This window comes from Cyanobium sp. Alchichica 3B3-8F6 (genome assembly GCF_024346435.1).
Lineage (GTDB): Bacteria > Cyanobacteriota > Cyanobacteriia > PCC-6307 > Cyanobiaceae > Cyanobium_A.
In genome coordinates this window covers 1-44,672 of record NZ_JAGQCZ010000017.1, presented here as the reverse complement: position 1 = coordinate 44,672, position 44,672 = coordinate 1, and the positions used below count along the sequence as shown (strand labels likewise).

Annotated in this window: 44 protein-coding genes; 33 read left to right on the top strand and 11 right to left on the bottom strand. The window is 65.3% G+C overall.

Features of this window, described 5'->3' with window-relative positions; all coding sequences use genetic code 11:
* Positions 1-124 precede the first annotated feature (124 nt).
* Complete coding sequence (locus tag KBY65_RS14080) at positions 125-310, top strand: helix-turn-helix domain-containing protein (protein ID WP_409996645.1); 186 nt, start codon at positions 125-127, stop codon at positions 308-310.
* A 423-nt stretch (positions 311-733) separates the two neighbouring features.
* On the top strand, positions 734-949 hold the full coding sequence (locus KBY65_RS12300) for a hypothetical protein (RefSeq protein ID WP_255001778.1): 216 nt from the start codon (positions 734-736) through the stop codon (positions 947-949).
* A gap of 971 nt (positions 950-1,920) precedes the next feature.
* On the opposite strand, the gene argJ is transcribed toward KBY65_RS12300, so the two are convergent.
* Positions 1,921-3,162, bottom strand: a complete 1,242-nt coding sequence (argJ, locus tag KBY65_RS12290) for a bifunctional glutamate N-acetyltransferase/amino-acid acetyltransferase ArgJ (protein WP_409996644.1) — start codon at positions 3,160-3,162, stop codon at positions 1,921-1,923.
* 3 nt (positions 3,163-3,165) lie between these two features.
* Here argJ and coaE point away from each other — a divergent pair, with 3 nt between their 5' ends.
* Positions 3,166-3,735, top strand: coding sequence for a dephospho-CoA kinase (gene coaE / locus KBY65_RS12285; RefSeq protein ID WP_255001775.1), 570 nt, complete (start codon positions 3,166-3,168; stop codon positions 3,733-3,735).
* Here coaE and gatB read toward each other — a convergent pair.
* A complete protein-coding gene (gatB, locus tag KBY65_RS12280) occupies positions 3,725-5,233 on the bottom strand; it encodes an Asp-tRNA(Asn)/Glu-tRNA(Gln) amidotransferase subunit GatB (protein WP_255001774.1) in 1,509 nt (502 codons plus the stop codon). The genes coaE and gatB overlap by 11 nt on opposite strands.
* A gap of 135 nt (positions 5,234-5,368) precedes the next feature.
* On the opposite strand from gatB, the gene KBY65_RS12275 reads away from it, so the two are divergent.
* From KBY65_RS12275 to KBY65_RS12265, 3 genes are read left to right on the top strand one after another with little or no spacing between them, the layout of a single operon-like run.
* Entirely contained in the window at positions 5,369-5,623 is a 255-nt protein-coding gene (locus tag KBY65_RS12275; protein WP_094561241.1) for a type II toxin-antitoxin system Phd/YefM family antitoxin, read from the top strand.
* On the top strand, positions 5,620-6,033 hold the full coding sequence (locus KBY65_RS12270; protein WP_094561242.1) for a type II toxin-antitoxin system VapC family toxin: 414 nt from the start codon (positions 5,620-5,622) through the stop codon (positions 6,031-6,033). The genes KBY65_RS12275 and KBY65_RS12270 overlap by 4 nt, the downstream gene beginning before the upstream one ends.
* Complete coding sequence (locus KBY65_RS12265; protein WP_255001773.1) at positions 6,030-7,139, top strand: FAD-dependent oxidoreductase; 1,110 nt, start codon at positions 6,030-6,032, stop codon at positions 7,137-7,139. Before KBY65_RS12270 ends, KBY65_RS12265 begins: the two co-directional genes overlap by 4 nt.
* A 13-nt stretch (positions 7,140-7,152) precedes the next feature.
* Here the strand turns inward: KBY65_RS12265 and ndk are convergent, their stop codons facing one another.
* Positions 7,153-7,611, bottom strand: a complete 459-nt coding sequence (gene ndk, locus KBY65_RS12260; RefSeq protein ID WP_254988753.1) for a nucleoside-diphosphate kinase — start codon at positions 7,609-7,611, stop codon at positions 7,153-7,155.
* A 100-nt stretch (positions 7,612-7,711) separates the two neighbouring features.
* Here ndk and KBY65_RS12255 point away from each other — a divergent pair, with 100 nt between their 5' ends.
* Genes KBY65_RS12255 through speA form a run of 3 tightly spaced genes read left to right on the top strand, consistent with a single transcriptional unit; the run spans position 7,712 to position 10,331 of the window.
* A complete protein-coding gene (locus KBY65_RS12255; protein WP_094561245.1) occupies positions 7,712-7,969 on the top strand; it encodes a type II toxin-antitoxin system Phd/YefM family antitoxin in 258 nt (85 codons plus the stop codon).
* On the top strand, positions 7,966-8,373 hold the full coding sequence (locus tag KBY65_RS12250) for a type II toxin-antitoxin system VapC family toxin (protein ID WP_094561246.1): 408 nt from the start codon (positions 7,966-7,968) through the stop codon (positions 8,371-8,373). The genes KBY65_RS12255 and KBY65_RS12250 overlap by 4 nt, the downstream gene beginning before the upstream one ends.
* Entirely contained in the window at positions 8,367-10,331 is a 1,965-nt protein-coding gene (gene speA / locus KBY65_RS12245) for a biosynthetic arginine decarboxylase (protein ID WP_254988754.1), read from the top strand. The genes KBY65_RS12250 and speA overlap by 7 nt, the downstream gene beginning before the upstream one ends.
* Here the strand turns inward: speA and KBY65_RS12240 are convergent.
* The 3 genes from KBY65_RS12240 to alaS form a co-directional block, all read right to left on the bottom strand.
* The gene (locus KBY65_RS12240) at positions 10,328-10,993 is read right to left on the bottom strand and encodes an SIMPL domain-containing protein (RefSeq protein ID WP_409996643.1); all 666 of its coding nucleotides are present in this window, start codon (positions 10,991-10,993) and stop codon (positions 10,328-10,330) included. The two genes, speA and KBY65_RS12240, sit on opposite strands and share 4 nt — an antisense overlap.
* A gap of 46 nt (positions 10,994-11,039) precedes the next feature.
* Positions 11,040-11,228: a hypothetical protein gene (locus tag KBY65_RS12235; protein ID WP_094561248.1), complete on the bottom strand. Its 189-nt coding sequence runs from the start codon at positions 11,226-11,228 to the stop codon at positions 11,040-11,042.
* 89 nt (positions 11,229-11,317) lie between these two features.
* Complete coding sequence (gene alaS / locus KBY65_RS12230) at positions 11,318-14,002, bottom strand: alanine--tRNA ligase (RefSeq protein ID WP_255001767.1); 2,685 nt, start codon at positions 14,000-14,002, stop codon at positions 11,318-11,320.
* Positions 14,003-14,064: 62 nt separating this feature from the next.
* Between alaS and KBY65_RS12225 the strand changes: the two genes are divergently transcribed.
* The 10 genes from KBY65_RS12225 to KBY65_RS12175 all read left to right on the top strand — a co-directional run bounded on the left by KBY65_RS12225 (position 14,065) and on the right by KBY65_RS12175 (position 25,006).
* Positions 14,065-14,508, top strand: coding sequence for a hypothetical protein (locus KBY65_RS12225; protein WP_255001765.1), 444 nt, complete (start codon positions 14,065-14,067; stop codon positions 14,506-14,508).
* A 10-nt stretch (positions 14,509-14,518) separates the two neighbouring features.
* Positions 14,519-17,638 carry a DEAD/DEAH box helicase gene (locus KBY65_RS12220; RefSeq protein WP_255001764.1) on the top strand — a complete coding sequence of 1,040 codons (3,120 nt, stop codon included), beginning with the start codon at positions 14,519-14,521 and terminating at the stop codon, positions 17,636-17,638.
* 76 nt (positions 17,639-17,714) lie between these two features.
* Positions 17,715-18,014, top strand: a complete 300-nt coding sequence (locus KBY65_RS12215; protein WP_255001763.1) for a nucleotidyltransferase domain-containing protein — start codon at positions 17,715-17,717, stop codon at positions 18,012-18,014.
* Positions 18,011-18,919 carry an SWIM zinc finger family protein gene (locus KBY65_RS12210; protein WP_255001762.1) on the top strand — a complete coding sequence of 303 codons (909 nt, stop codon included), beginning with the start codon at positions 18,011-18,013 and terminating at the stop codon, positions 18,917-18,919. Before KBY65_RS12215 ends, KBY65_RS12210 begins: the two co-directional genes overlap by 4 nt.
* Positions 18,909-19,427 (top strand): MEKHLA domain-containing protein, encoded by a 519-nt coding sequence (locus KBY65_RS12205; RefSeq protein ID WP_255001761.1) that lies wholly within the window; start codon positions 18,909-18,911, stop codon positions 19,425-19,427. The genes KBY65_RS12210 and KBY65_RS12205 overlap by 11 nt, the downstream gene beginning before the upstream one ends.
* 135 nt (positions 19,428-19,562) lie before the next feature.
* Positions 19,563-20,012, top strand: coding sequence for an Hsp20/alpha crystallin family protein (locus KBY65_RS12200; protein WP_255001760.1), 450 nt, complete (start codon positions 19,563-19,565; stop codon positions 20,010-20,012).
* 111 nt (positions 20,013-20,123) lie between these two features.
* A complete protein-coding gene (locus tag KBY65_RS12195; protein WP_255001759.1) occupies positions 20,124-21,875 on the top strand; it encodes a diflavin flavoprotein in 1,752 nt (583 codons plus the stop codon).
* Complete coding sequence (locus KBY65_RS12190) at positions 21,875-23,707, top strand: diflavin flavoprotein (RefSeq protein WP_255001758.1); 1,833 nt, start codon at positions 21,875-21,877, stop codon at positions 23,705-23,707. The genes KBY65_RS12195 and KBY65_RS12190 overlap by 1 nt, the downstream gene beginning before the upstream one ends.
* 138 nt (positions 23,708-23,845) lie before the next feature.
* Positions 23,846-24,559 (top strand): rubrerythrin family protein, encoded by a 714-nt coding sequence (locus KBY65_RS13900; RefSeq protein ID WP_261357918.1) that lies wholly within the window; start codon positions 23,846-23,848, stop codon positions 24,557-24,559.
* A 225-nt stretch (positions 24,560-24,784) separates the two neighbouring features.
* Positions 24,785-25,006, top strand: a complete 222-nt coding sequence (locus KBY65_RS12175; protein WP_094561259.1) for a hypothetical protein — start codon at positions 24,785-24,787, stop codon at positions 25,004-25,006.
* Between the two features lie 14 nt (positions 25,007-25,020).
* On the opposite strand, the gene KBY65_RS12170 is transcribed toward KBY65_RS12175, so the two are convergent.
* From KBY65_RS12170 to KBY65_RS12155, 4 genes are all read right to left on the bottom strand, one after another.
* Positions 25,021-25,233 (bottom strand): hypothetical protein, encoded by a 213-nt coding sequence (locus KBY65_RS12170; protein ID WP_094561260.1) that lies wholly within the window; start codon positions 25,231-25,233, stop codon positions 25,021-25,023.
* Positions 25,234-25,341: 108 nt separating this feature from the next.
* Positions 25,342-28,320, bottom strand: coding sequence for an aminomethyl-transferring glycine dehydrogenase (gcvP, locus tag KBY65_RS12165; protein WP_255001756.1), 2,979 nt, complete (start codon positions 28,318-28,320; stop codon positions 25,342-25,344).
* Complete coding sequence (gene gcvH / locus KBY65_RS12160; protein WP_094561262.1) at positions 28,320-28,709, bottom strand: glycine cleavage system protein GcvH; 390 nt, start codon at positions 28,707-28,709, stop codon at positions 28,320-28,322. Before gcvH ends, gcvP begins: the two co-directional genes overlap by 1 nt.
* Positions 28,710-28,818: 109 nt before the next feature.
* Positions 28,819-30,093: an aminotransferase class I/II-fold pyridoxal phosphate-dependent enzyme gene (locus tag KBY65_RS12155; RefSeq protein ID WP_094561263.1), complete on the bottom strand. Its 1,275-nt coding sequence runs from the start codon at positions 30,091-30,093 to the stop codon at positions 28,819-28,821.
* A gap of 246 nt (positions 30,094-30,339) precedes the next feature.
* On the opposite strand from KBY65_RS12155, the gene KBY65_RS12150 reads away from it, so the two are divergent.
* Positions 30,340-31,206: an acyl-CoA desaturase gene (locus KBY65_RS12150; protein ID WP_369802053.1), complete on the top strand. Its 867-nt coding sequence runs from the start codon at positions 30,340-30,342 to the stop codon at positions 31,204-31,206.
* Here the strand turns inward: KBY65_RS12150 and KBY65_RS12145 are convergent.
* Positions 31,191-32,015 (bottom strand): hypothetical protein, encoded by an 825-nt coding sequence (locus KBY65_RS12145; protein WP_255001754.1) that lies wholly within the window; start codon positions 32,013-32,015, stop codon positions 31,191-31,193. The two genes, KBY65_RS12150 and KBY65_RS12145, sit on opposite strands and share 16 nt — an antisense overlap.
* A gap of 54 nt (positions 32,016-32,069) precedes the next feature.
* Between KBY65_RS12145 and KBY65_RS12140 the strand changes: the two genes are divergently transcribed.
* From KBY65_RS12140 to KBY65_RS12080, 13 genes are all read left to right on the top strand, one after another.
* Positions 32,070-33,056, top strand: a complete 987-nt coding sequence (locus tag KBY65_RS12140; protein ID WP_255001753.1) for an acyl-CoA desaturase — start codon at positions 32,070-32,072, stop codon at positions 33,054-33,056.
* Between the two features lie 36 nt (positions 33,057-33,092).
* Positions 33,093-33,302, top strand: coding sequence for a type II toxin-antitoxin system HicB family antitoxin (locus KBY65_RS12135; protein ID WP_094561266.1), 210 nt, complete (start codon positions 33,093-33,095; stop codon positions 33,300-33,302).
* Entirely contained in the window at positions 33,299-33,511 is a 213-nt protein-coding gene (locus tag KBY65_RS12130; RefSeq protein ID WP_094561267.1) for a type II toxin-antitoxin system HicA family toxin, read from the top strand. Before KBY65_RS12135 ends, KBY65_RS12130 begins: the two co-directional genes overlap by 4 nt.
* Positions 33,512-33,742: 231 nt before the next feature.
* Positions 33,743-34,201 (top strand): 50S ribosomal protein L9, encoded by a 459-nt coding sequence (rplI, locus tag KBY65_RS12125; protein WP_255001752.1) that lies wholly within the window; start codon positions 33,743-33,745, stop codon positions 34,199-34,201.
* Between the two features lie 144 nt (positions 34,202-34,345).
* A complete protein-coding gene (gene dnaB / locus KBY65_RS12120) occupies positions 34,346-35,755 on the top strand; it encodes a replicative DNA helicase (RefSeq protein WP_255001751.1) in 1,410 nt (469 codons plus the stop codon).
* A 3-nt stretch (positions 35,756-35,758) separates the two neighbouring features.
* Entirely contained in the window at positions 35,759-36,538 is a 780-nt protein-coding gene (locus KBY65_RS12115) for a hypothetical protein (RefSeq protein ID WP_255001749.1), read from the top strand.
* A gap of 36 nt (positions 36,539-36,574) precedes the next feature.
* A complete protein-coding gene (mnmG, locus tag KBY65_RS12110) occupies positions 36,575-38,518 on the top strand; it encodes a tRNA uridine-5-carboxymethylaminomethyl(34) synthesis enzyme MnmG (protein ID WP_255001747.1) in 1,944 nt (647 codons plus the stop codon).
* Positions 38,519-38,531: 13 nt separating this feature from the next.
* Complete coding sequence (locus tag KBY65_RS12105; RefSeq protein ID WP_255001746.1) at positions 38,532-39,353, top strand: hypothetical protein; 822 nt, start codon at positions 38,532-38,534, stop codon at positions 39,351-39,353.
* Positions 39,350-40,570: a glycosyltransferase family 4 protein gene (locus KBY65_RS12100; protein ID WP_255001745.1), complete on the top strand. Its 1,221-nt coding sequence runs from the start codon at positions 39,350-39,352 to the stop codon at positions 40,568-40,570. The genes KBY65_RS12105 and KBY65_RS12100 overlap by 4 nt, the downstream gene beginning before the upstream one ends.
* On the top strand, positions 40,567-41,496 hold the full coding sequence (locus tag KBY65_RS12095) for a glycosyltransferase family 8 protein (protein ID WP_094561274.1): 930 nt from the start codon (positions 40,567-40,569) through the stop codon (positions 41,494-41,496). The genes KBY65_RS12100 and KBY65_RS12095 overlap by 4 nt, the downstream gene beginning before the upstream one ends.
* Positions 41,497-41,528: 32 nt before the next feature.
* Complete coding sequence (locus tag KBY65_RS12090; RefSeq protein ID WP_094561275.1) at positions 41,529-42,542, top strand: glycosyltransferase family 10 domain-containing protein; 1,014 nt, start codon at positions 41,529-41,531, stop codon at positions 42,540-42,542.
* A gap of 77 nt (positions 42,543-42,619) precedes the next feature.
* A complete protein-coding gene (locus KBY65_RS12085; protein ID WP_255001743.1) occupies positions 42,620-43,582 on the top strand; it encodes a hypothetical protein in 963 nt (320 codons plus the stop codon).
* Positions 43,545-44,390: an alpha-1,2-fucosyltransferase gene (locus KBY65_RS12080; protein WP_255001742.1), complete on the top strand. Its 846-nt coding sequence runs from the start codon at positions 43,545-43,547 to the stop codon at positions 44,388-44,390. Before KBY65_RS12085 ends, KBY65_RS12080 begins: the two co-directional genes overlap by 38 nt.
* Positions 44,391-44,672 lie beyond the last annotated feature (282 nt).

Genomic DNA, 44,672 nt, shown 5'->3' with positions numbered 1-44,672 from the left:
GCTGCGCTACGGCGGCTACCGCTCAGTTCACGCGGGCCAGCAGGAACTGAGCCACGACATCAGGGGAATGCTCGCACTGGGAGGCGTGGTCATGAGCACGACATGAAATTACTTTTAGGCGGCCCTGGGGCAGAAGGCGATCACCATGAACTCGTTGGCGGTTCAGTCGGGCGTGGCAGCAACCACCATTACAAGATTGGCGAGGACTGATGACAAGGCGGCATCAGCGCTGTCGCTGGACCTGGCGGGGAGGATCGTGACGGTGTTGGACTGTGGGATTGAGGATTTATTGGAGGTTGTTGAAGCGTGATCCTCATTTCTTGGGATTGTGTTGCCTCTGTCTTCGCTCTGCTTCTATGTGCCCGATAGTCTCCTGAAGATTTTGCAAGAATGCCATCTCAAGAATGATCCAGAGGACGAAGATCCCTACCCTAAAAGCGGCATTGTCAATTGTGGTTGTGATCCACATTAGAAAGAAGAAAGAACCTATTCTGAAGATTCCAAATGCGTTACTCATTGCTGTTGACTTAGAACATCAGCAACAACTGCCTGAATCTTGTTGCCCAGGTCCTCGTCGTCTGCTTCGGTTGCGCCGATGGTCGCTGAGTCAGTCACTGGGTCTGGTCGCTTCCGCCCATTCTCGCCTGCTGGACTGGGTTTTGCCCGTTATACGGTGTGTGCATAGTTTCAGCGGATGCCTGTGGGAACACTGTGAGCAGTCGCTCCAGATCCGATGACCACCCTGACCACCGCTGCTCTTGCTACGGAGGTTCTTGAAGGCACCCTGCTGACGCTGGAGCAGATGACCACACGCATTACGGTGCTTGCCCTCAACGCTTCTAGGAACCCAGAGCAGTCAGTGAGGGTGCGGATGCTGCTGGAAGACCTGCTGGCGGATATTCAGGCGTGTGAGGATGACTTGGGGACTTATGCCCCTCTGGACGCCTGACACCGCTTGGTCTGCTGGTGCTGCCTGAACGTCCACTGGTTGCCCTTTACGACCATTCCGCAATGCTCACAGGTGCTTGTGGGGACTTCTTTGATCCAGTTGGCGGGTCGTTCTCCCACCAGTTCCCTGCGTGAGGGGTCAATACCCCTGCCTCGTTGGTAGCGACTGAGTGCAGGCGCAGTGGTGATGAACCCAGTCTCCAGGCAGCGGAACAGCAGATACTGCCCTCTGGGGTTTTTGAGTTTTGTTGGCACCTACACCTCTACTTCTTGCTGCCTTCCAGGTCGGTGTCAGATCCGTTCTGATGACCGTTCAAGTGCTTCTCGCAGGCGCTAGCACTCGTGCCCATAAGCAGCGTCACAGCGGTCAGGGCGAGTAGCAACAGGCGCTTCATCTGGTCTTGTTAGGTCTTTTGACAGTGTATTGGCGTTTCCTGCTGTTGGCGACTGCCTTGGCGATAAGGGACTCAATGGACTCCTTGACCCCACCACCCGACCGCGGCTAGTACAGGTGTATCTGCCCGCCAGTGATGCCCACTGTCCGCCCTGTGCCACCTGCCGCTCCCGCTGAAGAGTGGGATTTCCTTGAGTGGAATGTCCTCAAACCCTCCCGCACGGGGTCAGTCTGCATCACCTGCCAGCACTTCCGTTACGAGGTCGGCAAGCATTGCGTCACCCTTCTTACCTGTCCGATTCATCAGGGTCTGATCCCCCAGGGCGAGCACCTGACAAAAAGGTGCTCTCAGTGGGTTGCTCGGCAGGAGGTGGCGGTTGGGTGGTGTCCTGAGGGTGGGTGAGGTGCCTTGCTTACGGAAAGAATCCGCTTCTGCCAATGGATTTGAGAAAAAAGGATCAACTTGAACGTATCGAGTTTCAGTTGAGCACTGGGAATTACGTCTGTCTCCTCCGTAAGCGTTCCGTAAGCGTCACCCAGTCACCCCTCAGAACCCCTCCAGCGCAACGGGTTTACCTCTACGTCGTGTAATCGGCGTTAATGCGGACATATTGATCCGAGAGGTCGCAACCCCAGGCCACGCCTGAGCCGGGGCCGACGCCCACCACCAGGCGAATCAGCACCGTGTCGTTGCGGAGGTAGCCGCTGGCGGCGACGCGATCAAAGGCCAGGGGCTGGCCGGCGGCCATCAGCTGGTGCTCGCCCAGCCAGAGGGCGACGGCGTTTGGATCAAAGGGCACACCGGCGCGGCCGGCGGCGGCCACGATCCGGCCCCAGTTGGGGTCGCGGCCGTGTACGGCGCACTTCACCAGCGACGAACCGCAGACGGTGCGGGCGATGGCGCGGGCGCCGGCGTCATCGGCCGTGCCCTCCACCTGCATCTCGATCAAACAGGTGGCGCCCTCGCCGTCACGGGCGATCGCCTTGGCCAGGTGTTGCGACACCGCCGTCAGGCCGGCCTCCAGCGCCTCGAAGTGCTCGGGGCTTAAGCGCTCGCCGGCTGCAAAGGCCAGGAACGTGTCGTTGGTGCTGGTGTCGCCGTCCACCGTGATCGCATTGAACGAGCGTTCCACCGCCCGCTGCACCATCGCCTGCCACACATCCGCCGGCACGCCGGCATCACAGGTGAGGGTGCCGAGCATCGTGGCCATGTTGGGGTGGATCATTCCCGACCCCTTGGCCATGCCGCCGATGCGCACGCTGCGGCCGCCGAGATCGGCCTCCAGGGCGATCTGCTTGTCCACCAGATCGGTGGTGAGGATCGCCGTGGCCGCCGCCCCGCCACCCTCCGGGCTGAGGGCCGCCACCAGCGGATCCAGGCCCGCCAGCAGGGTGGGCATCGGGATCGGCACGCCGATCACGCCGGTGGAGCAGATCAGCACGGCCCCGGCGGCCAGCCCCAGGCGCTCGGCCACCGAGGCGGTGGCGGTGAGGCTGTCAGCCAGGCCGTGCTCTCCGGTGCAGGCATTGGCCTGGCCGGAATTGGTGAGCACGGCGCGGGCGTGGCCGCCGCTGATCGCCAGGCGCTCGGCGCAGAGGTCCACGCAGGCCGCCCGCACCAGGGAGGTGGTGAAGGTGCCGGCGCATACGGCGCCCTCGGGGGCCAGCAGCAGGGAGAGGTCGGGCTTGCCGGAGGCCTTCAGCCCCGCCGTGATCCCCGCCGCGAGGAAGCCTCTGGGGGCCGTGATGCCGCCGGGAATGGGGTGCCAGGGGTGGGTCAAGGCGCTGCGGCCACTGGCTGCATCCTGAACCACACTGATGCGATGGCCTCCACCCCCCAGCGCCGCATCGGCCTCACCGGCGGCATCGCCAGTGGCAAAAGCAGCGTTGGCCAGCTGTTGGCGGCGAGGGGGCTGCCGGTGCTGGATGCCGATGTCTATGCCCGCGAGGCGCTGGCACCCGGGAGCCCGGGGGCGCAGGCGGTGCTGGCGCGCTACGGCACACTCAACCGCGCCGCACTGGGGCGGATCGTGTTTGCCGATGGGGCCGAACGGCAGTGGCTGGAGCAGCTGGTGCATCCGCTGGTGCGCGCACGCTTTGCGGCCGAGCTGGAGGGCCTCGCTGCGGCACCGGTGGTGGTGCTGATGATTCCGCTGCTGTTTGAGGCGGGCCTCGAAGCGCTCTGCAGCGAGGTGTGGCTGGTGGACTGCGAGGAGGCCCAGCAGCTGGCACGGCTGATGGCGCGCGATCAGCTCAGCGAAGCTGACGCCCGCGCGCGGATCGCCGCCCAATGGCCCCTGATGCGTAAACGGGGGCTGGCGGATGTGGTGCTCAACAACCGCGTTGGGCCGCAGCAGCTGGAGCAGGAGGTGGAGCGGGCGCTCAACCCTTGAGCTTCTGGCTGAGGATTTGGTTGGCGAGCTTGGGATCGGCCTTGCCGCCGGTTTGCTTCATCAGCTGGCCCACGAAGAAGCCCTGCAGCTTGGTTTTGCCGCCGCGGAAGGCCTCCACCTCCTCGGGGTGGGCCGCCAGCAGCGCCTCCACGATCGCCGTGATCGCCGCCGGGTCGCTGATCATGCCCAGCCCCCGCTGCTCCACGATCGCCTTGGCAGAACCGCCCCGCTCCAGCAGCTCCGGCAGGATCTCCTTGGCGATCTTGCCGCTGATCACACCGCCCTCGATCAGCTGCACCATCTCCGCCAGCTGATCGGGCCGGAGGGGCAACTCCGCGATCGGGAGCTTGTTGGCGTTCACATATGCAGCAATGTCGCCGGTAACCCAATTGGAAACGGCTTTGGCTTCGGCCCCGGCCGCCACGGCCGCCTCGAAGTACTCCGCCATCGGGCGTTCATCGGTGAGCACCCGGGCGTCGTAGATCGACAGCCCCAGCTGATCGGCGTAGCGGTGGCGCTTGGCGGCCGGCAGCTCCGGCAGCTCGGCGCGCCAGGCCTCGCGCTGCGCGGGGCTCACCTCGATCGGGCCCAGATCCGGGTCGGGGAAATAGCGGTAGTCGCTGGCACCCTCCTTGAAACGCATGCTCTTGGTGAGCTGCTTGCCCTCATCCCAGAGGCGGGTTTCCTGCACGACCGGCTCGCCGGCCTCATAGGCCTTGATCTGGCGCTGAATCTCGAAATCGATCGCCTTCTGGATGGCGGAAAACGAGTTCATGTTCTTGATCTCCACCTTCGTGCCGAAGGGGGCATCAGGGCCACGCCGCACAGAGATGTTCACATCGCAGCGCAGGGAGCCCTCCTGCATGTTGCCGTCGCTCACACCCAGGTAGCGCATGATCCGGCGGATCTCCGAGGCGTATTCCGCGGCTTCGCGGCCGGTGCGCAGATCCGGCTTGCTGACGATCTCAGCCAGGGCCACACCAGCGCGGTTGTAGTCCACCAGCGAATGGGTGGAGCCAGCCAGGCGATCGCTGCCGGCGTGCACCAACTTGCCGGCGTCCTCCTCCATGTGCAGGCGCTCAATGCCGATGCGCTTGAGATAGGTGTCCTTGCCTTTTTCGGCCACCTCCACTTCGATCCAGCCGTCTTCGGCGATCGGCTCGTCGTATTGGGAGATCTGGTAGTTCTTGGGCAGGTCGGGATAGAAATATTGCTTGCGGTCGAATTTGCTGTGTTCAGCGATGTGGAGGTTGAGGGCCAGGCCCGCCTTCACCGCATACTCAAGCACCTTCTGATTCAGCACCGGCAAGGTGCCTGGCAGGCCGCACACCACCGGATCGATGTGGGTGTTGGGGTCGTCGCCGAAGCACGTGGAGGCGCCGCTGAAGATCTTGCTGGCGGTGCCCAGCTGCACGTGGGTCTCCAGGCCGATCACGGCTTCCCAAGGAGCCTGCTGGGATGTGGCTCGTGATGCTGGGGCTGCTGCCGCGCCTGCCATGGCCTGTATCAATGCCTCAGCCGATCCTATGGGGAGCCCCTGGACGCCGGCTTGACGGGGCGAGGGGGCTCCGGGGCGGATCGTGATTGACGCTGGTTAGCTAAGCTAAAACTAAGTCCAGAAGTTTCTGCGGCCATGGCCTACCCGCCATTCCCCCCTGAGCCAACACCAAGCAACCGGCCCCAGCTGGTGAATGTGCATGAGGCCAAAACCCAGCTCTCGCGCCTTCTGCTCCAGGTGGAGCAGGGCGAGGAGATCTGGATCGCCAGAGCAGGCAAGCCGGTCGCCCGCCTCAGCGCCTGGGTACCAAGCCCCAGCGCCGCCCACGCACCAGGCGCCATGCGCCACGCCATTGCCATCGCCGCCAACTTCGACGCACCGCTGCAATGAAACGCCTGCTGCTCGACACCCAGGTGCTGCTCTGGTGGCTGGCGGACGACCCGCGCCTACCGGCCTGGGCCATCGCCGCCGTGCAGGCGCCGGGGGCCGAGGTGTTCGTGAGCCAGGTGAGCCTCTGGGAACTGGCCCTCAAGCAACGCCAAGGCCGGGTGCAGCTCGACCTGGCACGCCTGGAGCAGGAGGTGACCCGTCAGCACTTCCACTGGCTGCCCCTGCTCAATGAGCACCTGCTGGCCTTGGCCGAGCTGGATAGCAGCGCCGCCCCCAGCGACCTCTTCGACCAGCTGCTGCTCGTGCAAAGCCGCCAGGAACCACTGCTACTCATCACCGCTGACGCTGCCCTGCGCTCCTGCGGGGCCACGGTGCTGGGGCTGGAGCCAGCGGCGCCTGCCCAGCCATGACTGCAGCCAAGGGGGCAACCATCACGGTGCTGGGGGGCGGCCTGATGGGCCTGGCCCTGGCCCACCAGCTGGCCCGCCGCGGCGAGGCGGTGCTGGTGCTGAGCCGCCGCCGCAATGAAGCTGCGGGCTTCGTGGCAGCGGGGATGCTGGCGCCCCACGCCGAAGGGCTCAGCGGCAACCTGCTGGCCCTGGGCCAGGCGAGCCTGGCGCGCATTCCCGCCTGGGTGGCGCAGATCGAAGCCGACAGCGGCTTGCGCTGCGGCCTGCGGCCCTGCGGCATCGTGGTGCCCTTCCCCAGCGCCGCGGAACGCGACGCCTACCCCACCGCCGCCTGGGGTGAAGCCCTGGATCGCCGCGGCCTGGAGCGGGAGGTGCCTGGCATCGGCCCAAGCTGGCAAGCCGGGCTGCTGTTTGCCCAGGACGGCCAGATCGACAACCGCCGCCAGCTGATGCGGGCCCTGGAGCGGGCCTGCGTGGAGCGGGGGGTGCGCTTCCAGGAGGGCACCCAGGTGCTGGGCCTCGAGCGCGACGGGGCCGGCGCCCTGGCGGCGGTGCACCTACGCAATGCCGAGGGCGACGCCCAGCAGCTGCCGGCCCAGCGGGCGGTGCTCGCCTGCGGCGCCTGGAGCGCCAAGCTGTTGCCCGAGCTGCCGGTTGTGCCGGTGAAGGGCCAGATGCTGTCGCTGCAGGGGCCGCGCCAGGCCCTGGGCCGGGTGATTTTTGGCCCAGGCACCTATCTGGTGCCGCGGGAGGACGGACTGCTGGTGGTGGGGGCGACCAGTGAGGCCGAGGCGGGGTTCAGCGAGGGGCTGACGCCTGCGGGCCAGCGCCAGCTGCAGGACGGCATCGCCGACCTGCTGCCCGAAGCAAGTGCCTGGCCGCCGATGGAGCGCTGGTGGGGCTTCCGCCCCTGCACCCCCGACGAGGGGCCGCTGCTGGGGAGAAGTCCGATTGCGGGGCTATGGCTGGCCACCGGCCACCACCGCAACGGCGTGCTGCTGGCCGCCATCACCGCCGAGCTGGTGGCAGCGGCCATCAAGGGCGAAGTGTCGGCTGAAGCACACCGCCAACTGGACGCCTTCAGCTGGCGGCGCTTCTCGCCTTAGCGGCCTGGGCGCCTCAGCCCTCGACGCGCCAGGTCTGATCGGCGGGGGTCCAGTCGCTCAGCTCGGAGGGCTGGAACCAGAGGCCGATCTCAAAGGCGGCGGTTTCGGGGGCGTCGGAGCCGTGGATCACGTTGCGGCCGATGTTCACGGCCAGATCGCCGCGGATGGTGCCGGGCTCAGCCTCGAGCGGCTTGGTGGCACCGATCAGTTTGCGGGCGCTGGCGATCACGCCGTCGCCCTCCCACACCATCGCCACCACCGGGCCGGAGGTGATGAACTCCACCAGGCCGGCGAAGAAGGGGCGCTCGCGGTGCACGCCGTAGTGGCTCTCGGCCAGCTCACGGCTGGGGGTGAGCTGCTTGAGGCCCACCAGCTTGAAGCCCTTGCGCTCGAAGCGCCCCAGGATTTCGCCCACCAGGCCGCGCTGAACGCCGTCGGGCTTGATGGCAATGAAGGAGCGTTCGGTGGCCACAGGGTGCAAAAGCAAAGGTGGCGTCATCGTGTGCGGCAGGCCTGCCGCTTGGCAAGCACCCACGCTTCTGACTAGGGTCAGATGACTATGGGCTGAATGGATGCCGGGAGCCACCCCGCCCCGCTGGATCTCCAAATCCCAGTTCAAGGCCCATGCGCTGGCGCTGTTCCGCGACATCGAGACCAGTGGTCAACCGCTGGTGGTGACCGATCACGGCCGGCCGGCACTGGAGGTTCGCCCCTATCGCCCCGCCCCCAACCAAGCGTCCGACCCCCTGCAGCTCCTGCAGGGGGCAGTGCTGCACTACGACGACCCCTTCGCGCCCGTCGCCGAAGGCGATTGGGATGCGCTGGCGTGATCCTGCTCGACACCCATGCCCTGATCTGGTGGGTGAATGGCGATCTGGATCGCCTCTCCCCCGCCGCCAAAGCGGCCATCGACGACGCCGGCACTAACCCGCTGGAGCCGGGCCTGCTGGTGTCGGCCATCAGCTGCTGGGAGGTGGCCATGCTGGTGAGTCGCGGGCGGCTTGCCCTCAGCATCAGTTGCGAGCGCTGGCTTGAGCTGCTGGGCTCGATCCCTGCACTCAGGCTGCTCCCCCTGGAGCCCCGGGTGGCCGTGGCCGCCACCAACCTTCCCGAACCCTTTCATCCCGATCCCGCCGACCGGTTCCTGGTGGCCCAGGCCCGCGAGCTGGCGATCCCCCTGGTGAGTGCAGACTCCAAAATCAGGACCTACCCCCACGTGCAGACCCTCTGGTGACCCTGACGAACAGCGACACCTGGACTGCTGCCGACAGCGCCGCCCTCTACGGGTTGGATCGCTGGGGTGATCCCTACTTCTCGGCGAGCGATCGCGGCCACGTGATGGTGCAGCCCCGCGGCGACCGCGGCGGCTCCCTCGATCTGGTGGAGCTGGTGCAGGAATTGCAGGGCCGCGACCTGTCGCTGCCGCTGCTGATCCGCTTCGACGACATCCTCGAAGACCGGCTGGAGCGGATCCACGGCGCCTTCGAACGCGCCATCGCTCAATACGGCTACGGCGGCCGCTACCAGGGCGTGTTTCCGGTGAAGTGCAACCAGCAGCGCCACGTGGTGGAGGAACTGGTGGCCTGCGGCAAGCGCTGGCATTTCGGCCTCGAGGCCGGCAGCAAGGCGGAGCTGCTGATTGCCCTCTCGCTGATTGACGACCCCGAGGCGCTGCTGATCTGCAACGGCTACAAGGACCAGCGCTACATCGAGACGGCGATCCTGGCGCGGCGGCTGGGCCGCCAGCCGGTGGTGGTGATCGAGCAGGCCGACGAGGTGGAGCGGATCATCGCCGCCAGCCAGGAGCTGGGCGCCGCTCCCCTGATCGGCATCCGCGCCAAGCTCTCAGCCCGCAGCACCGGCCGCTGGGGCAGCTCGGTGGGCGAAAGGGCCAAATTCGGGCTGTCGGTGCCCAACCTGCTCGCCACGGTGCAGGCGCTGCGGGCCGCCAACCTGCTCGGCGAGCTGCGGCTGCTGCACTTCCACGTGGGCAGCCAGATCAACGACATCGCCGTGCTCAAGGACGCCCTGCAGGAAGCCGGCCAGATCTACGGCGAGCTCACCCGGCTGGGGGCGCCGATGGGCTATCTGGATGTGGGCGGCGGCCTGGGCATCGACTACGACGGCAGCCGCACCGCCAGCGCTGCCTCCACCAACTACTCCCTGCAGAACTACGCCAACGACGTGGTGGCGACGGTAAAGGAGTGCTGCGCGCCCCACGGCATTCCCGTGCCCACCCTGGTGAGCGAAAGCGGCCGCGCCATCGCCAGCCATTTCTCGGTGCTGGTGTTTGACGTGCTCGGCGCCGGCAGCCTGCCTGGCGCCGTGCCGCCGCGACAGAACGACGAAGCGCTGATCCTGCGCAACCTGCGCGACACCTACGCCGCGATCACGGCAACTGAGGTCGCGGTGGAAGCCAGCGTTGAGGCGCTGCAGGAGGCCTGGAACGACGCCCTCAAGTTCAAGGACGACGCCCTGGCCGCCTTCCGCCTCGGCTACCTGGGCCTGCCGGAGCGGGGCCTGGCCGAGCAGCTCACCTGGGCCTGCTGCCAAGCCATCGCCGAGCGGCTGGCCCTGCTGCCGGCCGAAGCCGTGATCCCCGAGGAGCTGCGCGCCCTGCCGGCGGCCCTGGCCTCCACCTACTACGCCAACCTCTCGGTGTTCCGCTCGGCCCCCGACACCTGGGCCATCGACCAGCTGTTTCCGGTGCTGCCGATCCACCGGCTCGACGAACGGCCGCAGAGCCTGGGCAGCTTCGCCGACCTCACCTGCGATTCCGACGGCAAGATCGCCCGCTTCATTGATCCGGCCGGGCGCTCCGGGCGGGGCCAGGTGAAACCGCTGCTCGAGCTGCACAGCCTGCGCGCCGGCGAGCCCTACTGGATCGGGATGTTCCTCGGCGGGGCTTACCAGGAGGTGATGGGCAACCTGCACAACCTGTTCGGCAGCACCAACGCCGTGCACCTCCGGCTCAAGGCCAGCGGTGGCTACCAGCTCGACCACGTGGTGCGGGGCGACACCAACGCCGAGGTGCTGGAGGCGATGGAGCACAACCCGGAGCTGCTGCTGGAGCGGCTGCGGGTGGCCAGCGAAGAGGCGATCGGCCGCGGCCAGCTGCGCATCAGCGACGCCCGCCGCCTGATGGCCCACCTGGAGGCCAGCCTGCGCCAGACCACCTACCTGCAGAGCTAACGGGCGCAGAAGCGGGCCTGGAGGCTGAGGCGGTCCGTTTGTCCGGGGAGCTCGGCCGGATCAAAGGGGGGAACCGACCCACCCGCCAGCGCCATCGCCCGCAGCGGCACCGGTCGTGCCCCGCCATCGAGCTGCACCTCCAAGGGCTGAACCACCCGCAACCCCATGGCAGCCGCCACATCCTGGGCCTGCTGGAGCGCGTCCTGATAGGCGTCCCGCAACAACTGGCGGCGGGCGGAGCGGTCGCCGGCCCCATCGGCCTCAGGAGCCACGGGGGACAGACGCACGCCGGGCAAACCCCCCACCTGCCGCACCAGCGGCTGCAGCAGGGCAGGGGCCAGCTGGCCCGACACCTGGAGGCTGGCCTGAACCAGCTCAGGCAGACCCCGGCTTGCCGGCCGTTTCCAGGTGGACGGCGAGGTGACCTGCAGGTTGCTCACCTGCAGAGCCTGGAGACGGCGGCGAACCTCAGCCAAACGCCGTTGCAGGCTGGCGAGGGCCGCATCGCTGCTGGGCTCCTCCGCTTCCAGCGCCAAGGAGAAGCGCAGCCGCTGGGTGGGGCGCTTCAACTCGGCACTGCCGCGGGCTTCCACCACAGCGCCGCCACAGGAGAGCTGGATCTGGGCCTGGGCCCATCCCGGCAGGGGAACCAAGGCCAACACAGCGGGCAGCCACCAGACCACACTCCGGCCCATCGGTCCTCTGCGCCTACAAACAACAGCTTGGCTGGCGCATCAACTGATCAGCCACATCATGCGGCGTTTGGGTGGGATCCACCCAGGCACTGCAGCGGTTGGAGTCGCCGTCGCACCAGCCCTCCAGCTGCAGCCGGCTGCCCAGAAGCACCAGCTGGAAGGTCCAGTCGCGGCGGGCATGAATCACAAAGGTGCTGGCCATGGCGCAGCTCCTCACAGCACGAACTGACCCCACAGTTCCCACGCTGTGCCGCCACGCCAGCCGGCGGGAGCAGTTCCCCAGCTGGCCGCTCAGCTCAGCTTCGCCTCCAGCTCTGCGCGCGCCTGCGCCAGCGCCCCATCCAGGGCTGCGCCATCGCGCCCACCAGCCTGGGCCAGGTTGGGCCGGCCGCCGCCGCCGCCGCCGCAGGCTTTCGCCACCCCACCGATGAAGGCGCCGGCCTTCGGGCCGGCGGCGATCACCGCCTTGCCGAAGGCCGCCACCAGGATCACCTTGGCCAGATCCCCGGGCTCGGGCAGGCCGCCCAGCACCACCGCCGCGCCGTCGCCCAGCTGATCGGCCAGGCCCTGGGCCGCCCCCTGCAGGCCGGCGCCATCGACGCCATCGAGGCGGGCCACCAGCACGCTGAAGGGTTGGCCATCGGCGCCGCTGCCGACCGCCTCCGCCTGGGCCGCCAGCGCTGCCGCCTTGGCCGCCGCCAGCTCGCTGCGGGCCGCCGCCAGGGCTTTTTGCGTGGCCTTGAGCTCATCGGCCAGCTGGCCCACCCGCTCCACGATCTCGCCGGGCTGGGCCTTGAAGCGCTCGGCCAAGGGCTTCACCACCGCCTCGCGCTCCTTCAGGTAGGCCAGCACCGCCGGGCCCGCCACCGCCTCAATGCGGCGGATGCCGGCGGCCACGCCGCTCTCGGCCACGATCTTGAACAGGCCGATCTCGGCGGTGTTGGCCACGTGGGTGCCGCCGCAGAGCTCCATCGACACGCCGGGCACGTCCACCACCCGCACCACATCGGCGTACTTCTCACCGAACATCGCCACGGCGCCGGCGGCCTTGGCCTGCTCGATCGCCATCTCCGCCACCTGCAGGGTGTGGGCCTCGCTGATCCAGCCGTTGATCAGGGCCTCGATCTGCTCGAGCTCTGCGGGGTTCACGGCGCGGGGGCAGTGGAAGTCGAAGCGCAGGCGGTCGAAATCCACCAGCGAGCCGGCCTGGCCGATGCCGGGATCCACCACCTGCTTGAGCGCCGCCTGCAGCAGGTGGGTGGCCGTGTGGTTGGCCTGGGCGCGGCGACGGCAGGCCCGATCCACCTGGGCATTGAGCAGATCGCCCACCGCCAGGCTGCCGCGCTCCACCCGGCCGCTGTGCACAAACACCGAGCGGTTGCGCGAGACCGCTTCGATGCTCACGATCACGCCGTCGCCGCCGGTGCCGGTGCCGCTCAGCACGCCGCGATCGCCCACCTGGCCGCCGCCCTCGCCATAGAAGGGGGTGGAATCGAGCACCAGCTGCACGCTGTCGCCGGCCACCGCGCGCTCCGCCGGTTCGCCGTTCACCACCAGGGCCAGCACGCAGCTGGGGTGCTCCAGGGCCTCGTAGCCCTTGAAGGCGGTGGCCTCGGCGGCGGCGGCCACCTGATCAATCGCCTCCTGCAGGGTGAGGTCGATGCTCACCGCCGCGGCCTTAGCTCGCTGGCGTTGGGCCTCCATCGCCGCCTCAAAGCCCGCCAGATCCACCGTGAGGCCGTGCTCCTCAGCGATCTCCTCGGTGAGCTCCAGCGGGAAGCCGTAGGTGTCGTAGAGCTCGAAGGCCTGGGCGCCGGAGATCTGGCGGGGCTTCGCCGCCAGCACATCCGCCAGCAGCTTCTCGCCCCGCTCCAGGGTTTCCAGGAAGCGGGCCTCCTCGCGCGCCAGCTCCGCCAGGATCACCTCGCGGCGCTCCACGAGCTGGGGGTAGGCGTCCTGCATCAAGGCGATCGAGGCTTCGCCCATCGCCGTCAGAAACGGCTTGTCGATGCCGAGGAGCCGTCCGTGGCGCACGACGCGGCGCAACAGCCGGCGCAGGATGTAACCGCGGCCGAGATTGCTGGCCGTCACGCCGTCGCAGATCAGCTGGGTGATGGCACGGCTGTGGTCGCCGATCACTTTGAGAGAGGTTTGGCCCTTGTCGCCCTGGGCGCAGTAGTCGATCCCCGCCAACCCCGCCGCCGTCTCAATCAGCGGATAGATTAGATCGGTTTCATAATTGTTCGGCACCGCCTGCAGGATCTGGGCCATGCGCTCGAGGCCCATGCCGGTGTCGATGTTGCGATTGGCCAGCGGCGTGAGGGTGCCCTCCGCGTCGCGGTTGTACTGCATGAACACCAGGTTGTAGAACTCGATGAAACGGCTGTCGTCCTCCAGATCGATGCCGTCGTTGCCGAGCTCGGGCTTGAAGTCGTAGTAGATCTCCGAGCAGGGGCCGCAGGGGCCGGTGGGGCCTGAGGCCCAGAAGTTGTCGGCCTCATCCATGCGGATGATCCGCTTGGGGTTCACGCCCACCCCATCGCGCCAGATCGCCTCGGCCTCGTCGTCTTCGCGGAAGACGCTCACCACCAAATTTCGAGGCGAGAGCCCGAACACCCCGGTGCTCAGCTCCCAGGCCCACTGGATCGCCTGCTCCTTGAAGTAGTCGCCGAAGGAGAAGTTGCCGAGCATCTCGAAAAACGTGTGATGCCGCGCGGTGCGGCCCACGTTTTCGATGTCGTTGGTGCGGATGCACTTCTGAGAACTGGTGGCCCGCGGCGCCGGCCGCGCCTGCTGCCCGAGGAACACCGGCTTGAAGGGCAGCATGCCGGCGATGGTGAGCAGCACCGTGGGGTCGTCAGGAATCAGTGAGGCGCTGGCCATCGGCTTGTGACCCCGCTGCTCGTAAAAGTCGAGAAAGGCCGCACGGATCTCTGCGCCGCTCTTGGGCAGTCCGGTGCGGGGATTGGCGGCCATGGCGGAGCAAAACAACCCTGAGCAGGGCATGATCGCCCAGCACTGGTCCGCGCCCGATCCCCGTGTCTGTGGCCGAAAGCGAGCCCCGCGCCCAGCTGCGGCTGCAATCGATCGGCTGGGCCCTGGCCGCAGCAGCCGTGGCCGGCCTGCTTGAGCTGCTGGCCACCGGGCTCGGTCCTGAGCTGAGCACCGCCCTCGATCCCGCCTTGCGCTCGGCCGGGTGCGGCTTTTTCTATGGCCTGCTGGCTTTTCACCTGCAGCGGGTCGACCCCGATGACAGCCATCTGCAGGCCGGATTGGTGGGCGCCGTGTGTGGCATTCGCAGCCTCGGCAGCCCCCTGGAGCTCGTCGCAACCCTGCCCACTGGGCTGATGGGCCTGCCAACTGTGATGATGGAGTTGATTCGCGGGTGGCTGCCCCTCTGGCTGCCGCTGATCGGCAGCGCCCTGGTGCTGCATTCAGCGCAGCGCCTGGCCCCACGCCTCCTGCCCGCCCGACGGCCTTGAGGCCGGGTTCATGAGTCTGCTGCACGCCACCTGGCTGTTTCCCCCCGAGGGCTCGGGTGGCCGCCTGTTTCTGTGGGCCGACACCTGGCGGGTGGCCACCCCCGCCGTGCCCAAGCTCGAGGCCCCCGAGCACCCCCTGGCCCTCAACGAAGACGACCTGGCCACCTGGCTCGACGACAACGGCCTCTGGACCGAGGCCCTGCGTCCGGCCCGGGCCACCCTGAGCCTGCCCAGCCGCAGCCAGGCCGCCAAGGGCCGCCGCACCAGCGCCAGCAGCTGGAGCGGCCTGCCGCTCCAGGCCGGTGAGCCGATCCCCAAGCAGCTGGAGTGGTGGCCCTGGCAGGTGGAGGGCTGGGCTCTGGATTCGGCCAATGCGGGCGAATGGCTGAGCCAGCTGCCCCTGGCCGGCGAGCACCCGGAGATGGCCGATGAGCTGCGCTGGTGGAGCCACCTGCAGCGCTGGGCCCTGAGCCTGATTGCCCGGGGCCGCTGGCTGCCCCAGATCGACGAGGGCAAGGCCCGCTGGCTGCCGCTGCTCAACCGGGAAGACGACCGCCGCCGCCTGGAAGACCTGGCTAGCGGCCTGCCCCAGGTGGCCACCTGCGCCCTGGCCGCCGGGCCGATGGGCGACCCGGCCTTGGCTTGCCGGCGCCCAGGCAGTGGCCGGCTGCGGGTGGCCAGCCTGCTGGAGGCCCTGCTCGACGGCCAGCTGCGGGCGGGCTTCAGCCCCGGCGCCGAAGGCCTCGATCCGCTGCTGGCGGCCTGGCAGAAGGCCCTGGGCAAGGGCGACGGCAGCCTCAACCTCAACGAGGAGGAGCTCGAGCGCCTCAGCATCGCCACCCACCACTGGCGCGAAGGCGTGGCGGGCAAGGTGGAGCCGGCCCGCACCTGCCTGGAGCTGTTCACCCCCGCCGAAGGCGAGGAGCTCTGGGAGCTGCGCTTCGGCTTGCAGGCCGAGGCCGACCCCAGCCTGCGGGTGCCGGCGGCCGCCGTGTGGGCCGCCGGCGATCGGGGCCTGCAGATGGGCGAGATCGCCGTGCCCCAGCCCAGCGAGCTGCTGCTGGAGGGCATGGGCCGGGCCTTAACGGTGTTTGAACCGATCCAGCGGGGCCTGGATTCGGCCACCCCCGAGGCGATGCAGCTCACCCCGGCCGAGGCCTTCGTGCTGGTGCGCACCGGCGCGGCGCAGCTGCGGGACATGGGCGTGGGCGTGGTGCTGCCCGCCAGCCTCTCCGGCGGCCTGGCGAGCCGGCTGGGCTTGTCGATCACGGCCGAGTTGCCGAAGAAATCGCGCGGCTTCACCCTGGGCGAATCGCTCAGCTTCAGCTGGGAATTCATGATCGGTGGGGTCACCCTCACCCTGCGCGATCTAGAGCGCCTGCAGGCCAAGCGCAGCCCGCTGGTGCAGCACAAGGGCGCCTGGATCGAGCTGCGCCCCGCCGACCTGCGCAACGCCGAGCGGTTCTGCGGCGCCGATCCAGGCCTCAGCCTCGACGATGCCCTACGGCTCACCGCCAGCGACGGCGACACCTTCCACCGGCTGCCGGTGCACCGCTTCGACGCCGGTCCGCGGCTGCAGGCGGTGCTGGAGCAGTACCACCAGCAGAAGGCCCCCGATCCCCTGCCCGCACCGCCGGGCTTCTCCGGCCAGCTGCGGCCCTACCAGGAGCGAGGCCTGGGCTGGCTGGCCTTCCTGCACCGCTTCGACCAGGGCGCCTGCCTGGCCGACGACATGGGCCTGGGCAAAACGATCCAGCTGCTGGCCTTCCTGCAACACCTCAAGGCTGAAGAGGAACTGAAGCGGCCGGTGCTGCTGGTAGCGCCCACCTCGGTGCTCACCAACTGGAAGCGGGAGGCCCACGGCTTCACGCCGGAGCTCTCGGTGCGAGAGCACTACGGCCCGCGCCGGCCGTCCAGCCCAGAAGCCCTCAAAAAAGCCCTCAAGGGCGTCGATCTGGTGCTCACCAGCTATGGCCTGCTGCAACGCGACAGCGAACTGCTGGAGAGCGTCGACTGGCAGGGAATGGTGATCGACGAGGCCCAGGCGATCAAGAACCCCAGCGCCAAGCAGAGCCAGGCGGCCCGCGACCTGGCGCGCCCCGGCCGCAACAGCAAAGGCGGCAGCCGCTTCCGGATCGCGCTGACCGGCACGCCAGTGGAAAACCGCGTCAGCGAGCTGTGGGCGCTGATGGACTTCCTCAACCCCAAGGTGCTGGGCGACGAGCCCTTCTTCCGCCAGCGCTACCGGCTGCCGATCGAGCGCTACGGCGACATGGCCTCCATGCGCGACCTCAAGGCCCGCGTCGGGCCCTTCATCCTGCGGCGCCTCAAAACCGATAAGTCGATCATTTCCGACCTGCCGGAGAAGGTGGAGCTACACGAGTGGGTTGGCCTGGCCCCCGAGCAGAAGAAGCTCTACAACCGCACCGTCGACGAGAGCCTCGACGCCATCGCCCGCGCGCCCCTGGGCCAAAAGCACGGCCAGGTGCTGGCCCTGCTCACCAAGCTCAAGCAGATCTGCAACCACCCAGCCCTGGCGCTCAAGGAAGACGCCGACGCCGTGCTCGCCGCCGGCAACGGCAGCTTCAGCAGCCGCAGCGCCAAGCTGCAGCGGCTCGAAGAGATCCTCGAGGAGGTGATCGAAGCGGGCGACAGGGCGCTGCTGTTCACCCAGTTCGCCGAATGGGGCCTGCTGCTCCAGGCCCACCTGCAACGCAAGTGGCGCCAGGAGGTGCCGTTCCTCTATGGCAGCACCAGCAAAACCGAGCGCCAGGCCATGGTCGACCGCTTTCAGGACGACCCCCGCGGCCCCCAGCTGTTTTTGCTGTCACTCAAAGCCGGCGGCGTCGGCCTCAACCTCACCCGCGCCAGCCACGTGTTCCACATCGACCGCTGGTGGAACCCGGCCGTGGAAAACCAGGCCACCGACCGCGCCTACCGCATCGGCCAGCAGAACCGGGTGTTGGTGCACAAGTTCATCACCAGCGGCTCCGTGGAGGAAAAGATCGACCGCATGATCCAGGAGAAGTCGAAGCTGGCCGAGGAGATCGTCGGCTCCGGCGAAGACTGGCTCGGTGGCCTCGATGTGGGCCAGCTCAAAGACCTGGTCAGCCTCAGTGAGGAGGATTGAGGCGATGGCGGCGCTACCTGGCTGGCCTACAGCAACTGCACGATCTGTTCAGCATCAAGCTGGAGGAGAGCAGGTGATGCCAAACAACCCATTTGTGTCTGTGAAACAGGCTGTTGCACAAACCCAAAACGCTCCCCACCACAACAGCGCGCACCCGGCGCCAACAAGCCACGGGCTCAGCGAGCGCACGGTGACCGAGATCCGCCGCTGTCTGCAGGAGCAGTTTCCCCAATTGCACTGGGTGAAGCTCTACGGCTCACGGGCCATGGGCAAGCATTGGGCTGGCTCCGACATCGACCTGGCCTTCAGCGCCGACGCGGATTGCAGTGCTGCTCTGCGCGAGCACATCGAGCGCATCGGCATCCCCTTCCCATGACGATCACCCCGAGCCCCTACGCCAGCGGCGCCATCGCCACCCAACTGGGCGACCAGGGCCTGGCCCAGCAGCCCTGGTGGGTGGAGCAGTGGATGGAGCTGATCAACTCCTACCGCTACAAGAAGCGGCTGGAGCGCGCCTGGGAGTACGCCCGCTCCAGCAATGTCACCTCGATCCGCTTCGAGGGCCGGCGGGTGCATGCCCGGGTGCAGGGCACCGGCGAGGAGCCCTACAAGGTGAAGCTCTGGCTCGACGTGCTCAACGACGACGACTGGGGCTACGTGCTCGATGCCCTCACCCAGAAGGCCCGCTGGTCGGCCCAGCTGCTGGCCGGCGTCATGCCCCAGGACATCGAGCGCGCCTTCGCCGCCAGCGGCAAGCGCCTGTTCCCGTTCAAGTTGCAGGAGGTGCGCAGCGAGTGCAGCTGCCCCGACAAGGCCAACCCCTGCAAGCACGTCAGCGCTGTGTACTACCTGATGGGCGATCGCTTCAGCGAAGACCCCTTTGTGCTGTTCCAGATGCGCGGCCGCACCCGGGCCCAGCTGCTGGCCGACCTGGCCAAACGGCGGCGCAGGGCGTTGGCGAAACAGGCCAGGCAGGCTGCAGCCGCCAAGGGCTCGCAGCCGGTCGCCGAGGCCGTTCCGCACCCGGTGCATGCCGCCATCAAGGACCCGAGCCGCTGGTGGCGCTACGGCGCAGCCCTGGATTCGGATCTGGTGGTGATCACCCCGGCCCTGGAGGGCGACACCGGCCTCGATGCCGCCGGCCCCCTGCCCCTGGCCGAAGAGCCCCGCTTCCCCGAGGCCAATCTCCACTTCCTGGAGCACCTCAAGGCCCACGGCCAGCAGATCGCCGCCCTGGCCATGGCCAAGGCGATGGGCCCCGTCAACGGTGATGACGGCTGAATCCCTGGAATCACCCCCATGGCTGGCGCCGGACGTCATAGCCCTGGCCGGCCTGCTGGTGTCCAGCCACCAGCAGGCCTTCGCCGCGCCGCTGATCGCCGGTCTGGCGGCCGATGCCTCGCCCCAGTTGATGGCCCAGGAGCTGTTCGCCGCCGAGGTGGTGGTGCTGGCCCACGACGGCGCCGACCCCGCCGCCGATCCCGGCCCCCGGCTCACCTACGCCAACCGCGCCGCCCTGCGGCTGTGGCAGCGGTCCTGGGCCGCGATGGTGGGCATGCCGTCGCGGCTTACCGCGGAGCCGGCCGAGCGGGCCAGCCGCAGCCAGGCCCTGGTGGAGGCCCAGGCCCAGCACGCCCTGACGGGCTACCGAGGCATTCGCATCGACAGCCAGGGCCGCCGCTTCCAGATCGACGGCGCCCGCCTCTGGACCCTGCGCGACAGCAGCGGCCAACCCTGCGGCCAGGCGGCGGCCTTCAGCCGCTGGTGGCAACTCGCTGGTGGCACCTAGGGGGCTGCCGGTTGCCCGCACCAACCCGTGGTGCCAACCGAACAGGGCCGTGAGGGCCGTACCCGGCAGGGCGGTCTGCACCCTGTTGGCGCCCAGCAGGCCGCAGCACATTGGCGGAGTTCCGGAGAACTTCCGATGCTCACCATTCGCCAATCCCCCTTCGATCTGCTCCGCAGCGACCTGCTCGAAGCCGATCTGTTCAAGACCCTTGAGCGTCAGCTCAACAACGCCGACATGCAGAAGGCCGCGCGGGTTCCCGCCGCCGAGGTGCACGACGGCCCCGAGGCCTACACCATCGCCTTGGAACTGCCGGGGGTCGACAAGGCCTCGATCGACGTCAAGGCCACCGACCGCACCCTGGTGATCAGCGCCGAACGGCGCCAGCCCACCCAGAGCGAGCCAGACCAGGCCCAGCCGGCCCCCCTGATCAGCGAGATCCGCTACGGCACCTGGAGCCGCAGCTTCCGCTTCCCCGGCGGCATCAACCGCGATGGCCTCGAAGCCCACTACCGCGACGGCATGCTCACCATCACGGCCCCGAAGGCCCAAACCCAAACCACCGTGCAGGTGCACGTGGAGGGTTGAACGGGCGGGGGCCCGACCACCGGCAGGAGACACGAGACCCCAGGCCCGGCCCCGTGCCGGGCCTTTTTTTGAGCGAAGCTTCCTACAGTTATTTCACTTGCTGATGGATCCATGGCTGGTGCCGTCGCGGCCAAACCCCGGCTCACCCTGCAGTGCGAGGCGATCGGGCCCGACACCACCACGATCCGCTCGCTCGACTGGGATCGCAGCCGCTTCGACATCGAATTCGGCCTGCGCAACGGCACCACCTACAACAGCTTTCTGGTGCGGGGCGAGCGCACTGCCCTGATCGACACCAGCCACCTCAAATTTGAAAGCAGCTGGCTGCCGCTGCTGCAGGAGCAGATCGATCCGAAGGCGATCGATCACCTGATCGTGTCCCACACCGAGCCCGACCACTCCGGCCTGATCGGCCACCTGCTCGATCTGAATCCGGACATCGAGATCGTCGCCTCGAAGGTGGCGATCCAGTTTCTGGAGGATCAGGTGCACCGCCCCTTCAAGAGCCGGGCGGTGAAGAGCGGCGAGGAGCTGGATCTGGGCACCAACCCCGCCAGTGGCGTGGCGCACCGCTTCGAGTTTCTGAGCGCGCCGAATCTGCACTGGCCCGACACGATCTTCTCGTTCGACCACGGCACCGGCATCCTTTACACCTGCGATGCCTTCGGCCTGCACTACTGCTCCGACGACGTCTTTGATGAGGATCCGGGGGCGATCGCGCCCGATTTCCGCTTCTACTACGACTGCCTGATGGGCCCCAACGCCCGCAGCGTGCTGCAGGCGATGAAGCGCATGGCTGCCCTGCCGGCGATCACCACCGTGGCCGTGGGCCATGGGCCCCTGCTGCGCCACCACCTGGGCCTGTGGCTGGACGACTACCGCTCCTGGAGTGAAGGCCGCAGCAGCACCGAGGCCTATGCCGCCGTCTGCTACCTGAGCCAATACGGCTTCTGCGATCGCCTCAGCCAGGCGATCGCCCGCGGCATCGGCAAGGCCGGCGCCCAGGTGCAGCTGGTGGATCTGCGCGCCACCGACCCCCAGGAGCTCAGCGCCCTGGTGGGCGAGGCCAGCGCCGTAGTGGTGCCCACCTGGCCCACCAACCCCGATGCCGAGCTGCAGGCCTCGATCGGCACCCTGCTGGCCGCCCTCAAGCCGAAGCAGTGGGTGGGCAGCTACGACGCCTTCGGCGGCGACGATGAGCCGATCGACACGGTGGCCAACCAGCTGCGCAGCCTCGGCCAGAAGACCGCCTTTGAACCGCTGCGCATCCGCCAGGTGCCAGGCGGCCCGGATTATCAACGCTGCGAGGAAGCCGGCACCGACCTGGGCCAGTTGCTCACCAAGGCGAAGACGATCGCCGCCATGAAGGCCCTCGATGGCGATCTCGACAAGGCGCTCGGACGGCTCAGCGGTGGCCTCTATGTGGTGACCGCCCGCCAGGACACACCCGAAGGCGGTCGCAGCTCGGCCATGGTGGCCAGCTGGGTGAGCCAGGCCAGCTTCGAACCGCCCGGCCTCACCGTGGCCGTGGCCAAAGACCGCGCCATCGAAGCGCTGCTGCAGGTGGGCGACCGCTTCGTGCTCAACATCCTGCGGGAGGACAACCACCAAGAGTTGCTGCGCCACTTCCTCAAGCGCTTCCCGCCCGGGGCCGATCGCTTCGCCGGCGTAGCCACCCTCGAAGGCGCCGCCGCCGGCGGTCCGGTGCTGGGCGATGCCCTGGCCTACCTGGGCTGCCGCGTGACGCAGCGGATGGAAGGGCCTGATCACTGGATCATCTACGCCGAAGTGGAGCAGGGCAACGTGGCCGACACCGAGGCCAGCACCGCCGTGCACCACCGCAAAGTGGGGAACCACTACTGATGGGCAGTTCGGCCGACCCCAGCAGCGCCCGACGCGTCATCCAGCTGCCCCTCGAGCCTGGCCTGATCTGCCTCAAGGGGCTCAGCCCCACCCGGCTGCGCTTTGAGGTGGAGTACGGCCTGGAGCGGGGCACCACCGCCAACAGCTTCCTGTTTCCGGCAGCGGCGCTGCTGGTGCACCCCCCCGGTGCCTCGTTCGCCGAGCCCTTCCTGACGGAGCTGGCCGCCCTGGTTCCCAGCGACGCCCCACTCAAGGTGGTGGTGGGCGATGTCAACCCCAACCGGGTGGCCCTGCTGCATCAGCTGGCGGCCCGCTGGCCCAACACGCTGCTGGTGAGCTCCAACGCCGGCGCCCGCCTGCTGGAGGAGCTCTGGAGCCAGCAAAAACCCTCCAAACCTGCCGAGGGCGGCAGCCCTAACGACGCCCCCCCGGCGGCGATCCCGCCACCCCCGCCGGCCCTGCCACCGATCGAGGTGGTGAAACAGGAGACCAGCCAAGCCCTGGGCGATGGCCACGTGCTGCGCCTGATGCCCACGCCCACCCCCCGCTGGCCCGGGGGGCTGATGGCCTTTGAGGAAACCACGGGCCTGCTGATGAGCGGCAAATTTTTTGCCGCTCACCTCTGCAGCGAGAGCTTCGCTGAAGCCAACCGCAGCAGCAGCGAGGAAGACCGCCGCTACTTCTACGACTGCCTGATGGCGCCGATGGCCCGGCAGGTGGACGCGGTGGTGGAACGGCTCGAAGAGCTCGACATCCGCACGATCGCCCCCGGCCACGGACCGGCGATCAGCGAGAGCTGGCGCAGCCTGCTCAACGACTACCACCGCTGGGGGGCGAGCCAGGAGCGGGCGCGGCTGTCGGTGGCGCTGCTGTTTGCCAGCGCCTACGGCAACACTGCCGCCATCGCCGACGGCCTGGCCCAGGGGGTGGGTCGCACCGGCGTGAGGGTGGAGAGCATCAACTGTGAATTCACGCCGCCCGAGCAGCTGCTGGCGGCGATCCGCTCCTGCGACGCGATCCTGATCGGCTCGCCCACCCTCGGCGGCCATGCCCCCACACCGATCGTCTCGGCCCTGGGCACAGTTTTAGCCGAGGGCGACCGCAGCAAGCCGGTGGGCGTGTTCGGCAGCTTCGGCTGGAGCGGCGAAGCCCTGGATCTGCTGGAGAGCAAGCTGCGCGACGGCGGCTTCCGCTTTGCCTTCGAGCCGATCAAGGTGAAATTCAGCCCGACTGCGGCCACCCTCAAAACCATCGAGGAAACTGGCACCGCCCTCGGCCGCCAGCTGCAGGCCGAGCAGCGCAAGGCCCAACGGCGCAGCGCCAGCGGCGGCCTCAGCGAAAGCCGCAGCAACCCTGCCGTGCAGGCCCTGGGCCGGGTGGTGGGCTCCCTGTGCGTGCTCACCACCAGCAAGGGGGAAGGCAGCAGCCGCCTCAGCAGCGCCATGGTGGCCAGCTGGGTGAGCCAGGCCAGCTTCTCGCCGCCGGGCTTCACCGTGGCCGTGGCCAAGGATCGGGCGGTGGAGGCGCTGCTCCACATCGGTGATCGCTTCGCCCTCAACGTGCTGGCCTCCGGCCGGGAAACCGGGCCGATGAAGCAGTTTCTGCAGCCCTTTGCGCCAGGGGCCGACCGCTTCGCCGGCCTGGAGCTCGATGAGAGCCCCAGCGGCCAGCCGATCCTGCCGGAGGCCCTGGGCTGGCTCGAGGCCACAGTGCAGCAGCGGATGGAATGCGGCGACCACTGGCTGCTCTACGCCCAGGCGAGCCACGGTGGCGTGCTGGATGGCAGCGGCACCACAGCCGTGCACCAACGCCGCAGCGGCGCCAACTACTGAGCCCATCACGCCGGCCCAGCGCAACCCGCGGCGCATCCCCCCACGTCCATATGCCCTAACTCATAGCCGGTCCGACTTCGGATAAGCTACGCTCAGCGCCAGCCGCCATCCCCCAAGCCAGTGGACCCCTCCCAGCCCATGGACCTCTCCAAACCCAGCACCCAGGCCAACCTCGAGGCCGCCTTCAGCGGCGAGAGCATGGCCAACCGCAAATACCTGTTCTTCGCGGAGGTGGCCAAACAGGTTGGCAACGCTGAGCTCGCCAAGCTGTTTCGCGACACCGCCGCGCAGGAAACCGAGCACGCCTTCGCCCACTTCCGGCTGCTTCACCCCGAGCTGGTGATCGACGATCCCGCCAGTCTCTCCGACGCGCAGAAGCAGGCCCTGCTGAGCCGCTGCCTGGAGCTGGCCATCGAGGGCGAAACCTACGAGTACACCACCATGTACCCGCAGTTTGCCGCCCAGGCCCGGGCCGACCGCGACTCCGGCGCCGAGGCGGAATTCGACGGGCAGATCGATGAGTCGAAGCAGCACGCCGGCATCTTCCGCACAGCCGCCAAAAACTTCGGCCTGCTGGAGCCGATCGAGCAGCATCACGCCGAGCGCTACGGCGTCGCCCTGGAAGCCCTGCAGGGCAAGGGTGTGGCCGGCGAAGCGGCCGAGCCGGTGGCGGGCAAGTGGATCTGCAAGCTCTGCTCGATGATCTACGACCCGGCCGTGGGCGATCCCGATTCCGGCCTGGCCCCGGGCACGCCGTTTGAGGCCATCCCCGACGACTGGCGCTGCCCGATCTGTGGAGCCCGCAAGGCCAGCTTCGTGCCCTACCGCGAGCCGGAACTCCTCGCGGCCTGAGAATGCACAACTGGGCTGCACTTGTTGTAGCCCAGCACACTAAAATAACCCTTTGTCACATCTGAATCCCCTAACGAAAGCCGCCGCCCGGGTCAGTCATACCAAGCTCTTGGCGGGGCTACAGCGGATCCCTTTCGAGCTGTAACGGCAAAACGGAAACCAATCGGTAGAGACCCGGGATTGCGCATCAAGGACGCTCCAATGGCTGGAGCACGATTCGTCCGAATGACCAGCCAAGCCACGATCCGCACCTCCAGCGGTCACCACCCCCTGGGGGCGAGAGTGGCGGTGCGCTATCGGGGCTTTGTGCTGATTCCCCAGCCCGATCTCACCTGGTTGGTGCGACCGGAGCGCAGCCCCATGCCCGTGCTTCCCTTCCGGGCGCCGGCCAGCTCCCTGGAGGATGTCAAAGCCCTGATCGATTGGCGCCTGGGCGACGTGGCCTGAACGCCAGAGCAGAGTCAGGCAGCCTGGGGCGGGGGCGTCGGGTCGCTGTGACCCTGGAAGGGCAGCACCAGCGTGGCCCAGTGGTCCGGACGCTGGGGGCGAACACGCCGGGCATGGCGCACACCGAACGGAACCCGCACCACGTTGGTGCCTTCAACCCTCAGGGTCTGGCCCCCGCCCGAACCGGCGTCGCCTCCGGGTCCAAAACCGTCGTTACTGCCCTTCATGATCCCCAAAATGAATGGCGCTGGCGCTGATTGTGTTGGCAAAGCGGAAATTGGCAACCCCGCCAGCCAACTCCGCGTCAAGTTGTCACAGTGTGAGGCACAACGGGATCACGGAACAGTGGCCGTTGGCACCGCTTGGGCCAGTTCCTCAACTGATGGGCAGGTGCACACCAGATGGCGGTCGCCAAAGGCGTTGTCAATCCGGGCCGCCGCCGGCCAAAACTTGCGCTGCCGTTGGGCGTCTCCAGCGGGAAACGCCGCCTGCTGGCGCGTATAAGGCCGGTCCCAGTGATCGGCGGTCACGGCGGCCACGGTGTGGGGGGCGCGCTTGAGAGGGTTGTTGAGGGGATCGGCGGCGCCGGCCTCGATCGCTGCCGCCTCCAGGCGAATCGCCACCATGGCCCCGCAGAAGCGATCGAGCTCAGCCAGCGACTCACTTTCGGTGGGCTCCACCATCACCGTGCCCGCCACGGGCCAACTCACGGTGGGGGCATGGAAGCCGTAGTCCATCAGGCGCTTGGCCAGGTCGTCGACCTCCAGCCCACAGCTGCGCTTGAGCGGCCGCAGATCGAGAATGCACTCGTGGGCGACGCGTCCCCCCACACCCCGGTAGAGCACCGGAAAGTGGGGCTCGAGCCGATCGGCGATCAGGTTGGCCGCCAGCAGCGCCACCTGGCTGGCCTGGCGCAGCCCCGCACCCCCCATCATGCGGATGTACATCCAGCTGATCGGCAGGATGCTGGCGCTGCCCAGCGGTGCCGCCGCCACCGGACCCACCGCAGCCCCGCTCTGGCCTGAAGCTCCGGGCAGAAAGGGCACCAGATGCTCCGCCACCGCGATCGGCCCCACCCCCGGGCCGCCGCCGCCATGGGGAATGCAGAAGGTCTTGTGCAGGTTGAGGTGGCACACATCAGCCCCGTAAAGGCCGGGCTTGCACAGGCCCACCTGGGCGTTGAGGTTGGCGCCATCCAGATACACCTGACCGCCGCGGGCGTGCACCAGCTCGCAGATGCGGCGGATGGCCGGCTCAAACACCCCATGGGTGGAGGGATAGGTGACCATCAACGCCGCCAGGCGCTCGGCGTGGGCCTCGGCCTTGGTCTCCAGGTCGGCCAGATCAATGTTGCCCTGGTCATCGCAGGCCACCGGCACCACCTGCAGTCCGGCCATCACCGCACTGGCGGGGTTGGTGCCATGGGCGCTGGTGGGGATCAGGCACACCGTGCGATGGGCGTCGCCGCGGCTGCGATGCCAGGCCCGGATCGCCAGCAGGCCGGCGTACTCCCCCTGGGAGCCGGCGTTGGGCTGCAGCGAGACACCCGCAAAGCCGGTGATCGCGGCGAGCCAGCGCTCCAGGTCGGCCGCCAGGTGCCGATAGCCGGCGGTCTGATCAGACGGTGCCAGGGGGTGCAGCTGGCTGAAGGCCGGCCAGCTCACCGGCGCCAGCTCGGCGGCGGCATTGAGCTTCATGGTGCAGCTGCCCAGGGGAATCATCCCGTGCACCAGGGAGAGATCCTGGGCCACCAGCTGCTGGATGTAGCGCAGAAGCTCGGTTTCGCTGCGGTAGCGCTGGAAGGGCTCCTGCTGCAGCCAGGCCCCCTGGCGGAGGGGAATGCCGGAGACGGATGCAGGGCTGTTTGCGCATTCAAGGTTGTGCAACGTGCTGTTGCACAGCTCCCGGGCCTGGTCCACCCGAGCCTGAGCCGCGGCGCCCCCGTCGCCCAAGGCCAGCGCCGCGAGCAGCCGATCCAGCTCCTCAGCGTTGCTGCATTCATCGAGGCTGATGCCCACACCGCCTTCGGCTTGGTGCAGGTTGAAGCCAGCCGCTAGCGCCGCGGTCAGCAGCGCCTCGGCCTGGTCTGGCGGCACCGGCAGCCACAGCGTGTCGAAGCCGGCACCCGCCAGCAGCGGCAGGCCCAGGGCTTCCAGCCCGGCGACCAGGGCCTGACGCAGCCCCTGGATGCGGCGGGCGATCGCCTCCAGCCCCTCAGGGCCGTGGTGCACGGCGTAGAAGCCCGCCATCACCGCCAGCAACACCTGGGCGGTGCAGATGTTGCTGGTGGCTTTGTCGCGGCGGATGTGCTGCTCGCGGGTTTGCAGCGCCAACCGCAAAGCGGGCCGGCCCTCGGCATCCACGGAGCGGCCCACCAGCCGTCCGGGGATCTGGCGCTTGTAGGCCTCGCGGGTGGCGAAGAACGCGGCATGGGGCCCACCAAACCCCATCGGCACCCCCAGGCGCTGGGTGCTGCCAATGGCGATGTCGGCCCCCAGCTCGCCCACCGGCGCCAGCAGCACTTGGGCCAGGGGATCCACCCCCACCGCACTGATCACGCCTAGCTCTGCGGCGGCGCACAACAGGGGCTGGGGATCCCAGAGGCGACCGCGCCGGCCCGGCAGCTGGATCAGCAGGCCAAAGACATCCTCGGGAACCACATCGGCCGCAGCGGCACCGGCAGCCAGCTGCTGGGCCACGGCCTCGGCCGCCACCAATTCCAGGCTGAGGCCTAGAGGCTCGGCCCGGGTTTGCAGCACCGCCAGGGTTTGGGGAAACACCTCGGCATCCACCCAGAAGCGTCGCGCCTGGCTGCGGCGTCCCACCGCCAGCGCCAGCGCCATCGCTTCGGCAGCAGCGGTGGCCTCATCCAGCAGGGAGGCATTGGCGATCGGCAAGCCGGTGAGCTCGCTGATCAGGGTTTGAAAATTGAGCAGGGCCTCAAGGCGCCCCTGCGCGATCTCGGCCTGGTAGGGCGTGTAGGCGGTGTACCAGGCGGGATTTTCGAACACCTGGCGCTGGATCACCGCTGGCGTGGCGGTGGCGTAGTAACCCTGACCGATCAGAGAGCGCAGCACGGTGTTGCCGCCGGCAATCGCCGCCAGCTCCGCCAGGGCCTGGGCCTCACTGCAGGGCTGCGGCAGCCCTTGCAACGCCACCTCGGGGGGGAGCAGCAGATCGGCGGGCACCACCTGGGCTGAGAGGTCTTCGATGCTGGCGGCGCCCAGCTCCGCCAGCATGCGCCGCTGCTCGTCGGCACTGGGGCCGATGTGGCGCCCCACAAAGGACAGATCTGCGTCCAGCGTGCCTCCCATCAGGCTCCCTGCAGCTTGGCGGCGTAGGTGGCCGCATCCATCAAGCCATCGAGCTGGCCGGGATCACTGGGCTCGAGCATCAGCAGCCAGCCCTCGCCGTAGGGGTCGTTCTGCAACTCCTCCGGACTGGCCAACACCGCTTCATTGCGGGCCACCACAACGCCGCTCACCGGCGCCAGCAGATCCTCCACGGCCTTCACCGACTCGACACTGCCGAAGCTGACACCCTGCTGCAGGCTGGCGCCCACCTCGGGAAGCTCCACAAACACGATGTCGCCGAGCTGGTCGATGGCAAAGGCACTCAGGCCCAGCCGCAGCCGCCCCCCCTCGGGGCACACGGTTTCGTGGCTGTCGGCGTAGCGGCGATCGTCGGGATAGCTGAGCGCCATCGCGGAAACGGAAGGTGGCCCCAGTTTGTCCGACCTGGTGCGGTGGGGCGCGGCGAGGTCTGCACCCACTGGCACAGCGCTCCCCAATTCCGTACAAGTTGTACGGAATTCAGACGCTCCTTTCGCGAAGGGTTGGTGCATCCAACAGCCCAACCCCGTGAAGCGCCAGCAGGGCTCGGTCCAGGGCGATCTGGGCATGGGCCCGGTGGGTGCCGCCCTGGGCGAAAAGCACATAGGGCTCCCGCAGCGGTGCATCGGCCGACCACTCGCTGGTGCTGCCATCGATGAAGGTGCCGCCGGCCATCACCAGATCGCTGGCATAACCAGGCATCGGCGCCGGCACCGGATCGAGATAGGCGCCCACCGGCGAGGCGGCCTGAAAGGCCCGACACACCACCTTGAGCCGCTCGGGATCGCCCAGCCGCACCGCCTGGATCACATCGCTGCGGGGTGCACCGGGCAGGGGGTTCACCGCATAGCCCAGATCGCTGAACACCTGGGCCACCAGCTCACTGCAGATCAGGGCCTCCGCCACCATCTGAGGAGCCAGAAACAGCCCCTGAAACAACAGGCGGTTGAGGTCGAAGCTGGTGCCGCCCTCGCCACCGATGCCCGGGGCGGTGAGGCGGCAGCAGGCCTGCTCTACCAGCTCAGCCCGGCCCGCCACATAGCCGCCGGTGGGGGCGATGGTGCCGCCGAGATTTTTGATCAGAGAGCCGGCGATCAGATCGGCACCCACCGCCGTGGGCTCCTGGTCTTCGACCAGCTCGCCATAGCAGTTGTCCACAAACACCACGCAGCCAGGCTGCAGCGCCTTGACCCGGGCGCACAGCCTGCCGATCTCCGCCACCGACAGCGACGGCCGCCAGCTGTAGCCGCAGCTGCGCTGAATCAGCACCATGCGGGTGGGCGGCGCCAGGGCCGCCTCGAGCCCGGCGTCATCCACAAGGCCCGCCGCGGTGAGGGGCAGTTCGTCGTAGGTGATGCCGAACTCCGCCAGGGATCCCTGGCCGCTGCCACGGATGCCGATCACTTCCTCAAGGGTGTCGTAGGGGCGGCCGGTGAGGGCCAGCAGGCGATCGCCGGGGCGCAGCACACCAAACAGCGCCGCCGCGATGGCGTGGGTGCCGCTGACGAACTGGAGCCGCACCGCCGCGGCTTCCGCCTGCAGCACCCGGGCCGCCACCCGATCCAACACCTCCCGGCCCTGGTCGCCATGGCCGTAGCCGCTCACCGACGCAAAGTGCTGCACCCCCAGCCGCTCGGCGGCGAAGGCCTCCAGCACCCGGGCCAGCCGCGGCTGCACGGCATCGGTGTGGCGGGCAGCGGCGCTGGCCGTGGCAGCAACCGCAGCGGCCACCCGTTCTGCAGCCCAGTCGGTCATCCCCTTGCCATGCGGCCAGGCTCCATGTTGCCGGGCACTGCGCAGTTAGATTTCTCGCCGCTGTCCCACGGCGCCATTGCCAAGGCGTTACCGGGCATGCATCACCCGGAGAATGCGTTGGTTCTGAGTACTGATCCGGCCCGCCACAACCGTGACACCAACGGTGCAGCGCCAGGCCTGAATGCCCAGGTTCTGAAGGTCGAAGCCCCCAGCACCGCAGCCCCCAGCAGTCAGGACGAGCTCCGCATCCGTGCGTCGCTGGTTTCTGCACGCGATCCCCTGCCGCCGCGGCAACGCAAATTCAAGACCGGCACCACCGGCTTCATGCTGGCGATGCACGTGGGGGCGGTGTTTGCCCTGCTGCCGCGCTTCTGGAGCTGGCAGGCCGTGGTGGTGCTGGCCGTTCTGTATTGGACGACCGTGCTGGGCGTGACCCTGGGCCTGCACCGGCTGGTGACCCACCGCAGCTTCAGCGCCCCCCAATGGCTGGAGCGCCTGCTGGTGCTGATGGGAGCCCTGGCCTGTCAGAGCGGCCCGATCGAGTGGGTGGGGCTGCACCGCCACCACCACAAGTATTCCGACCAACCCAACGACCACCACGACGCCGGCCGCGGCCTGTGGTGGGCCCACAGCGCCTGGATGCTGCATGAGATTCCGGCCCTGCAGCACGTGCAGCGGCTCACCGGCGACCTGCAGCGCGACCCCTTCTACCGCTGGCTCGACCGCTGGTTTCTGCTGCTGCAGCTTCCCCTCGCCGCCGGCCTCTACTGGTATGGCAACGCTGCCCAGGTGCACGGCGGTGGCCTGGGCCTGGTGCTCTGGGCGATCCCACTGCGGCTTGTGATCGTGTATCACGTCACCTGGCTGGTGAATTCCGCCACCCACTTCTGCGGCTACCGCAACTTCGACTGCCCCGACCGCTCCCGCAATTGCTGGTGGGTGGCGATCCTCAGCTTCGGCGAGGGCTGGCACAACAACCACCACGCCTTCCCCCATTCGGCGCGCCACGGCCTGCGCTGGTTTGAATTCGACATCACCTGGCAGCACATCAAGCTGCTGCGGGCTCTGGGCTGGGCCAAGCGGATGCGGGTGGCCAGCTACCGGTCGTCCTGAAGGCCGCCACTCAACAGGCTGCAGCCCGGATCGCGCAACTGCTGCCGGATCGCCGCCGCCAGATCCAGCTGACCGCGGCCGGTCTCGCCCACCACGCCCATGGCCCGCGCCTGCTGGCGCAGCAACTCCAGAAACTGATCCGGCCCCAGATCTCCCTCACCCGTCGCCCCGAGCCGGGCCAGGGTGCGGCGCAGATCGGGGAGTTCGCTGTCGAGTTCGGCGGCCGAAAAATCTCGCTGGCCGGCCATCACCTCGGCGAAACGCTCCCGCCGCTGGCGCTTCTCCACCGGATAGGCCGCCATCAGTTGATCGCGGCAGAGGCGCCAGGGCTGACCAGCCGTGAACAACTGGGACAGCGCCGCACTCAACGGCCCTGCCTCGTCGCTGGTAATGCGCAGGTCGAAGGCCACCGGCGGCTGGCGCAGCCCCACAAACACCTCCAGCAGCTCGCCCGGGCCCAGCACCGACACCCCCTCATCCTGAACGGGCAGGGCTGAGCTCTCCAGGGCCGCCACCAGCTCCGGGTGGTCCGCCAGGCGCTGCAGCAGCGGCTCGCCGAGCACCCCACCCCGCACCTCGGCGGCCAGCAGTTGGTTGATCTGGCCCAGGGCCAGGAACACCTCCGGACCCGGGGATGCCAACTTACCGTTGCGCAGCATCGATAGCTGGGAGTTGTGGACCCTGCCCAGATCCAGGGCCTCCGCCAGGGCCGGCAACACCCGGTGCGACCAGCCGTTGCGCTCATGCCACACCTTGATCAGATGGGCGAACGCAACACGGCCTGATGCGAGCTCTTCCCGATATCCCACGCGATACGGATCCGTATTACTACTATTGTAGCGATCAGTTCGGAGTCGGTCCGCATGGCCGCACCAGTTAAGCCAGCCGCACCAGTCAAGCCAGCCACCTATCGCCTGGCCACCCGCAAGCCTGCCCTCATCAATAAGGGCGTCAGCGGGCAAAGGCGGGCCGAGGCCCTGCACCAGCCCCGCCGCGGCGAAGCGCCCAGCAGCAAGGGGCCGAAAAGCACCAGCTGGGTCACGATCGGCTTCATGGTGGTGATCCACGGGCTGGCCCTGGTAGCCCTGCTACCCCAGTTCTGGAGTGGGCCCGCCCTGGCCAGCTTCCTGGTGCTCTATTGGGTTACCGCCTGCCTGGGCGTGACCATCGGCTACCACCGGATGCTGAGCCACCGCTCCTTCCGGGTGCCCCAGTGGCTGGAGCGCTTCTTCGCCACCTGCGGCGCCCTCAGCTGCCAGCACGGCCCCCTCGACTGGGTGGGCCTGCACCGGCACCACCACAAGTTTTCTGATACCGACGTGGATCACCACACCAGCCTCAAGGGCTTCTGGTGGAGCCACATGGGCTGGATGTTTGCCCCCATCCCCGCCATGGGGGCGGTGCCCCGCCTCGCCGGCGACCTGGCCAAGGATCCCTACTACCGCTGGCTGAACAACAACTTCCTGCTGCTGCAGATCCCCCTGGCCGCCCTGCTCTTCTGGATCGGCACCGCCACGGGTGCCGGCGGCTGGGGCCTGGTGCTGTGGGGCATCCCCTTGCGCCTGGTGATCGTCTACCACTGCACCTGGCTGGTGAATTCGGCCACCCACCTCTGGGGTGAGGTGAGCCACGACAGCGGCGACGGCTCCCGCAACAACGCCTGGGTGGCGGCGCTCACCTTCGGCGAGGGCTGGCACAACAACCACCACGCCTATCCCCATTCGGCCCGCCACGGCTTCGGCCGACAGATCGATCTCACCTGGCAGCACATCCGGCTGATGCGGGCCCTGGGCCTGGCTCACCAGGTGCGCCTGCCCGCTGCGGCCGCCAGAGCGGGAAGCAGGGGCTGAGACCTTCATAGAATGCATGGATGAAGGGTGATTCCCATGCAGTTCACGCTTGAGGTCGAAAGGGAGGCAGACGGCCGCTGGCTTGCTGAGGTTGCTCAGCTGCCAGGCGCGCTCGCTTACGGGGCCTCAGCAGATGAAGCAATGACGAAAGCCGAAGCCCTCGCCCTGCGAGCCCTGGCCGAGCAACTTGAGCATGGGGAAGCTGTGCCTCGCGACATCAGCATCGTGGTCCCAACTGCGGCATGAGCCAGTGGCCGTCGGTCAAAGCCAGGAGAGTTTTGGCGGCCTTGATGAACCTTGGCTGGAGGGTCAAACGCCAGAGCGGTTCGCATCAAACCTTGTGCCGTGAAGGCTGGTCCGACGTCGTTTTTGCCTTCCACGATGGGGAGGAAATCGGTCCTCGCATGCTCGCCAGGATTGCCAAACACACTGGACTGAAACCCGAACACCTGTAATGCGCTAGTGGCTCCACTCCAGCTGAAGGTCCAGGGCCCGCAGCCCAAGGGGACACGACGGAAGGATTCACGCCGGTAGCGCCGGAGAGATCGGCGTAGCGCTTGTTCAGCGCAGCGATTCGGCCTCAGTCATCAGCGGGCATGGGCACCGCTGGGAGATGGCGACACAGGGGGGCCACACACACTGATCTAATCTGAGAGGTCGCACCCCGTTAAATCGTCAGTTATCCCATGGCCAAACGCGTTCAAGTCGTCCTCAACGCAGACGTTCTCAGCCTGGGCAAGGACGGGGATCTGGTGGACGTGGCCCCCGGCTATGCCCGCAACTTCCTGGTGCCAACCGGCAAAGCCGTGCCAGTCACCGCCGCGGTGCTCCGCCAGGTGGAGGCCCGCCGGGCCAAGGAAGCGGAGCGTCAGGCTGCCCTCAAAGCTGAAGCGGTTGCCTTCCGCACCGCCTTCGACACGATCGGCCGCTTCACCGTCAAGAAGCAAACCGGTGGCGACGACGTGCTGTTTGGCACCGTGACCAACGGCGACGTGGCCGAAGCCATCGAAGCCGCCACCAAGAAAGAAGTGGATCGCCGCGACATCCTGGTGCCGGAAATCCACCGCACCGGCGCCTACAAGGTGCAGGTCAAGCTCCACCCTGAAGTCACCGCCGAGATCAACCTGGAAGTGGTCAGCCACTGACGCCCACAGCCTTATGGGCGTCCTAGCCACCCCACCCGTGGGGTGGCTTTTTGCTGAACACCCCAGCCGCAGCGCCCAATCGCTGGTCAAACCACGCCTAACCCGGCAGGATGGACAACCCGGCATTCCTGCCCTCCAAAGCCGATGGTGAGCGTTCCCCTCAACCCGCCCGGCCGTGAGCGCGCCGGCAGTCCCAAGGGCGGGCGCAACGGTGATGCCGAGGCGCGCTTTGAGGCCCTGCCCGACTCGGTGCCCCCCCAGAACCTGGAGGCCGAGGAGGCCGTGCTCGGCGGGATCCTGCTCGATCCCGATGCCATCAGCCGCGTGGCCGACGTGCTGCAGCCGGAGGCCTTCTACCTCTCCGCCCACCGCGAGATCTATCGCACGGCGGTGATGCTGCACAGCCAGGGCAAGCCCACCGACCTGACGGCCATGTGCGCCTGGCTGGCCGACACCGGCGCCCTGGAGAAAGTGGGCGGCCAGGGGCGGCTGGTGGAGCTCGTGGAGCGGATCACCTCCACCGCCTCGATCGACCAGGTGGCTCGCCTGGTGATGGACAAGTTTCTGCGGCGCCAGCTGATCCGCTCTGGCAACGAGGTGATCGCCCTGGGCTTCGACCAGAGCAAGCCGATGGAGCAGGTGCTCGATGAGGCCGAGCAGAAGATTTTCGCCATCAGCCAGGAGAAACCCAGCACGGGTCTCACCCCCACCGCCGAGATCCTCACCAGCACCTTCAACGAGATCGAGAGTCGCTCGCTGGGCACCGCCGTCGCCGGCATCCCCTGCAACTTCTACGACCTCGATGCCATCACCCAGGGGCTGCAGCGGAGCGACCTGATCATCGTGGCCGGCCGGCCGGCGATGGGCAAAACCTCGATCGTGCTCAACATCGCCAAGAACGTCGCCCAGATCCACGCCCTGCCGGTGTGCGTGTTCTCGCTGGAGATGAGCAAGGAGCAGCTCACCTACCGCCTGCTGTCGATGGAGGTGGGGATCGAGAGCGGCCGGCTGCGCACCGGTCGGTTGCAGCAGGAGGAATGGCCCCTGCTCGGCCAGGGCATCAACAGCCTCGGCCAGCTGCCCCTGTTCCTCGACGACAAACCCAACTCCGGCGTGCTGGAGATGCGCTCGCTCTGCCGCCGGCTGATGGCCGAAACCGGCAAGGAGCTGGGCCTGATCGTGATCGACTACCTGCAGCTGATGGAGGGCTCCACCCCCGACAACCGGGTGCAGGAGCTCTCGCGCATCACCCGCGGCCTCAAGGGCATGGCCCGCGAGCTGAACGTGCCGGTGATGGCCCTCTCCCAGCTGAGCCGCGGCGTCGAATCACGCACCAACAAGCGCCCGATGCTGAGCGACCTGCGGGAATCGGGCTCAATCGAGCAAGACGCCGACCTGGTGCTGATGATCTACCGCGACGAGTACTACAACCCCGAAACCCCCGACCGGGGCATCACCGAAGTGATCGTGACCAAGCACCGCAACGGCCCGGTGGGCACCGTGAAACTGCTGTTTGAGCCCCAGTTCACCCGGTTCCGCAATCTGGCTGCCTGATCCATGTCGCCAGACCGGGCGCCGCCCACCGTATTGACGGTGCAAACCGGCCACCGCTACCCCGATCTGTGGGTGAGCCGCCTGGCCGCGATGGTGGCCCGGCACCTGCCGGAAGCCCATCGCTTTATCATCTACACCGATCGTCCGGAAGCAGGTCGCTTCGAGTCCCCCGGCGCCGCACACCAGCAGCTGGAGGTGCGGGATCTGCAGGGCGACTCCCTGCAGGGCTTTTTCGGCAAGCTGCGCCTGTTCGACCAGGCCCTCACCGGCACAGATCCCTTTCTGTTTCTCGACAGCACCCTGGTAATCCGCGCCAGCCTGGAGCCCCTGATCGCGATCGGCCGCAGCAGCAGCGCCAGTGTGATCGGCGTGCGCGACTGGAACTACCCGATCCTCAATTCCTCCGTGCTCTGGTGCCGGCCCGACGCCCACACCCAGGCAGTGTGGGACGCGTGGCAGCAGGGGCGCTACGCCGACATCGTCTTCCCTGGCGACCAGAACGTCATCTTTCACGTTTTCGGCGAGACCGCGCCAGCCGCCCTCACCTACTGGCCCGAAGGCCTGGTGAGCTCCTACAAGGCGCTGCTCAAACTGGCCCGGCGCGATCCCGAGGCGGCCCAGCGCGAGCTTGCTGCCAGCACGATCCTCAAATTCCATGGCAGGCCCAAGCCCGACGAGGTGTTGCACCCCTGGCGCCATCCCCAGCACACGATCCTGCGCCACCCGCTGCATCCTCGGCTCTGGAGTTACCTGGCCGATGACGTGCGCCGCCACTGGCACTAACGGCACTGGCACGAACGCCGGGTTTGAATAGAAGGCATGACCATGACCGCGACACCCACTGAGCACTTCGATGTGATCGTGGTGGGCGGCGGCCACGCCGGCTGTGAAGCGGCCCTCACCGCGGCTCGGCTGGGGCTGAACACAGCCCTGTTTTCGCTGAACCTCGATCGCATCGCCTGGCAGCCCTGCAACCCTGCGGTGGGCGGGCCGGCCAAGAGCCAGCTGGTGCATGAAGTGGACGCCCTCGGCGGTGTGATCGGCCGACTCGCCGATGCCACGGCCCTGCAGAAGCGGGTGCTCAACGCCAGCCGCGGCCCGGCCGTATGGGCCCTGCGCGCCCAAACCGACAAGCGCCAGTACGCCCGCCAGATGCTGCAGCTGCTGCAGCACACCCCAAATCTGGCCCTGCGCGAAGCGATGGTGACGGGGCTGGAGGTGGAGGACGCGGACGGGGGCGCCCGGATCACCGGCGTGCGCACCTACTTCGGCAGCGTCTATGCCGCGCCGGCCGTGATCCTCACCACCGGCACCTTCCTGGGGGGCCAGATCTGGGTAGGGCACCAGTCGATGCCGGCAGGCCGGGCCGGCGAACAGCCCGCCGAGGGGCTCACCGAGGCCCTCGAGGCACTGGGCTTCCAGATGGGCCGCCTCAAGACCGGCACCCCCGCTCGGGTGGACCGGCGCAGCATCGCCCTCGACCAACTGGAAGAGCAGCCCAGCGATGCCCACGATCGCTTCTTCTCGTTTGATCCGGCGGCCTGGGTGAGCGGCGAGCCGATGAGCTGCCACATCACCCGCACCACCGCCGCCACCCACCAGCTGATCCGCGACAACCTTCACCTCACGCCGATCTACGGCGGTGTGATCGACAGCAAGGGCCCCCGCTACTGCCCGTCGATCGAAGACAAGATCGTGCGCTTTGCCGACAAGGAGAGTCACCAGATTTTCCTGGAGCCCGAAGGCCGCGACACCCCCGAGATCTACGTGCAGGGCTTCTCCACCGGCCTGCCGGAGCGGCTGCAGCTGGAGCTGCTGCGCACCCTGCCGGGCCTGGAGCAGTGCGTGATGCTGCGGCCCGCCTACGCCGTCGACTACGACTACCTGCCCGCCACCCAGCTCAAAGCCAGCCTGGAAACCAAGCGGGTGGCGGGGCTCTATGCCGCTGGCCAGCTCAACGGCACCACCGGCTACGAGGAAGCCGCCGCCCAGGGGCTGGTGGCGGGCCTCAACGCCGCCCGGCAGGTGCGCGGCCAGAGCGCGGTGCACTTCCCCCGGGAGGGCAGCTACATCGGCACGATGATCGATGACCTGATCACCAAGGATCTCCGCGAGCCCTACCGGGTGCTCACCAGCCGCAGCGAATACCGGCTGGTGCTGCGCGGCGACAACGCCGACCGGCGCCTCACCCCTCTAGGCCGCGAGCTGGGGCTGATCGACGACCGGCGCTGGGAGATCTACAACCGCAAACAGAAGGCCATTGGGGCCGAAAAACAGCGGCTCGAAACGGTGCGCCTCAAGGGCAGCGACCCAGCAGCCTCGACCGTGGAAGCCGCCACCGGCGCGTCCATCAGGGGCTCGATCACCCTGGCCGACTTGCTCCGCCGCTCCGGCTTCCACAGCAGCGATCTGGTGCAGCACGGCCTGGCTGATGCCGAGCTGCCGGCCGATGTGCGGGAAGGCGCCGAGATCGACATCAAATACAGCGGCTACCTGGCCCGCCAGCAGCAGCAGATCGACCAGGTGAAAAAGCAAGCACACCGGCCGATTCCCGCCGGCGTCGATTACGCCAGCATCGGCACCCTCTCAAAGGAAGCGCGCGAAAAGCTCACCGCCGTGCAGCCGAGCAGCCTGGGCCAGGCCTCACGGGTGCCGGGCGTCAGCCCGGCCGATATCACCGCCCTGATGCTGTGGCTGGAGATCCGCAGGCGCCAAGACTCGTCAAGCCCCCAAAGCCTCGGTAGCGTGAAAGCCAGCACGTGAGCAGGGGCGCTAGGTGAGTCCGGTACGCGGGATCCCCACCTCGAGGGCCTACTGGGAGCTCAAGGCCGAACAGATGCTTAACCGCGTGTTTGAGCCGGAAAACCCGATCGAGGTTAAGGTCTGCGACGCCCCCAACATCCCCCTCGAGCCAAGGGATCTGACGACCCCACCGAAGCCAGGCCCAACCACGCAAGCAAACCCTCGATTCCGAAGCTGGATCGACCAGCTCGGCCACCAGCCGAGTTGGTTGCTGGCCGGAGCCAGCGTCACGGGGATGCTGATGGCCGGGATGGCCCTAGTCGTGTTGGGAGTGTGGAACCACAGCCAGCAAGCAATCCGCCAGGAACGCACCATGCTGCTGATCGAGCGGCTGCGAGCCATAGGACCCGGCACCACGGCCGCCGCTGAAACTGCCACCCAGGCAGAAGCCACAAAGCCAACGCACCAGGATGGCGAGCTGCCACCGCCGCCGCCGGGTGGCGGCGAACCCTGGATGGAAGAACTGGCCACCCTGCCCGCGAGCCACGCCCCCGCGGCCTCCATGCTCCAGGTGCCTATCAACAGCTGGATCACCAGCCCCGCTCCAGCCGCGACAGGCGACGCAAGCAGCTCCAGCGGCGGAGGCGGTGGAAGCGCACCCCAACTGGTGGGCGTGGTGCAGGTGCCCGGCCAGAGCGGGTCGGCCATCTTTCAACTCGGCGCCAGCTCCACCAGCGCCGCCGTGGGCGAAAGCATCGGCAGCAGCGGCTGGCGCCTGCGCTCAGCCAGTGGCGACAGTGCTTTGATCGAGAAGGGCGGCGAACAGCGGAGGGTGAGTATCAGCAATGGTTATTGATCGACCAAGCAGTGGATCACAGCCGACATCACTCAACCAAAGTGCATGCACAGTCGCAACAACATAGGCAAAAGCAAAAAGGGGAACCCCAGACAGCAGTGAAAACAAAAGCAACGAATAAAAATCAATCAGGCAGCCGGGCAAGGTTCGCACAACGATTCCTAAACCTGCTCTGCGGCAAAACGGCCAAACCCTATTACAACGAAAACACATTCTTCGTGTGGGAACCTTGCTCGAGATCCCACGCAGAGGTCGTTCCGGGCTACTGCAAACTCCTGCTCGATACCGGATACGACGTATCGGTACTCATTGAGCCTAAGCGGATCGACGAAGGGCTTTTCTGCAACTTTACACACGAAAGGCTGCATATCAACCGGCTATCAAAAAGAGCCACACAGAAATTCTTCAAAGAAAATGGGTTGGCCTCTTCATCAGGCATCCTCGTGACGACGGTGGGCAAACTCACTCCCAACGCCGACTACGATCATGCGAGTGGACTATTTGCTCCACTCAACCAAAACCAACGGGTTCTTCTAGTCGAGCACGACATCAAAAATGGTGCAGACCTCGGCACGCTAACAAGTGATATCATCACACTGCGGGAAACAGACTACAAGAACTCAATTACAACGCCAGTCAATCCTCACTATTTTGGGGAGTTAGGGGAGCATCAAAAAGAAGCGCGCACAATCTTTGCAACAGTTGGCGCAATCAGAGATAAACGCAGAAACAGCGATCTGCTGATCAGCGCCGTTGAGGGGCTTCATCAAAAGGGAGTCAGCAACTTTACCGTTCTCGTCATCGGCAAAAATAATCCCAGCGCCATTCCCAGACATTTGCAGCAGTATTTCCTCCACTTAGGCCGCTTAACATTCCAGGAACTCTACGAGCAAATGCAATGCTGTGATTTTCTTCTGCCATTGCTTGACCCGAACAACCCAAGCCACAGACGCTACATCACAACCGGCACCAGCGGCACATTTCAATTGGCACTTGGCTTTCACAAGCCAGTGATATTAGAACAGTCATTTGCGCCCATCAATAAACTCAACGAGAGCAATTCAGTCATCTACGACGGCAACAGCGATTTCCTCATCGCAATGGAAAAAGCCATTATGATGACACCAGATCACTACGACTCGCTTCAAAAAGCTGTTGCCGAAACAGCCAGGTCAATCTATGCTGAGTCACTTGAGAATCTAAAGAGTCTGATATGAGCACAACAACAGTCCCTATCGTCTTTGCATTTGACAGGCGCGTCTTACGTCCAGCCGCTGTCGCGATCAGGAGTCTTATCGATGCAGCACAGAAAGACACAACCTATCAGATTCATATATTACACCCCGGATTTAGCACAAAGATAAACGCAGCTTTCGCTGACATTGCCAAGGAAACTCGCCACACAGTCGTTTTTCATAAAATCGACAATAACCGGTTTAAGGGGCTTCCATCAGGGGGCGGAAGCTGGACCGAGGTCGTCTATTATCGATTTTTAATCCCCGAGCTACTCACTAAATGCGATCGCGCCATTTATTCAGATATTGACGTCTACTTCAAGGGCGATTTGTCGTCTTTGATGGATATAGACATGAAGGGCGCTCCAATTGGAGCAGTCATTGGCGAAGTGAATAGCCCTGCGATGAAATGCCACAACCACTTCCCCGAAAACAACTCTAAATATGTATACATGTCGGGCTTCTTGCTCATGGACTTGAGCAAGATGCGCAGAGAAACACTCACCGAAAGACTCTTAAATACCGCAAAGAGGTATGGCAAAAGACTTAAGATGTTCGACTTAGACGCACTAAATCTGACCTGCAGCCACATTCATTCGCTGCCATTTGAATATTGCGTATTAGAGACGGTTTACGAGGAGCAGTCAGTCCGGAGCGCTCCTGAATTCTCATGGCTGTCAGATCATTACTCAATCGACGACCTTGAAGGTGCCAAGATCAATACTAAGATTATTCATTATGCAGGCCCACTAGGAAAGCCTTGGCGGAGAGCAAATCAACCCAGCTACTACAAACAGGCGCTGAGTTGTGTTCCAGCAACTCTGAATAGGAAAACATGGCGGGACATTCGCAAGTACTGGAGTAGCCGACTCGCCAACATGGTTCGCGGCGAGCGAACTCTAAGATAGCCTCTTGCAATTAACAACAATTGAGATAATCCATGAAATGGAATTTTGGACAAGTCGCAATTGATCGACTGAGAGGCAAGCGGACATCGGCAACGACCATTTCCAAGCCATACAAAAGAATATATCTTCCTGTCTACAATAGCAACCATAATCTTAATTCCGAAGAGCCCTCTATCTTTAATGAAGAAGGCCAGACAATGCGCACTTTTTTTCTGCGGGATGCCCAATGGGCACACCACCCAAGCTACATGCAGTCGAAGTATTTTATCTGGGACCGCTACAATATAGGTCTAAATACCCACTTCTATACCCACAATGCAATGCTGGAGACAATGGGGACTCCAGCAAGACGCTACGGTATACTTTGGGAATCAGAAGCTTTAGTCCCAAAAGACTACACTCTATTTGCCCGCCACAAGAGCCTAGCGGAAGAGTTTAATTTTATTTTTACGTTCAGCGAAGATATTCTTGAGGCTGTACCAAATGCCCGCTTTTTTCCGGGGTGTGCCAGCGCCTGGTATGGCAACAAGATTGGTGGCGGCATGCTTTCAAATACAGCCTATCTTAGAAAAACAAAAGGCATTTCTATACTGTCATCTGCAAAATTTCAAACTAGATTCCACAAGTTTCGGCTTGAACTCGCCAGAAAGCTCAAGGAGAATGACCATGTTGATACCTATGGCACGTTTGATGGCGGAACACAAGTTCAGCTAAGTGAAACGTTGACGGATTACCGTTTTTCATTCGCCATTGAGAACGATCTTAAGCCTTTATTCTTTACAGAGCGGCTAACAAGTTGCTTTGCCGCAATGACAATTCCGATTTATTTAGGAGCCAGCAAGATTGATCAGTTTTTCAATCCAGATGGGATCATCCAGTTAAAAGCATCTGACTTGGATGACATTGAAAAAATCATCCAATTATGCACACCTGCAGAATATGAACGACGGCTTCCTGCTATTGTGGACAACTATAACCGCGTAAAGCCTTTCCTCAATGCGAATGATTGGTTGTACGAAAACTATTTCAAACAAAACGGGGATTAATGGCAAATCCAAGTGATCTATCCTACGAGAAATAGTCCACAAGATTGGTCCCGGTAAACCTTCTTAGCTACAGATCAATGACCAACAAAACTATGGATGCTCTTGACATCCTCAGCGGTTTCTTCCGCTCCAATGCTCTCAGAAGGGCGCTTTCAGAGGGCTTCTGCTTTGAATCAATTGATGATGAGCGGTTGGCTAATCAGAAGATTATCTCACAACGGCCCAAGTTGGCTCGAGAGACAATAAGTCTTGTTCATTCATCAAGGACATCTCTGCAAGAGAATGTTCAATATCTTCACGAGCGCATCCTCGCGGCGATGGCAATGCGCGAGGCTTTGCCTATTATTAGATTTGCTGACGGCGAATATGCATTTTATTCGCTAAGTCTGGCTTGCAATGGTCTCTACAAGCAAGCCAGAAGTCGACGAGAGATTCAGGCTGTGTTGGCGAAACACATCCATGCCCTTGAATATGTGCAGACAAAAGGCTTTATAGCTCCGCTAATCTTCCCGGGCAATCTACAGTTCCATCCATCACTAAAAAAAATTTTGGGGCTTAAAGAAAAGCCTGGTTCGGCTCTTTCTTTTATACGCTTGTTGTCCTCACACGGTATTCGTCTTACGCCAGATCATTATGTTCCATTTTATGCGATCTATGCCTATCTCACTTCTAACACATTTTTGAGCGCTTGTGGAGGCAAGAATATCTGCATACTGAACTCTGACCTTAACATGAAGCTTGCTAATGAGTGGTTTAATAAAGGTGGCAGCGGAGCGCGGATCAGTTCGGTTTGCATACCCTCAGAGTATGTGGCTACAAGTTGGCAGCACTACAAAAATGATATACTTTTGCAAATCCCCAGAGAGACAGATATCTGTCTTGTTGGAGCAGGGATCGGATCCCTCGAAGTCTGCGCTGATATCAGCCAGTCTTTCTCCATTCCAGCTATTGATGCTGGTCATGTCATAAATATGATTAATAGTAGAGTCGATAAGTCTGCGGGTGCCCGCCTCTTCACAGAGTGGAAACAGAATGCTTGAAAAGGGGGTGTATGTCTGCCTAGAAGGTGGTCTTGGCAATCAACTGTTTATGTATGCAGCTGGGAAGGCCTTGGCTTATCGAAATAACACCAAGTTATTCATAGACACTGAATCTGGATTTCGAGATGATTTAAGGTATCAGCGCAATTACTCGCTCGACATTTTTGATGTCAATTTTCAGCACTTCCAAATGTGCAACTTTGAGGATACAAGAGTAAAGAGGCTAATTAACAAGTTCGGGCCAATGCAATATCGGAATGTACTCTTGGAAAAGAAGGTCAAGAGCCTACAGAATGTTCATGTAAACAAAGCCATTGAACTTAGGGGATATTGGCAATCAGAAGATCACTTTAAAGGCCAATGGAAGCATTTATCAAGTGAACTTGAATACGCAATACATCTATCAGTTGAATCGGCAAGGATCTTAGAGAAAATTCATTCCTCTAAAACGTCAGTTGCTGTTCATTTCCGCACAGTAGATTATCGCCATGTTCTTCCAGCCGATTATTACTCGAGAGCCTTTGAATATCTAAATAACCATTTTTCAGGAGCTCATTACATGATATTTGCGGATAGCCCTAAGGGCATTAACCCAGAGCCGTTCTCAGGCTTGAATCATACGGTTGTACGTACCGACGATCACCGCGAGGACTTCTTCCTGATGAGCAGCTGCTGCCATCAGATCCTTGCAAACAGCACATATAGCTGGTGGGCTGCATACCTTAATAAAAATTCCGACAAAAAAATCCTGGCTCCCAGGAGATGGGGATTCAAAATTGAGACTCCGCCCTCATGGCAGCTAGTTTAACTGCAGCGAAGCCTCTGCTAATTAATTTTCGGCGTAACAGCAATATTATTTAGTTGTTGCCTGTAGGTATGATTAGGGACTCCTGAAAAAGCCAGATCGGGTAGCGCCCCTCCGAGTGGTGTAACTCAGGAGGTCCTGTGACCCTTTCCGGAGGGCAGGGCCGACTGAAAGTCAGGCACAAGGCAGCTGGCGCGGCCATGCTGGTGCCGGTTTTGTCGGGACTGCTCCCGTCCGTTGGCCCATTCTGTTGCCAGTGCTGATCTGATCGCCTTCCTGCAGGCC

Excerpts from the sequence above, each read along its gene's own strand:
- rplI (WP_255001752.1), top strand. The coding sequence starts at position 33,743 with ATGGCCAAACGCGTTCAAGTCGTCCTCAACGCAGACGTTCTCAGCCTG.
- KBY65_RS12235 (WP_094561248.1), bottom strand. The coding sequence starts at position 11,228 with ATGGCCAGCACCTTTGTGATTCATGCCCGCCGCGACTGGACCTTCCAG.
- KBY65_RS12170 (WP_094561260.1), bottom strand. The coding sequence starts at position 25,233 with ATGAAGGGCAGTAACGACGGTTTTGGACCCGGAGGCGACGCCGGTTCG.
- KBY65_RS12215 (WP_255001763.1), top strand. The coding sequence starts at position 17,715 with ATGCCAAACAACCCATTTGTGTCTGTGAAACAGGCTGTTGCACAAACC.
- KBY65_RS12090 (WP_094561275.1), top strand. The coding sequence starts at position 41,529 with ATGAAATGGAATTTTGGACAAGTCGCAATTGATCGACTGAGAGGCAAG.
- KBY65_RS12140 (WP_255001753.1), top strand. The coding sequence starts at position 32,070 with ATGGCCGCACCAGTTAAGCCAGCCGCACCAGTCAAGCCAGCCACCTAT.
- KBY65_RS12205 (WP_255001761.1), top strand. The coding sequence starts at position 18,909 with ATGACGGCTGAATCCCTGGAATCACCCCCATGGCTGGCGCCGGACGTC.
- alaS (WP_255001767.1), bottom strand. The coding sequence starts at position 14,002 with ATGGCCGCCAATCCCCGCACCGGACTGCCCAAGAGCGGCGCAGAGATC.
- gcvH (WP_094561262.1), bottom strand. The coding sequence starts at position 28,709 with ATGGCGCTCAGCTATCCCGACGATCGCCGCTACGCCGACAGCCACGAA.
- KBY65_RS12095 (WP_094561274.1), top strand. The coding sequence starts at position 40,567 with ATGAGCACAACAACAGTCCCTATCGTCTTTGCATTTGACAGGCGCGTC.
- KBY65_RS13900 (WP_261357918.1), top strand. The coding sequence starts at position 23,846 with ATGGACCTCTCCAAACCCAGCACCCAGGCCAACCTCGAGGCCGCCTTC.
- gcvP (WP_255001756.1), bottom strand. The coding sequence starts at position 28,320 with ATGGGAGGCACGCTGGACGCAGATCTGTCCTTTGTGGGGCGCCACATC.
- KBY65_RS12195 (WP_255001759.1), top strand. The coding sequence starts at position 20,124 with ATGGCTGGTGCCGTCGCGGCCAAACCCCGGCTCACCCTGCAGTGCGAG.
- KBY65_RS12115 (WP_255001749.1), top strand. The coding sequence starts at position 35,759 with ATGTCGCCAGACCGGGCGCCGCCCACCGTATTGACGGTGCAAACCGGC.
- KBY65_RS12135 (WP_094561266.1), top strand. The coding sequence starts at position 33,093 with ATGCAGTTCACGCTTGAGGTCGAAAGGGAGGCAGACGGCCGCTGGCTT.
- KBY65_RS12175 (WP_094561259.1), top strand. The coding sequence starts at position 24,785 with ATGACCAGCCAAGCCACGATCCGCACCTCCAGCGGTCACCACCCCCTG.
- dnaB (WP_255001751.1), top strand. The coding sequence starts at position 34,346 with ATGGTGAGCGTTCCCCTCAACCCGCCCGGCCGTGAGCGCGCCGGCAGT.
- KBY65_RS12255 (WP_094561245.1), top strand. The coding sequence starts at position 7,712 with ATGCCGGGAGCCACCCCGCCCCGCTGGATCTCCAAATCCCAGTTCAAG.
- mnmG (WP_255001747.1), top strand. The coding sequence starts at position 36,575 with ATGACCATGACCGCGACACCCACTGAGCACTTCGATGTGATCGTGGTG.
- KBY65_RS12275 (WP_094561241.1), top strand. The coding sequence starts at position 5,369 with ATGGCCTACCCGCCATTCCCCCCTGAGCCAACACCAAGCAACCGGCCC.
- KBY65_RS12200 (WP_255001760.1), top strand. The coding sequence starts at position 19,563 with ATGCTCACCATTCGCCAATCCCCCTTCGATCTGCTCCGCAGCGACCTG.
- KBY65_RS12270 (WP_094561242.1), top strand. The coding sequence starts at position 5,620 with ATGAAACGCCTGCTGCTCGACACCCAGGTGCTGCTCTGGTGGCTGGCG.
- KBY65_RS12085 (WP_255001743.1), top strand. The coding sequence starts at position 42,620 with ATGACCAACAAAACTATGGATGCTCTTGACATCCTCAGCGGTTTCTTC.
- KBY65_RS12155 (WP_094561263.1), bottom strand. The coding sequence starts at position 30,093 with ATGACCGACTGGGCTGCAGAACGGGTGGCCGCTGCGGTTGCTGCCACG.
- KBY65_RS12265 (WP_255001773.1), top strand. The coding sequence starts at position 6,030 with ATGACTGCAGCCAAGGGGGCAACCATCACGGTGCTGGGGGGCGGCCTG.
- coaE (WP_255001775.1), top strand. The coding sequence starts at position 3,166 with ATGGCCTCCACCCCCCAGCGCCGCATCGGCCTCACCGGCGGCATCGCC.
- KBY65_RS12190 (WP_255001758.1), top strand. The coding sequence starts at position 21,875 with ATGGGCAGTTCGGCCGACCCCAGCAGCGCCCGACGCGTCATCCAGCTG.
- KBY65_RS12210 (WP_255001762.1), top strand. The coding sequence starts at position 18,011 with ATGACGATCACCCCGAGCCCCTACGCCAGCGGCGCCATCGCCACCCAA.
- KBY65_RS12220 (WP_255001764.1), top strand. The coding sequence starts at position 14,519 with ATGAGTCTGCTGCACGCCACCTGGCTGTTTCCCCCCGAGGGCTCGGGT.
- KBY65_RS12300 (WP_255001778.1), top strand. The coding sequence starts at position 734 with ATGACCACCCTGACCACCGCTGCTCTTGCTACGGAGGTTCTTGAAGGC.
- KBY65_RS12130 (WP_094561267.1), top strand. The coding sequence starts at position 33,299 with ATGAGCCAGTGGCCGTCGGTCAAAGCCAGGAGAGTTTTGGCGGCCTTG.
- gatB (WP_255001774.1), bottom strand. The coding sequence starts at position 5,233 with ATGGCAGGCGCGGCAGCAGCCCCAGCATCACGAGCCACATCCCAGCAG.